This window comes from Paenibacillus xinjiangensis, assembly GCF_059686975.1.
The window spans coordinates 1-57671 of the sequence record NZ_JCAALS010000016.1 but is presented as its reverse complement, the minus strand read 5'-3'; the positions used below and the strand labels follow the sequence as shown (position 1 = coordinate 57671).

Genomic DNA, 57671 nt, shown 5'->3' with positions numbered 1-57671 from the left:
GCACTAGCAGCCCTTGTGTAAAAGAAGAGAATAGCGCCGCCATCGCTGACCCTGCCAATATAACCTTTAATGGCGTCATACCGTCTCTTCCGATGGTTGCTAGAGCATATACGCTTACAGCGCCCGTTGTCGCTCCAAGAAAGGCCATCCACATCAGCATCTGCATGTTAGATACAGAGAATAGAGTTGCTGCTATCACGACGAATAGAGTTGCGCCAGCATTGACCCCAAGCACACTAGGCGAGGCCAATGGATTACGCGTCAGAATCTGCATGATCGCCCCTGCTGCCGCTAGGCTCGCCCCGATCACTGCTGCGATTAGTGCGCGTGGCACACGGGTCGTCCTTATAATCACTTGATCGCTTATCGCAGCATCATAATGTGCGATTGCTTGCCAGGCCGTATGCCAGCCGAAGTTCGTAGCGCCGAGCAGGATGCTTGCAGCCAGACTTCCCAGCAGCAGAAGGACACCAACAACTGTACCAGCTGCTCTAAGGTAGGCTGTATTCAATACGTTCATGTCTGCTATCTCTCCATCATCGGGCCAATTAAAGCCACTAATTTATCCGCTACAAGCCTGTTGCCATCCCGGTTCAAATGCTGATCATCCGGAAGCAAATAACGTTCGGTCTGAGAAGCCATGTCCTCTATCAGATCCATATAGTAGATTTGCTCCCCGCTGGCTCCGCATTGCAGCACATGATTATATTCGCTAATCTGTTCTCGAATACCTGGATATCTCTCCTCCATCTTGTCAGAGGTTGGGGCAATTCCGATGACGATCAGCTTCGCTTCAGGCCGATGCTTCATCCGATTGATAATCGTCAGATAGCTCTTCGTGAAATTCTGAATGTTAACGTAGGAGCGTCCATCCAGCTCCTTGCGATACCAGCAATCTACAACTCCTACATGCATGATGATGACATTCGGTTCAAAATAGTACAAATGATCGTCGAATTGCTGGAGAATATCGACGATTGTATAACCCCGCTGCGAGCGATTTTGCACACTTGCATACCGATCTGGATACAGCTCACGCAGCCCTTGCTCAAGCAAATAACCGTACGTTTCCTCGTAATGTATCGCTAGCTCCCTCTCTATCGCTGGATCATATTCCTTGATCCGATGTGGTCTAGGTAGCGAGAGAGAATTGCCAGATAAGACGATTAACACGTCATCCCCTCCAGTCACAACACAAAAGAATGAGCAGTAGATGCCCATTCTTTCCTGAATTTTAAGCTATCGGCATCTTATAAGCAGCTCTATTGAAGCTCGAAATATTCGTATAGGTCATCGAGCAGCGCATTAGCGGCCATGCTGCCTGCGCCAAGGTTCCAGTCAATGACATTCACCTTATAATAATGCTCGCTCTTCACGCCTTCCAGCGTACTCCAGAGCGGATGGGAGGTCCAGTCGATCTGATTCTCGAGCATGTTCGACTCGTCATCCACTTGTGGCGTAATGTCAAAGATATAATCGCCGTCCAGCTGAGGAATCTGCTCTTTGGAGGCTAGATTAATCGTTGATTTGTCCCCCTGCTGTGCAGCTGGTCTCAGCAGACCAAGATCATTGAAGATCGAACCAGCAAATCCTGTTACATAGATTCGTGCAGTGCCATCCTTCTCGAACCGAATCATAGATACTTCTGTGCTAGCTAGGCGGTCTCCCATCTTCTCTTTGAAGTCTGCAACACGGGCATCCCATGCTTTGATAATCTCGGCGCCTTGATCATCCTTGTACAAGGCTTGTGACGCTATAGTCGTATTCCCCTTCCAATCAAAGGCCTCTTCGACCATGATTGTTGGAGCAATCTCCGAGAGCTGCGGATAAATTTTCTCATGACGGCCTTTCGCTCCAATAATGAGATCAGGCTTCAGTGCGACGATCCCTTCGATATTCGGCTGCGACTCTTCACCAAGGCTGGTCACATCTGTCATGTTATCTCGCAGATAGAGGAACCATGGCTTCTCATCCCATGACTCGACTGCACCAACTGGCTTAACACCAAGAGCTGCCGAAATATCAATCATAGCGTTGAATAGAATAACAACACGCTCAGGAGCTCTCTCTAGAGTTGTTTCTCCCATCGCATGCGTTATCGTTCTAGCACCTTCACTAGCTGCTGGAGCTGGCTCAGTAGTTGCAGTATTAGCTGCATTCATTGCTTCTGGCGTACTCGTTGCATTCGTTGCAGCACCGCTAGAGCCGTTCTCCTTATTTCCTGCCGCACCGCATCCTGCGATGACTAATATTAGAATAATTGCGAACCAAATCTTTACTGCCTTCATTTCTGTAGTTCCCCCTCAATAGTTGGCAATGATAATCATTTTCATTAATAATACTATAATTTGTATGGGCAAAAGTCCATGTAGGAATTTGTCCGGTACCCTGCTTTTTTTTGTCCGGCTAGATCGTTAAACATTCCTTCGATAAAATTAGGTTCTATTCGAGAATACCGCATCATACGCAGTAGCAGCTGGTCGCTTCAGACCATAATGCTCACGCAGAGTGTTCCCCGTATAATCCTCTCGGAATAAGCCTCGATTCTGCAGCTCAGGCACTACCTGATCTACGAATTGGACCAATCCGTCCGGCAGAGATGGCGGCATTAGATTGAAGCCGTCCGCAGCACCCGAATGCAGCCACTTCTCCATCTCATCTGCAATCTGCACGGGTGTGCCCGCCATAGAGAAGTGTCCACGCGAGGCTGCCGTCCGCCTAATCAAATCGCGTATCGTCAAATTCTCTCTGCGTGCCATATCGATATAAAGCTGATGCCTTCCCCGATGTCCGTTGATGCTCTCCTGCTTCGGAAGCAGGTCATATGGCAGCGGACCATCGAGCGGGTAAGGGGTCATATCCAGCTTGAACAAATTCGATAATCGCTGCAGCCCATAATCTGGCTGTATCCGTTCATGAAGCTCATTCTCCCTATCCTTCGCTTCCGCCTCCGTATCCCCGATAATGGGGCAAAAGCCCGGTAGAATCCGCAGTTCATGCGGAAGCCTTCCGTACTTGGCCATTCGCGATTTCAGATCCGTGTAGAATCGTAGTCCGTCCTCTCGCGTGTTCTGCGCAGTGAAGACGATCTCTGCGGCCTTAGCTGCGAATTCCTTCCCGGTATCTGAGGCTCCCGCCTGTACCAATACAGGATGGCCTTGAGGTGAACGAGGAAGATTAAGTGGTCCGCGTACTGCGAAGTATTTTCCTTTATGATTCAGCTCGCTGATTTTGGACGTGTCGGCATATACGCCTGAGAGCTTATTGACGACTAATGCATCATCTCTCCAGCTATCCCATAGTCCCTTGACAACCTCAAGAAATTCATCAGCCCGCTCATAACGCTCTGTATGTTCAGGGAGCTCCTTGTCTGCGAAATTTGCTGCCGTTACATTGTTCGTGGATGTCACGATATTCCATGCTGCTCTTCCTCCGCTAATATGATCCAGCGAAGCGAATTGACGGGCAACATGGAAGGGTTCATTATAGGTCGTCGAGGCCGTTCCGATGAGGCCGATTCGCTCTGTCGACACGGCAAGGGCGGATAGCAGCGTGAAGGGCTCGAGTCCTTGCAGCACTTTATACTGAATCGTCGGCGGCATGTTATAGGTATCTGCCAGAAATAAGGAATCCAGCTTGCCTCTCTCGGCAATTCGGAGCAGATGCATATAATAATGGACATCCGTGACGCTCTCCGGCTTACTCTGTGCAAGACGCCAAGCTGCCTCATGATGTCCTGTTCCCATAACGAATAAATTCAAGTGCAGCTGCTTGCTGCCAGCCTTCATCTTAAGTCGCCTCCCCTAGAATGTGATGTTGTCCTTCCGGCCTCTTCAGCCCATAATGCTCGCGCAGCGTTGAGCCGCTGTAAGCTGTACGGAATAGTCCCCGGTTCTGCAGCTCCGGCACAACCTTATCTACGAACTGCTCCAATCCGCCAGGCAAGGAAGGCGGCATCAAGTTAAAGCCGTCCGCTGCGTGACTGGTCAGCCATTGCTCCATCGTATCGGCAATCTGAATGGGAGTGCCTGCCATGGAGAAGTGACCACGTGAGGCAGCCGTTCGAGCGATAAGTTGCCTCACCGTAAGCGCTTCCCTGCGCGCCATATCAGCGAACACCTGGTGCCTTCCCCGGTGCCCGTTAATCTCCTCTTGCTTCGGCAGTTGTTCGAATGGAATAGGCTCATCTAGAGGATAGAGGGACATGTCGGTCTTGAACACATTGGACAGCCGAATTAAGCCGAACTCCACCTGCGTCAGCTCATGCATGCCCATCTCGATATCCTTCGCCTCAGCCTCCGTATCGCCAATAATGGCGCAGAAGCCCGGCAGTATCTTCATATCAAGCGGCGAGCGTCCGTATTTCCCCATTCGTGATTTCAGATCCGCGTAGAAGCGCTGTCCGTCTTCGATCGTATTCTGTGCGGTGAAGACGACCTCGGCTGCTCTGGAGGCGAACTCCTTCCCTGTATCCGAAGCTCCCGCCTGCACCAAGACGGGATGCCCTTGTGGTGAACGCGGGAGATTAAGCGGGCCTCTAACGGCGAAATGTCTGCCCTTATGGTTGAGCTCACGGATCTTATCCGTATCCGCATATACACCGGTTTGCTTGTCAATAACAAGTGCACCATCCTCCCAGCTGTCCCATAGGCCCGTTACAATATCAAGAAACTCATCCGCTCGCTCATAACGTGCGCTATGTGCCGGCAGCCTTTCATCAGCGAAGTTCGCTGCTGTCACATCGCTGGTAGACGTTACGATGTTCCAGCCCGCACGGCCTCCGCTGATATGATCAAGTGAAGCGAACTTTCGTGCAATATGGAACGGTTCGTTATACGTTGTTGAAGCGGTACCGATTAAGCCGATTCGCTCAGTCGCAACAGACAAGGCAGACAGCAGGGTGAAGGGCTCTAAGCTCATGAGCACCTTGTACTGAATAGCCGGAGGCAGCCCATAAGCATCCGCCAGGAACAGCGAATCAAGCAGGCCCCGTTCTGCTAACTTAGCCAAGTGCACGTAATGCTGGATTTTCGTCACATTGTGGGGCTCGCTGGCGGTTAACCTCCATGCGGCTTCATGATGTCCTGTACCCATGACGAACAAATTCAGATGCAGCTGCCTTCGTATCTCTTCACTCATTGTGATTCACCATCTCCACGAATTGTATTGGCGTCAGCATAGCTTATCGGGTTCCCGTAACGACAGGATGGCTTGCAGGGCCTGCGGGACGCTTCAGGCCATAATGATCGCGCAGCGTAGCTCCCGTATATTCCGTTCGGAACAATCCCCGATTCTGAAGCTCCGGAATAACGTGATCAACGAACTCCTCAAGTCCAACTGGCAAATACGGAGGCATCAGATTAAATCCGTCAGCTGCACCTTCTCTGAACCACTGCTCCATCACATCGGCAATCTGGACAGGTGTGCCCGCGAGGGAGAAATGTCCGCGTGATGAAGCCGTCCGCATCATTAGCTGGCGAATGCTTAGTCCCTCCCTGCGTGCCATCACCACATACATTTGATGCCTGCCCTTCTGGGAATTGATCTCCTCTGTGAGTGGCAGCTCATCATACGGCAATGGCCCATCGATAGGATATGCAGATAGATCGAATTTGAATAGGTTCGATAATCGATACAGCCCATACTCCGTTTGAGTAAGTGCGTGCAGCTCCTCCTCTTTCTCCTTGGCCTCTTTCTCAGTCGCTCCAATAATCGGGCAAAAGCCTGGAAGAATAGCCATCTCATCAACATGACGGCCATACTTGGCCATTCTACCTTTCAGATCAGCATAGAAGGCTTGCCCATCCTGCAGAGTGTTCTGTGCGGTGAATACCGCTTCCGCTACTTTGGCGGCGAACTCCTTGCCAGTATCTGACGCGCCTGCTTGCACCAGCAGGGGATGACCCTGCGGAGGCCGAGGAATATTGAGCGGACCGCGAACGGCGAAATAAGAGCCCTTATGGTTAATCTCGCTAATCTTAGCAGGATCAGCATAAATGCCGGATTCCTTGTCTATCACAAGAGCATCATCTTCCCAGCTGTCCCATAGTCCTTCCACAACATCAAGAAATTCTTCCGCTCTCCGATAGCGCTCGGAATGCTCTGGCAGCCCCTCGTCGCGGAAGTTGAACGCTGTCGTATTGCCCGTCGAAGTTACGATGTTCCAGCCTGCCCGCCCCTCGCTAATATGATCCAAGGAGGCGAACTTACGCGCAATATGGAAGGGCTCATTGTAGGTCGTGGATGCCGTTCCAATTAGGCCGATTCGCTCGGTCGACATCGCAAGTGCGGACAATAGCGTGAATGGCTCCAGTCCCTGCAGCACCTTATAGCGTATAGTCGGCGGCAGCCCGTAAGCATCCGCAAGGAATAGCGAGTCCAGCTTGCCTCTCTCCGCAACTTGCGCCAGCTGTTGATAGTAGCGGACATCTGTAACCAGCTCCGGCTGTGTATCAGGATGGCGCCATGACGCCTCATGATGCCCAGTATTCAGAATGAACAAGTTCATATGCAGCTGCTTTCCATTTGCACTCACTATGATCGCCCCTTTTCGCCAATTGTTATTGCTTTTGGTTTGCGTTATTCCTCATGAATTGTCAGATATTGACTTGCATCGGTTCGAGGCCTAGGAGCTGGTATTTGCTCGGGATACCCAACATGCAGTAGTCCGACGATTTTCTCACCGCCCCGAACTTGAACCGCTTCACGGAACACAGGATGATAGATGAACGGGTTTGTTTTCCATACGACGCCTAATCCTTCTTCCCAAGCAGCAAGCTGGAAGGTTTGAATCCAGCAGCAGACTGCTGCGTAATCCTCATCCCACTGCCTTTGGCGAGGATCTTCTACCTGTACGACGACGATATGATACGGAATATTCATAAAATAATCGACTTTGCTCTGTGTGTATTGACCTCGCTCCTCCGCCGTGCTCGCATCCAGCATCGCATGAGCAAGTCCTCTGCGTGCCTCACCCTTGTACAGAATGAACCGCCATGGCTCTCTTACACCATGTGTAGGTGCCCACACCGCTACATTAAGCAGATGCATCAGCAATTCCTGTGATACCGGATCACTCTTGAACTTGCGGATCGATCGTCTTTCCTTAATCAGATCGGCCATTCTTCCCGATCCATTCCATAACGTCATGACCTTCTACCCCCGATTTCAATGTTCAACATGAAGTCCTTATTCTATTTTTTGTCGGTATAAGCATAGCCGGCGAACCGATTCGCCGGACGCGACAATCCGAGGCTCTCCCTAAGCGTCACGCCTTCATATTCCGTGCGGAACAGCCCCCGATTCTGAAGCTCCGGCACCACGCGGTCGACAAAAGCGTCCAAGCCGCACGGGAACAGCTGCGGCATAATGTTGAATCCGTCAGCAGCACCGCCACGCAGCCACTCCTCCATCAGATCAGCAAGCTTGATCGGTGTTCCGGTGAACGTGATATGCCCATGGCCGCCAATCATTCGGTGGACGAGCTGGCGAATGCTTATGCTCTCCCTGCGGATCATCTTCATCATGAGCTCTTGACGGCTGCGCAGCCCATTAAACTCAGCCGGCGGTATCATCCTATCAAGCGGGACGGGACCATCAATGGGATATTCATTCAGATTAACCGTGAACCTTGAGGAAATTCTCCGCAAGACATCCGTTATATCAATCAGCTGATTCAGCTCCTCCTCAAGCTCCTCCGCTTCGGCATCCGTATCCGCAACGATTGGGCACAGGCCCGGCATAATGAGCAGCTGCTCCTGCAGCCTGCCATACCTTCCCATTCTTCCTTTCACATCTCCATAGAATTGTGCTGCTTCATGGAAGGACTGCTGAGCGGTGAACACCACCTCACCAGCTGCTGCAGCCAGCTCCTTACCGCTGTCGGAAGAGCCAGACTGTACCAATACAGGATAGCCTTGAGGAGGGCGGGCCATATTAAGAGGTCCCTTCACCGTGTAATGACTGCCACTGAAATCAATGTCATGCACCTTCTCATGATCGACCAGCACTCCGCTCTCCTTGTCACAGCGAGGCGCATCATCCTCCCAGCTGTCCCACAGCTGCTTCACGACCTCCGTGAATTCCGCTGCGGTCTCATAACGGGAATCATGCTCGGGATGCTCCTCTCGGCTGAAGTTATGAGCGGCGGATGAGCCGCCCGTCACGATATTCCATCCAGCCCTTCCCCCGCTTATATGATCTAATGAGGCGAGCTTGCGAGCCACATGGAACGGCTCATTGTAGGTCGTCGCCGCTGTAGCAATTAATCCGATTCGTTCCGTAGCAGCTGCAAGCGCTGCAAGCTGGGTGAACGGCTCCAGCTTGTTCACCTTGCCTGCATACGTATCTGCGATGAACAGGGAGTCGAATAAGCCCCGCTCCGCGGTCTGTGCAAGCTTCATGTAATAACGGATATCGAGCATCTTTTCGGGCCGTGCCATCGGATGGCGCCAGGAAGCATCATGATGGCCTGTTGCCTGCATGAATACATTAAGATGTAGCCTTCGATGAGAGCTGTTGAACCCACTCATATTCGTGAACACCTCCACTCCATTGTTCCAAATAATGATGAGATGGATGAGGGTGACTCAGAAAATCATGATGAGAGATTGCCCACCCATACGCACCCGCATATTGGAACACAATGACATCCCCAACGCGAACGCCCGGCACCTCACAATTTCTGGCTAATACATCCTTGGGCGTACAAAGCTCCCCGGCAAGCGTTACAGGTCCTGCTCCAAGCGCTGGTCTTGCGAATGGATAGTTCCAGTCCTCCATCGGAACGATCTGGAATGGATGATTATGCCCCCATGAGGAGGGCAGGCGAAAATGATGGGTTCCTCCGCGTAGAAGGGCGAACCGATTGCCATGATTGCTTTTCACATCGACAATCTCTGCTGCATAATAGCCGCAAGAGGCGGTGATGTAACGGCCGCATTCGAACATAATCGTCAGGTGCTCGGGAAGCTTGCTCCTCACCTCTCCACGGAGTCCATCCACGAAGCTGCTCCAGTCGAATTGCTCTTCAAGGTTCGCATAGTTAACACCGATTCCTCCGCCTGCATTCAGATAGGTCAGATTCAGGCCATAATCTCTTGACCACTTCGCCACCAGATCGCAATAGTGGCTGACCAGCTGAATATGGCGCTCGGAGCTGAGATTATTAGACAAGGAATGGAGGTGAAAGCCCTCCAGCTTCACCGAATCCAGACTTTGTGCAAGCGCAATGACATCTGCAAGCTGATTCTCATCAATGCCGAACTGAGAATGCTCTCCTGCCATGAACAAGGTTGCTTCCGGCAGCGGACTCGCTACATTCACGCGCAGCAGAATCGATACGACTACGCCCAGCTCCTTGGCAATCCTCGCGACACGAAGCAGCTCGTAGCTGCTCTCCACATGGATGCGCTGCACCTGATGAAGGAGCGCTCCCTGTATCGCCTTGTCCGTCTTCACTGGGCCGCCATAAATAATCGGAATGTCCGCTGAGATGGCACGTACTTTGAGCACTTCTCCCAGTGACGCCACCTCAAAGCCACTCACGATAGGAGCCAGCGCGGCGATAATCGGTTCATCGGAATTGGCTTTGAGCGCGTAGAATAGCTTGCAGAAGGAAGGAAGGCTGCTCATCAATCCGTTCGCATGCTCCCTCAAATGCGCAATATCATAAAAATAGCCGCAGAACGGCTCCTGACTGTCTTGTCTAGCCTGTGTGATCTGCTGAATAATCCGGTTCATCGTCTGCCTCCGCTTCATGAGAATGACTTACGATATATAACGGGTTCGGTATAGAGACGTAGATCGGGTTCTCACCACGCTCTTGGAAGCGGCTAATTAGATTCGCCTTCGCAGGGAGATACCTATTATTCAGCAAATCCTCGAAGTACGGCTTGCTATCCGCCTGCTGGAATATGTCTGAGTGAACCAGAGCCTCATAAACCGCCAACCATAGAACTAATTCAGACTTCTTCAATCCATAAGCGAGCGTATGCACGATATGTCCCATGTGGTTAACCAGCACATAATATTTGAAGCGATGCCATGCAGATTCATCGGAATACAAGGCCGGACTATCGTCCGATAGACCGAAGTGCTCCTGTCCACCGCTGTGCTCAATCAGCCGTTCCATTCTCTGGCGGCTAATGCTGACCCCTTCCAGATCTCTCACGTAGAACCGGGCTGGCCAGCCCTTATCCAGCGATAACAAAGAATTCTGCGCATGCGCCTCCATGCTCACGCCATAGCTCACGAATAGCGATAACAGCGGAACAAGTGAAATGTCCACATATCGGCGCAGCCAGCTGGCTGTGAATTCCTCATTAGCTGTAACGCCCTTCCACTTGGCTGATGCCATGACAGCTTCCCATAGAGGTGTCGCCGCAAGCGGAGTGCGAGCTTCTAGAAGGGAGGCGATTACGAGCGGACTAGCAGCTTCCGCCAGACCACTCTCTTCTATGTGAATAACCTGTGCCGGATTGCGGCGGAACATCACGCCGAAGCTGTCATTCAGTGACTTGTCCCCTTGTTCTACCGAAGCTAGCTTTAATGTTCGATAGCCTTCCTCCACAATGATCGTGAATCCATCATAAGGAATCTGTGGAATTAATCCCGCAAGTACACGGCTAGCTGCGACAGCCCGCTTCAGCTGCTCAAGTGGATTCACGCGGATGAAATTCGTTATTCTTACGTCTAGCGGCAGCTTATAAATATAAGGCTGATCGAAATCCCACACGGTACGCACTGAGGAAGTAGGAACAACTTTACCTCCTAGCTCCTTCAAATAGATAAGCTGCTTCATCTCAATATAAGGCTGCACCTGCTCAAGCCCCATCACATATTCAGCTTGCCAGGGATGGCTCGGCAGCAGGATATAATGCGCATATTGAGACGGCAGAAGCTCCTTTGCCGCTGCTCGTATGGCATGTGGAACAGGCTCCACTGTCTCGCCGATCCATTCTTCCTCTACCAGCTCGGGATCAATGGCAAAATAATGCAAGGCGAACGTTCCTCCGAGCTCCGGCGCATATAAGCGCATCGCCTCCTCCGAGAAGCCTTCCGCACTCTTAGGAGTCGGATGGAACGGATGCCCATACAGCAGCATTTGTTCAGCTGCTTGAATGCGACCCACGCCCTGATGCTCCCACAGCGAACGACCAGCTCTTCCAGAGGTTCCCTCCATAAAATATTGCACACGCTCCATGGAAACCATGATTTGCTCGATCAGTGACAATTGTTTTCCCTTGGCTCCCGCTTGATCCCATTCCTTGGCGCCTATTTCTTCAACTAACGCGGTAATGAGCTCCTCCGCAGACCTGAGCCTATAGAAGGTCAGAGGAGCATTAGGGTCGGAATCTGTGTGCTCCTTCATCTTACTTATCCAGAATTCTTCACCATATTTGAAATGCCCAAGCGCTGATATGTAGCGCAGCGCCCCAATAACCACCCCGCCAGTAGCGGGCAGAGGAAGGAGCATAGGCGTTCCTTGCTCCTCCAAGCGATTGAGAATACGGGACGGGACTCTTCCGCTAATTGACTCTTCTTGACTCAGCAGTGGCAGAGGAATCTCATGCTCCCTCAAATACGCATTCAGAAATCGCTCGATATGCTCTTTCTCCGCTAGGTATTGCGCCGTTAGACCAGAAGCTGGGCTAGCTTGTGTGACCATCCTATGCCCTCACCTCGCTGGATACTGCAGCCTGCTTCGCACTGAATAAATCTAATGTTGTGCCGACGCCATTAGACAGCGCTCGCCGGAAGATTTCATATGCGCTTGCGATATCTTCAACGGCCATGCCCATCGGATTAAGCACAATAATCTCATCCTCGTTTTCCCTGCCAGCTTTCGTGCCGCTCACGACCTCGCCTAACTCCGCGTATAGCTGCTCCTCCGAAAATTTGCCTTCCAGGACAAGCTGATTGAGCGTTTTCTTCTCTCGATTCGCCTGCTGCCAATCGTCTACGACTACCTTGTCAGCCTGCAGGAATACATCCTTGTGCAAGTCCATAATCGAAATATTGCTTACGAAGGCTCCTCTGCGAATCCATTCCATTGGGATATACGGCTGATCGACTACGGTACAGGTGATCACAACCTCGCCCTGCCTTACGGCGCCTTCTGCATTAGCTGCTATCGTAATGAGCACATGACTGAATCGGTCACTAAGCTCTTGCGCAAGCCGATGAGCAGACTCCGCAAACACATCGAACAGGTGAATTTCTGCAATTGCAGGGAACTGTTCCAGCATGGACAGCAGCTGCATACGAGCAATCGCGCCGCAGCCGATGCAGCTTACCGCACGGAAGCCGCTTTTGGCAAAATGACGGGCTCCGATGACGGATACTGCAGCCGTTCGCATGCCGCTTAATAAGCTTGCTTCCATAATGGCTACCGGATAATTGCTCTCTGGATCGTTAAGAATAATCACTCCACTTGCACGCTCTACGCCGCGTACGGTCGGATTATCATGCTTGCTGCCAATCCACTTCATACCCGATATAGGGGAATCGCCTCCCAGATAGGCAGGCATTGCGATAATGCGATCCGCAATATGTCCATTCGAGCCTTCAACGCGCAAGTAAGGCTTCAGCGGCTGCACATAATCCCCACTCGCATGCAGCGTCAACGCGTGGCTGACGGCTTCGACATATAGGTCAGAATGTCCGCCACCCAGCTTCTCTATATCTTCTCTGCTTAGATATAGCATAGACGTCCCAGCATTCATGCTTTTACCCCTCCCGTTTGCCATACTCCTCGCTGCTCATTCACCCATTGCTCGTCATATACACTGTCCATATACCGATCCCCGCGATCAGGCAGCACGGTAGCTATTCTCGCTCCGCGCGGGATGTAAGGCAGTATTTTCTTAAGTGCCGCAATAATTGAGCCTGACGATCCTCCCGCAAAAATCCCTTCTCGATCGAGCAGCTCATGGCAGCCCTCTGCTGATTCCAAGTCATTCACATAGACGACTTCATCAATCTCATCTCTGCTGAGCAGCTCTGGAACTCGGCTCGCGCCGATCCCTGGTATTTCCCTTGCGCCAGGCAACCCGCCGAAAATAACCGAGCCTGCTGCATCCACCGCAATGACTTTGACATGGGGGGAATCTTCCCGCAGTCGTCTGGAGAAACCAAGAATACTTCCCGTTGTGCTCACTGCACAGATCAGATAATCGATTGTACCAGGTAGCTGCTTCACCATCTCATCAGCAGCTGTCGTATAATAAGCCTTCCAATTAAGCTCATTGGCATATTGATTAATCCAATACGATTGTGGAATTTGCTCCAGCAGCTCGTTGACCCGCTTAATGCGGGTTTTCAAATAACCGCCAAGCTCATCCTTTTCCGTTACCATATCTATATTGGCGCCCAGACTCCGCATAATCTGAAGATTCGTCTTCGTGATTTTGGGATCGACAACGCAAGTTAATTTCAAGCCATTGATTTTGGCAACCATAGCCAGGCCAATACCCAGATTGCCCGAGGTGCTCTCGATAAGATGAGTATTCTCGTTAATAAGTCCACTATTTAACCCATGCTCAATAATGAAGCGCGCAGTGCGGTCCTTCATGCTTCCGCCTGGGTTCATCATCTCCATTTTGGCGAACAGCTCGATACCGGATTGAGCAAAAATACGAGTTAAATGCACAAGCGGCGTTCCTCCCACACATTCTACAACCGACTCCACCATATCACGCGTTTTTAAGACGGACTGTATCACCTTCATTAGCCTCCTCTAATTGCTTCAGCAAATATAATGGATTGCGTACGGCATGATTGCGCATGACATGCTCACCGAATAGCCGGCGCCTTGTCAATTGCCCGACATCAATGGTAGGGACGAATAGATCATATTTCTTGAAGCTCTCCTCATAAGCAGGGAACTGCTGCTGATAAGCATGAATTTGTTCAGAAGCAAGGGTCCAGAAGGCTAACTCCGCTAATCCGTAGTACCGCTCCAGAACCCAGCCAATTTCGGCTAGATTAATCTGGAAGAAGGAATCCAGTAGGAAATTTCTGATCTTGGAGACAACCTCCGTCTCCATAGGTGAGGTGCTGTAGCTGTTGGGATGCTCAGGATCAGAATCCCGCAATCGTTCTGTACGCAGCGGATCATTCTCTTCACGCTTGTAGAAGCGTACGCCTCCAGGCAGATCCTTAAGAGCAACGCGTAATGGAATGCCGTCACGATGAATCAGCACCATGTTCTGACCATGCGATTCCATTGCTACTCCATGGGCGAACAGCAAGTGGATAAGCGGTAGAATACTGCTATGAAACAGCTTGTTGACCCACTCTACAACCCCGTATCTCGTTACCCACTCCTGGATAAAAGGCACTCCGTCTGCGTCGATATGACATAAGGCTGTGAAGGGAACCGCTTCTTCTCTTGGCTTCAAATAATGATGGATATTTTCCCGCCAAATAGCGCCGAGCGTACCATAGGCATCCAGTCTAATCGGCTCTGGCAGCAGACCATAACGGAAGGAAACACCCACCGCTTCCTTCAGAATGACAAGACCCAGCTCCTCACCCAAATAAGCATCCTGCTCGACAATAGAGGCCAGCCAATCCGATAAAATCGGAGCATTGGTCACATGATGTGAACCTAATATGCGTACGGCAGACGTATTCGTAATGCTGATCGGCGCTTTCACATTCCATTTCGACTCATGTGATCGGTTCGATAACGTCCTGATCGACTGCTGAGGCGAATAATGATCATCCCCCTCTCCCAGCGGAACGATCTGACCACTCTCGATATAGCGAAAAAAAGCTTCTTGCACTTTCTCACGCCACTGCCAAGGATGCACAGGGATGAATACATAATCCGCCTCCACACAGCCGCTGCGGGATAAGATATCCGTGAACCGGCCATACGTCTGCGCCCCAAGCTCATTACGGATAAATGCCGTGAAGGACATCATGCTTGATGTCGCGACAATGACGAGCTCTCGGCGAACGGCAAGCCATACCAGCTTGAACTGAGGATTGAAATCAGGACCGTATGCTTCATTATCCTCTAGATCGAAGCCGATTCTGGATTTGAAGCAGGGATGATACGGATGGGCTTCCAGCACATCGCCTTCTAAGTCATCATATCCTCTTGGTCCACTCTTCCGATTAAGGTGAACATGGTAACGCGCTGCTGCTTCCTTCAAGAGCGTCTGTTCGAGCTCTTGCATAAATCGCTGTAGATGACGCGGCTCCTCCACGAGCGAAGCTGTTATTTCTTCCATAAATACAGCAAGATCATCTGCCTCTCGATGCTCATCACCCTGCACTCTGCTGATCGGCTTCTCCGTGGACAAGCGAATTCTGCCGAAGCCCAGCATCCGTCTGCCTTCACAGAGGTACTCCACTTGGCTTCCATCGGCGGCTTGGCCTGCAATGGTGTACGTTGCCCATCCCTCATTCTGCTGTTGTACTGCGACCGGCACCATATTCTCGTATATAAGCGCTTCTACGAATTGCCGGAGGACACGACGCCTTGCCGCCACATATTGCGCTGAACGGATAAACTCCGTTACATCTTTGCCGTTAATTATCGCCATACTCGATCCCCCTACTTTTTGGAAAAAGCATATAGTACATTAGGAATGCGATGATCTCTCTCACATCCCGGGCCCATCAGCCTCCGCCTAGCGAGCTGTCCGACTTCTACGAATTCCTCGAACAAATCATAGAAGTGGAAGGATTCTGTAAGCTCGGGCCAGCGCTGCTGATAATCGTGAATCGTATTCGCAGCCGCATCCCAGAATGCATATTCACTATGACCGTAATATTTCTCTAGAAACATTGCAGCCTCCGCCAAATTAACGAAAAACAATGAATTATGGACGACGTCACGAACCTCAATGGGCTTATCTGTCTCAGGCAGTGTGGAAGGGTCCGCGTTCACCCTATTGAACAGCAGCACCCCGCCGGAGAAATCCCGAACCGCCAATCGTTTGGGAATGCCCTGCTCATGGATTAGCACCAGGTTCTGGCCATGCGATTCCACTGCTACTCCATGGGCGTACATCAGATGGATGAGAGGAAGAACCGTTACCTCCAGCAGCTTACTTATCCAATTCTCCATGCCATAACGTGCTATCCAAGCGGCGATATAAGGCATTCCTTCTGGAGTCAGATGGCAAATGGCTGTATAGGGCACCGCTTCTTCATTCGGCTTCAAATAGGTGGAGATGCTCTCCCGCCATAAAGCGCCTAACATACCCAATCCGCTTGGCCGAATGGGCCCGGGCAGCCGTTCATAATTGAACGAGATGCCGTGAACTTCCCCCAGCATGATAAGTCCAAGCTCATTTCGCAAATATCGGTCTCCTGCAAGCAGCGTTGCCAGCTTCGCAGATACGATAGGGCCATTGCGTGTATGTCGGGGCAAAATAGTCCTTATAGACGACGTATTCAGAATCCCGAGCGATAGCTTCACGTTGGACTTCTGTTCGTATGTCCGGTTGGACAACGTACGGATAGACTGCTGCGGCGAGTATTCATCTTCTCCCTCACCTAGATAGACCATCCGCCCATCTGCCAAATACCGCTGAAACAGCGTAATGATCTTCTCCCTCCATTGCCAAGGGTGGACGGGAATAAGCACGAAATCGACCAACACATGTCCTCTGCGCTTCATCGTTTTTTTGAACCGGCTGTACGTTTCTTCTCCGAGCTCCTGCTGAATGAAATCATGATGGTCCATTGCCGATGACGATGATAGAGAAGCCAGTTCTTGGCTTACAGCAATCCAGATGAGCTTCAGCCCGGGATGAAATTCAGGTCCATAGGCTGCATTGTCCACCAGATCGAAGCCTATTCTAGATTTATAGCAAGGATGATAAGGGTGACCCTCGCCTACATCACCTTCAAGCTCTGCATACGTCCTGTTGTTTAATTCCTTGTGCTCGTGTTGATGATAACGAGACCATGCATCCTTAACTAACGTGTGCTCAACCTCATGAATGAATGAGCTGAGATTAGCTGGAGGCTCATCATAGATAGCCATGGTCTCGCTCAGGAATACAGCTAGGTCCCGAGCTTCATATTCGTCATTTCCCTCTCTTCTATGAATAGGATCTTCTGTCAATCGGAATCTTCCGAAGCTCAGCTTACGCTCGCCTTGGCAAACGTACCTCACTGCCTTGCCTTGATCATTCCATCCTCTTATCGTGAATTCGGTGCGCTGCCCGGTTATTGGACGTTCACTATGCTGGACTATACCTTCGTACATAAGTGCTTCCGCTAACTGGCGAAATACGCGCCGCTTAACTTCTTCATATTGCGAAGACGCAATTACTTGGGCTTCATGCGCCTCTGCGTGATGCTCCTTCGCCATTTACGGCATCTCCTCTATTTTCTTATTTTGATATTGATATTCATTATCAATGATATCCAGCATTTAGGAAATCGTCCATGTACATTTTTATCTTCTTTCATGGAATATTTAACCTTCGAGATGATTCAATGACCCCCTATTCACATAAAAGGCCAATCCAGTAGATTAAAAGTCTCGGTGACAAATATCCAGTCATAGAATAGCAGCTGTGCATAATATACCAAGAATAATATGAAGAAAAGGAAAGTGGTCGAGAAGTGAAACGAACATACAAAGCACGTACTAAAGCGATTCTTCCTACTGAAAGTGAAGCCACGAATGATTCCAGCCTACCGGAATATTCTCAAGCCACACCCGTCAATGAGAATCCTATGCCTATGCCCAATAGATTGAACGGGCTGGACGGCATTATGTCCATGATGGGCAGTGCCCAGAAGTTCTTAAGCTTCTTCCAACAGATGCAGCCTATGATCAAGATGGCAGGTTCGTTACTTGGCCCAAAAGCATTCCTATCGAGCCTACCTAGTGAGAAAACAAATAGTAAAAACAAAAAATCCTCAAAAGGATCTCGAGCAGCATCACCTTCTTACAATAGAACAAAGCGGAAATGAGCAGAACAATCCCTTATGCAGCAGCAATAAGACCTTGAGGATGTCAGGCCTCAAGGTCTTATTAACCTGCTTAGCAATGTGCTTGCAGGATACGTCGGCTCTTTTACATACCAGCTGTCTCTGGCTTGACCGGCTCGCCTTCCTTCAGCACTTTGGCAATCAGACAGCCAACCAGCAGTGACCAGACGGGAGAAGAAATACCGAGGAACGATACATTGGCAATGGCAATAATAAAGGTGAATAAAGAGCAATAGCGGTAAGAGGATTGTGAGAACACCGCTTGCAAATTACTAATCAGCACACCGGCTAGCGAGAAGCCCGTTAGCATGACAATAAACGCAGAAGGCAGCCTATTAATCAGCACCAGCATGCCGCCAGCGAATAGTCCGAATATAATAACGAGCACGCTGCACACGACTCCTGCCCAGATTCGATTCTTCTTCTCTCCAGCCTCATCGCTGCTGCATAAGGCTGTCATCATGCCCCCAACATTGACAGCATGTCCCCCGAAGAAACCAACAACCAGCGTACCCAAGCCCGAGATCATCACCGTTTTATTTACTGGCGGCTCATACCCGTTCTTTTTTAGAGCAGCTAGTGAGACTGCAATATCATTGCTGAGGATCAGTATCGCAATGGGAATTGAAATTGAAATCAAGCCGCCTGCCGTGAACACCGGGCTAATCACCTGCGGCATGCTGAATTCAGCTGCTTGAGCAGCGGGGAAGTCATACCACAGCAGCAGACCTATAATTCCAAAAACCAGCATTCCGAGCAATGGCGGAATCGCTTTGAACCATTTAGGTACGATAATGAAGCCAATCAAAGAGATTAGGCCAATTAGGGGCATCTCTTGGATCGAAGGAATGATAGCCACTACATAATGCAGCACGATTCCTGCCAGCATAGCGTCCAGTATGGGCCTCGGGATCAGCCCCATAAGCTTGCCGAATAGTCCAGTAGCTCCAAGCACAATAATAATGGCGCCAGCCATAACGAAGCTGCCTGCAAGCTCCTTCAGCGGATAATGCACCGCTGAAGCACTTAGAAAAGCAGCAGCTGTTATGGAATGACAGCCTGCGAACGGTATTCTGTACCGGAGGATGAGCAGTAAATTCAATGCGCCTCCAATGATGTATACCGCAAGCAGCCAAGACAACGCCTCAGATCTGCTAAGCCCTAACGCATCGGCGCATTGAACGATCAGCACAGCGCCACCGGTGCAGGCCATAATCGCCGATGTCAGACCGCTTGAAACATTTTTTATATTCAACATAGCTGTTCCTTTCCATCTCCGTTCCGTCAAAGCTGCGCTATCGCAGGGTGAAAATAACAGTACAAAGCTGGCTGTGACGCAGCCAGCTTTATGCACATTTATTTATTCTAATGTTTGCTGTACGATTTGTACAACCTCTTGACCTGTCGCGCACATCAATGCCTTAGCCACACTTCTTAAAGTACCGCCATTGAGCAATAATGAATCTCTTCTTTCCTAAAAAAAAGTCCAACCAGATTATTCTGTCATGGTTCAAGATATGGATTACGGAGTCTCAATCCATTGCTCGTCACCGCTTTCCAGCGTCTTAAGGGGCTCATTGCATAATCCTCCTGCGGCTCATGATGCTCCAGCACGTCGATATTGTCGAAGCGGATATGCTCGATTGATCTCCGTCCGTCTGGTGATAGGGAATGTAGGCAGCTAAAGGCAGAATAACCGCTTGCTCAATCTGATGTTTATGGCTTATAACGCGAACCTCCACCTTTACAGCCAACATCGTATATGAAAAGATTAGATGGGTAAATAATGTACCCTTGTTTCGTGGTATGCCAAATCTAATCATAAGCCCGCCCCTTTCTGGCTTAACAATAACCCTCTAAGTGAAAGCAATTATAACTAAAGATACTAAATCGCACCACTCTTCGCTATTATAAAATCTTTTGCTTGAAGAAATCACAACGTGAACATAACAAAACAGACTGCATCTCTGCAGTCTGCTCTTCATTCCGCTATTCCTTCCACTATTCCTTATTTCAATCCCGTATTCGCAATGCCTTCGATAAACTTGTTCTGCGCGAGGAAGAACACGACCAATATGGGGACTGTAGATATCGTCGAAGCAGCCAGCAGCAGCGGCCAATCCACCCCAATATCCGTAGTTAGCAGCGATAGCCCAATCGGAAGCGTGAACAGCTCCTTCGTGTTCAAATAAATAAGCGGTTCAAAAAATTCATTCCAGCTGTTCATGAATGTAAAGATGCTTACCGTTGCCAAAGCCGGTGTAGCAATTGGAAGCATGATAGAGCGGAAGGTCCGCCACGGTGTACTGCCATCCACTTTGGCAGCCTCGTCCAATTCAATTGGAACCGTAATGAGGAACTGGCGAACTAAGAAGACGCCAAACATCCCTCCCGCACCAAGCATCGGCGGAACAATCAACGGGAAATGCGTATCGATGAACCCAAGCTTGGACAGCCATGTAAATAAGGGGATAGTCGTGACCTCAGTTGGAATCATCATTCCGCTAAGCAGAAACAGAAAAATTGCATTTTTGAAAGGAAAGTTCAGTCTAGAAAAAGCATAGCCTGCCAGTGCAGAGATGAAGCAGGTGCCTGCCGTAACAAGCACTGCAATATATACGCTATTGAAGAAATAGCGGAAAAACGGCATTTCCGTGAATACTCGGATATAATTGTTCCACTCCGGCCTACTTGGAATCCACTGAGGCGGGAATAGGAAAACCTCGGAGTCTGCCTTCAAGGATGTGCTAACCATCCAGAAGAAAGGAAACAGCACGATAAAGGAAATAAGCGTAAGCACCAGATAGGCAGGTATATTGGACGTCTTATTGTTCATAGTGAACCCACCGCTTTCTCAGCTTCCACTGAACCAATGTCAGAAGCAGAATAATGGTGAACAGAATAAAGGCCAGCGCAGATGCATACCCGAATTCATACGAGCGGAATGCTTGTTTGAAAATATAGAAGACCATGACGTAGGTGCTCGTTCCCGGGCCGCCATTCGTCATGACATATATTTGTCCGAACACTTTCAGTGAACCAATGACCGTAATAATCGTTGTCATGAACACGGCTGGTGTAATCAGCGGCAGCGTGATCGATTTGAACGTCGCCCAGCGCGAGGCGCCGTCTATTCTGGAAGCCTCATAATAATCCTTAGGCACATCGTGCAAAGCAGCTAGAAAGATAACCATGTTCATACCTACACCTTTTAGAGTACTAACGATTATTACCGTTGGCATCGTCCAAACTTCCGAGAAGAGCCAAGCAATCTCCGTCCCGCCGAACATTCGGATGAGCAGATTGATTAATCCCCCGTCGGTAGAGAATATAAACTTCCAGACGATGCCCCATACGACAAGAGATACGACTACCGGCGTGAATATCGCAGTCCGGAACAATCCTATGCCCCATATTTTCCTTTTTAACAGCATGGCGAGAAGAAGAGATATTACGATATTCAGCGGAACAAGACCAGCCGAGAAATATAAAGTGTTTACAATCGTGTCCCAGAAGACAGGGTCATGATTCAAGGCTTTCACATAATTGTCAGCACCGATATAGGTGGTATCCCCGAATAACGACCAATTCGTAAAGCTCATAACGAACGCATACACGATAGGGCCAAACAAAAAAAGCAAGTAGCCTACTAAAATCGGGAGGATAAATAAATAGCCCATCCACATCTCTTTTGATTTTAAGCTTGTTAAACCCGCAGGCTTCCCTCCGGCCATCCGCGCTCACCTCCTATTGTGTTCAGATTGCCATTGTTCCATATCCTATGAGAGATTGCCTATTGAACGGGCAATCTCTCACATAGGCTCTATTATTATGGAGGTTATCTTCCCTTATTTGAGTAATGGATTGATGTTGTCTTCCATCACTTGCAGCGCTTCTTCGGTTGTCTTCGTACCGAGCAGAATCTCATCCATGTTGAACGTTACCTGCTCATCGATTTTGACCCAATTCGTATGGGAAGGCCGGATCGAGCTGTCAGCCATCAGATCGTATGCAGATACCTTCATCGTTTCTACCGTCGGGAATGCGAATTTATTCAAATACTCATCGGAGTACAGCACAGACTGTCTTTGCGGTACGAAAAACTCAGCGACCTTAGCTGCATTCTCCTTATTGCTAATAAATTTCAAGTATTGCAGCGCTTCCTCCGGATTGTCCGCATCTTTGAAGATCGAGTAGCCTGCGAAGCCAAGCGGTACTCTAAGGCCATGGTCCCCTGCCGGCAACGGAGCAATATCCCATTCAAAATCCACTTTATCGCGGTAAGCCGTTGTACGGGTTACGTTCTCGACGGCCATGCCAAGCTTGCCCGTGTCGAACGTCAGCTGCTCTCCAATGCTTGGATGTGCTTTCTTATCCAACAGCCCTTTAAATAGATTGATCGCTTTAGCCGTCTCTGGCGTGTTCATAGCGAATTGCGACTTATCCTCGTTAAAAATTTCGCCGCCCATCGCCCATATTAGCGGAGTCAAATTATCAGACCAGTTGGACGAGTTTTGGATAAACTTCACACCGTATACACCTTCCTGCGGCTTGGAGATCGCCTCAGCTGCTTTGACCAGCTCATCGTACGTCCAATTGCCCTCTTCATACAGCTGCATCGGTGTCTTTAACCCATTTGTCTCAAATAACGTTTTGTTGTAGAAAATAACCTGCGGCGGCGTAGAGAAGGGAATGCCGTACAGCTTATCGTCCTTCTCGAACGCAGTAAGGGTAGACGGCAATAGATCCTCGAATTCGTATTCTGCATCCGCTTTCAAGGATGAAACGTCGAGCAGCTGGCCAGCATTCATGAATTGCGGAATCATGCGCTCAGATATCCATACAATGTCAGGCGAGGTTTTGGTCGCTGCCATAATCGCCAGCTTCTGCTGGTAGTCGGCCCACGGGATGACCGTCGTTTTGATGATTACATTCGGATGAAGCTTGTTATATTCCGAAGCGAGCTCATCATACAGCGCAACCTGAGCATCACTGCCCCAAACCGACATATGCAGCTCAACAGGCTCATCTGTTTTGGCAACCGTATCCACGCTTGATGAATCGTTCGTATTCCCCTTATTTGCATTGCTGCTATTCGCATTTCCCCCGCATGCGCTCAGCAAGCCAAGCACCAAGACTAAAGTAAGCAAGACTAACCCATACTTTTTCATCTGTATACCCCTCTCCATGTTTGTAATCGCTTTCTATACTTAGTATAGAATTGCTAAGTATAAGAAAAAACAACTTGAAATCGAGAAAAACTATTGTATTTCGAGTTCCTATTCAGAAAAAGAACCTGCCCGAACAATATTTGTCCAGCGGCAGGTTCTGCTTCATTGCTTAAGAAACCTCATTGCTGGCTGAGCCAACGAATACCTCAATAATTCTAGCCGTTCCATCGTTGGCATTGCCATTGCCCCATGACGGACGGATAAAATAAAAGCGCAGGGTAGAGGTCGTTACCGGGGTGTCTAGATTTACCGTCGTATACTCCCCTAGAAAGGCGTCTTGTTCGTTATCTCTAACCTCGGCTATTGTCAGCCATTCCCCATTCTCATAAATCTGCAGATCAAAATCTCTCACATGCCAATTAGCTGACCCGATAACCGGTGCATGCCCGCTCCACAGCTTCACCTGGCTGATCGTTTGAGCACTCTCCCAATCCAGCCTCAGATAAGGGGTCTGAGTACCGCTCGATATCCACCGGGTATCCAAGCTTCCGTCAACAGCTCGCTCCTTCACATTCGTGCTGAGTGTAGAGTCAACTGACAGCTGTGCTGTTAGCGCAACATTATTAGTGATGTTAACCACAATCGTGCCTTGGCGTTCAACGCCATCCAGCTCTACCACAGTTTGCAACATAGCTTCTCCAGGCTGCAGCGCGGTAACAAGACCACTTGCATTCACGGACGCAAGTTCCGGTGTCAGACTCGAGAATGAAATTTCCGCATCATCCAGCTTCGCGTTCGCTCCCGTATTGTACATACCCACAACGGACAATTGGGCCGTCATGCCCGGCACCAGCTGCAGACGATTTGCCGTTACTTGGACAGTCGCAAGCTCCACAGGAGGGTAAGCCTCTATGCGCAGATAAGGATGATAGCTGCTGTCTGCTCCATTGTACAGCTCTGCCAAATAACCGCTGTCATCAGCATCCTGGGCAAAAGCCAGCGACATCATGCTGCCTCCATCCAGCTGATCTTGAACAAACATCGTCGCATCGAATACATACCAAGCATCCTGACCATTGTGGTGCAGCTGCGCAGTATCAAGCTTTTGACCAAGCTCTGGCGGGGACTCGCATTCATTCCACATGATGGTACTGCTATCCCAGTCATTATCGTCCACCGCATAGAGTGCAATGTCTGCACCCGACCCACCTACGGGACTCTCCAACGCTTGACCGTATACATACACCCAAGCGGTAGCAAGCTCACCTTCAATCCCATCAAGGTCAAATTGCAGGTAGCTTCTGGCCGATTCGTTATCATCCCCTCCCTTGACACGCAAGCGGTCAGCAGCAGGGGCTTGCACAGCGTTGTACTGTACACTAACTGCCTGAATAGCCGGAAGCTGCTCATCGACAACAACCTGATTCTCATAATTCGTACCGGCATTGCCGCTAATGTCATTGCCTGACAGCCATATATTAGTGCCATGAGTAATCAATACGCCATTCGCATTTCCCGTAATGATGTTGTCTTGAATGACTATATTTTCGGGTACACCTGCTCCATTTCCTCCGTCACTAGGATTTCCATCGTCTTTCAAGGCGATAATGCCCCAGAAGCCAGAGGCCGTATTATTTATAATCTGATTGCCCTTCACGATCGTCCCCGGCGCATTTTTCAAGCGTATGCCCTGACTGTTCGCTTTCGTAAATCCAGTAATCGTATTGTTCTCAATGATTGTATCTGGAGTACCCAAATACACCTGTATCCCATAGCGGCTCACATTCTCGATGAGATTGCTATGAATATAATTGCCTGGACCTGCAGCATCATGGGTAGCGCCCGGATTGCCGACACCGATGCCCGCTTCACCTCCACCGACAATATGGTTGTCCCGGACCTCATTCCTATATTCATCCTCGCCGTGAAAATCGATTGCGTCTAATGCAATGCTCGTGTATTCGTTGCCCGCAATGAGATTATTATGCGTGTAGGAATGGGCCATCGTGCCATGACGAAGATAAGGCCCGACAAAGGTATTGTTGCGGACGACATTAAATAAGGAATCATCCTCTCTGCCGAGCCTGCTCTCCTTCGATTTGCCCTCAATGGAAACGCCGTAACCATTCCCTCCCTCGGACAAGTCCGTCGCATTACGGAACAGTGAATTTTCCACAACGATATCATGACTGCTCGTAATGACGACACCAATCCGTTGATACTTCTCGATCGTCAGCCCATCCAGTGTAACGTTATAAGACGGCGAGCCGGAAGCAGCGGTAACCATAATGACCTGCTTAGGACCTCCACGATTCGGATTAGCGACTGTCGTACTCGAGGAGTAGCCTAAGCTCCAGCTTGACGTTATAGTCATCTGGCTGATCTTAATATTGTGTTGTCCCGCAATTCGGAATACGATTCCTTCATTCGTTGCATATTCGCCTTGACCATTAGCATGATCTGACATTAACACAACGCCTTCCTGGCTTTCACCACGCACCTGTACCCCGGATTTCAATATGAAATGGGTCACTCCATCCATATCTGCGCTTGTTAGCTGGTAATGTCCGTTGGGAAGATACACCTCGTCTCCCGGCTCTGCCGCTGCCAGTGCTGCCCGAATCGCTACCGCATCATCCGTTCCGCTATTCGCAGGATCAGCGCCGTAATTCACGACATTCAGCGTAGCTCCGCTCACCTCCATGGGCTCATGCGGCTCAAGCGGCGTGCCGTCCGGGTTATATAAGCCTGCCTTCGTTGGTACCGGGGCATTCGGATCTGGCCCCGTTGGTGGGATTACCAGCTCGAGCAACACAAATCCATCCGGATGCGGAGGGTAAACCTGAATTTCCGTAATGCTGGTCCATTCACTTGCTCCGCGCCCAACAACCCTTACATAACGGGCAGATACTGTCTCAAAGCCAAAGGCTTCTGCTTGAATTGTCGTGCCGCTGCTCTCGCCGCTATATACAAGGGTCCAATCGGTCTGATTCGATGACACTTCAATGTCAATCGTTTTGCTCCGATTGTCTCCCCGATAGAACGCGATTCCCAAATACGAGACCAATTGTTCCGATCCCAAATCCAGCTCGATCCACTGCCCGTCGTCATACGCCGACCATCTTGTCTGAATATCGCTGTCAATAGCATAGGCCGGGATATTCGAGTCACTGCCGCTGGCGCGATAGCCCTCAATCGTTAGTGGGGCTGCCGGAATTCCGCTTGCTGTGGCACCAGCCTGATTGACGCTTACCTCTATCAAACTTGTGACCAGTATTATCGAGATTAATAATGCTATAAGCTTATTCACTCTGCATAGCATATTCCTCATCAATCCCTTCCTCGATATCGTTGGAAAATCTGCTCAACCTAATTGTAAGCGCTACCATAAATTGGATTTACACGCCCACCTCCTAAGCTTGGAAATGGATTATTGTTGCCGCAACATTCATACTCCACATTAATCGGAAGCGCTTCACAATAAGTATACAAGGTCATCCTAGCAGCAAAATACAACGTGTTTTCGAGAAAAGCTACGGAATTCATAGGATATGCTGCGATTCCTTACGATCCTTACAACGTTAACTAATCGGTCTTTTTCTATATTCGGTAGGCTTCACTCCGCAATGCTGCCGGAACATCGCCATAAAATGATTGCTGCTTGCATAACCGCATAAATTGGCGATTTCGTATACTTTCAAATGCGTGCTTGAGAGCAGCTCCCGGGCTTTGTTCATCCGGCAAGCCGTCACATATTCCGAATAATTTATTCCGGTCTTCACTTTGAAGAGCGTGGATAAATATTGATGGTTAAGATGCACTTGTTCAGCGATAAACAGAAGGGAGACATCCTGATCTAGGCGAGAGACGACCAGCTCTTTGACTCTTCGGATCGTTTGATCCTCGTGAGCTGTTTCTTCCCCCGTCGTTACAGCTGAATTTTCACTATCCAGCCTCGCTTTTAAATTTAATAGAAACTGGGACAGCTCAATTCGATCTATGGGCTTCAGAATATAATCCGCCGCGTTGTAACGCATGGCCGCCTTAGCATAGGTGAAATCTTCATGTCCGCTAATAATCAACACGGGGAGGCTGGGGTACAGCTCACGAACATGCTGCAATAGCTCAATTCCATTCATCTGCGGCATGCGAATATCGGTAATAAGCAGGTCTACCGATTTCACTCGGAGAAGCTCCAGCGCTGCATAGCCGTGCTCCGCCTCTGCACATACTTTGTAGCCGCCAATTACCTCCTCGATCATTATTTTTAGCCCCTCTTGGATTTTCTTCTCATCTTCTACCAACATTACGTTGTACATTCCGATTCCCCCCATCGTATTGGCAGCCGAATAATCCATGTCGATCCCGAGCCCTCTTCGCTCTCTACGCTCAAACCGTATTCCGTACCGTACAGCAGCTGGATGCGATGATGAACATTTTTAATGGCATAGCCCTTCAGCGTATCTCCAAATTTGGGACGGGTACCGTCTCGATCCGGCTTGCTGAGCATCTGCTGCTCCACCTCCAGCAATCGCTGCCTAGTCATGCCTATACCATTATCTTGTACAGTAAGAAGCAAATTCTGGTCCAGAGCAGCTGCTCTGATCGTGACCGTTAATCCGCTGCTGCCCATCCCGTGTTCCAGTGCATTCTCAACGAGCGGCTGCAGCAGCAGCTTGGGCACAAGACAGGCTTCAAAGGACGGATCTATGTAGATCTCCGAGCTCAGCCTATCGGCATGCCTTGCTAGCTGAATTTGCAAATAGGCATTAACGAAGCGAATCTCCTCCTGCAATTGAACCGGCCTCTCCTGCTTGTCGACCGTATACCTGAGCATTTTCCCCAAACTTGTCATGATGTCGCTGATCTCAAGATTATTCAGCTTCAATGCCTGCATGCTGACTAGCTCCAACGTATTGTATAGAAAGTGCGGATTAATCTGACTTTGCAAGGCCGACAGCTCAGCTTCCCGTTCGCGGAGCTTCGTCTCATAGACCTCTTTGACCAGCCTCTCCACTTCCGTTACCATGACATTAAAGCCCCCAGCCAATTCCCCAATCTCATCGCGGCTCATCAATCTTAGATCGGCACGTTCTGCAAAAGCACCCCCTTGTACCTGTCGCATTCGCGATTGCAGATACCGGATCGGCCTCACTAGCTTCTCTGATGCGAAGATAGCCAGCAAGTATGCAAATACTAGGGATAAGAGCGATACTAGAAGCGTGAAGCCAACGATTTCCTTCCCGCCCTGCTGCAGATCAGCCATTGGGATAAGCCCATGAATATTCACTTTCGTTGATTTGGAATGCAGCGTTGTGTACAGATAAGTTTGATCGTTCCAGACCACTGTTCCGTTCCCAGGGTCTGTATCTGGAAAAGCAATCGGCTCATCAGGAAAGAGAACATCTCCATTCTCCTTCGTCAAATAAAATTGGCTATTGTTGCTCAACCATACGTCTGATAATAGCGCTTCAAGCTCCTTCATATTGAAATCAAGTTTGACGATTCCGATGCTATCGCCCGTTGCGGGGTGATTCAACACTCTGGCAGCTGAAATGACCCGATCCGTCCGTTTGTAATAGGTCGTCTCATGAGGAGCTATAATAACAAGCCTTCCTTCCGCATCCTCCACCTCTTGCATCCAACTGTTATCCTGCTTAATCCAGTAGCGCTGTGTCACGTTCTCCTCAACACTGAACATAATGCCGTCTCGTGTAAAAAATATCATTCTCTTAATTCCAGGCTGATTTAACGTCAGTGAGGATACGACTCGCGCCATCGCCGTAATTTCTGAGGACGGAATAAGCCTCTCCCCACCCGGTTCATCATAGCTATGCTTCTCTAGAATTTGTACAACATCATCGTTATACAACGGGGCGACCGTTATTCGGTTCGCGTCTTGTATCGTATTCTCCAAATTCATTTTTACTTGATTCATAATTTGCATGGAATAGGTCTTGGAGTTTTTTTCATTCTGCTCGGTAAATTTATAGTAGGCGCTTATTCCGCTTATTAGGAAGGGAATGGTAATGAGCAGGATGAACAGAATGATAAATTTCACCCTTATTGGAATGTACCACTTCATAACCCCACCCCCTTTTTTATGCAAGCGCCATCATTTTGTTGCCACAATCCTATACTCTTATAACAAGAGAAAAGGCCCCTCACTCGGTAGAAAGCTTGCATCCAATCCGAACGAGTAACCTCTTGTAAAAGTCTAGCATGTTCAACTTTATTCTTCAATCTATTCGAATGGCATTTGCTAGACGGTTTGACCACTCCGCAACAGCGCCCCGTTACGCATTAACCTCTCCTGCAGCTGTCCGATGTCCACTTGCTTAGGAGAGATATCCTGCTCCCAAGCTATCGCTGCTGCTGTGCCTGCAGCCTGACCCGTTGCCATGCAGCTTGGTGTCAGACGGGTTGTTGCCAGCGTCTCATGAGTCGTTGAAATACAGCGCCCTGCTACAAGCAGGTTATCCATCTGCTTCGGCAGCAAGCAGCGGTAAGGGATATCATAAGCCCCGTCGCCTTGTACCCATGCGGCATGTACGCCTTTGCCTGACGGATCATGAATATCAATAGGGTAGCCGCTTCGTGCAATGCAATCATCGAACGCACGTCCACTCACAACATCTTCAACCTGCAAGGAATAGAGCCCGTCTATTCTGCGACTCTCGCGGATGCCAATTTGCGCGCCAACGGAAGAGATCGAGGCCTTCTCGAAGCCTGGCAAGCTGCGGATCATGAAATCCGCTACCATGCGTACCTGTTTTCTTCCCTGCACTTCTCCTTCCGTCAAATCCTCTAGTTCTGTTCCATTCAGCCCTTGAACACGAGTGGTGTTGACGAGCACCTCGTCTGCTCCCGGTCCAGTGAAGAATAACACCTGATCTCTATTAATTGGCAATGCCGCTTCCTTCCAATGCTTGAAGTAACCTAATACCCCGGTTAGCGGCAGTTCCTCCAGCTCATTGAAAGGTGTGCTTTTATAAAACTCGTCTGGATGCTCAATCATATACCGTTTGACCTTCTCCAGATCAACGCCTCTCATCCGAAATTTCATCGTCATTGGCTGCGTCAGATTGTCGCTCTCACGCCCTTGCAAGCAAGGAGCGCCGGATAGATAGGCAAGATCGGCGTCTCCTGTCGCATCGATGAACTGCTTCGCCATAATCTCGTATTTACCAGATTTGGTAGCTAGCCTTACGGTTTCTATTCGACTATCTATGACCTGTACCTCGTCCATGAAGCTATGCAGCAGTACCTTAACGCCCGCCTCGCGCAGCATATCGACAATTAAAATTTTGTATGCCTCCGGGTCAAATGGCGTAATCATCCTTACAAAGCCTATCGTATCGCGGACGTGACCAGGGGAAGCACCTTCCGCCATCAAGCGGTCTACAATTTCCTGTGCAGTTCCTGCTATAACCTGTTTGCCATCCATCGTGTGGAAGGTCATCCATGGATAGACCAGAGCTGCGGTCGACATGCCGCCAAGAAATCCATAGCGCTCAATTAGAAGAGTCCTCGCTCCGCTTCTCCCGGCCGCCAGTGCCGCATTGATTCCCGCAGGCCCTCCGCCGCATACTACAATATCCGTCTCTAATGTCCTCATGCTTAACCCCTCCTCTGAAAGTACTATCAGTATAGAAGGAAGGGGGCTTCTAAAATAGTTTAACTTTAGTTTAAAATAGAGCTGTCTCTGTATGCGCGTACGAGGTGAACAGAAGCTGACGCCTGCTCAGACATTAGACTGGAAGAGGAAGGGGATTATACCACTTGGGAACACGAAAAACCGTTACGCTGCACGATCTATCCAAAGAGCTTGGCCTTTCGGTTCAGACCATATCCAAGGCGTTCCGAGGGCGAGCAGGCATGTCCGAGGAAACGCGGAGCCGTATCATGCGGACGGCCTTCGCTTGCGGCTATTTGACTGTCGCTCAAGCACGAGAGATGGTTAGCCGCGGCATCGCGCCTTATCCCACCTTCCAATATCGCTTTGTGCTTATTCAATCGCGCCAGTCGATGAATTACAATCTATTGCTGACAGAGGGATTACGAGAGAGGCTGGACCAATTGGAGCATCGGCTCGAAAGCTATGTCCTTGATGAGGATGTGCCCGACCACGCATTCTCAGAATGGTTAGAACAGCGCAATTTGCTGACAGCTGATGGTCTGTTCATTGCTCCAAGGCTGCTCTCAGACACCACAGAGCGTAAGCTATTCGAGCTGCCATTGCCGAAGGTGTTGATCAACTATCCGAGACCGCTGTCTCAGATTGACAGCGTCATTTGGGATGTCTTCGAGGCCGTCTGTATAGCTGTGGACAGGCTCGCACAGCTTGGCCATACCCATATCATGTATGTAGGCGATATTCACAGCCAGCGGGGATATACAAGAAGATGGCAAGCTTTTCAGGAAATGATGGAGGAGCTTGAGCTGAATTATGACGTGCATCGGCAGCTGACGGAGGAATGGGACAAGGCTATGCTGCATGCCAAGCTGCTTAGCCATCAACCAACCGCAATCATTGCCGGAATCGATGAAGATATCGAGAAGCTGTACGACAGCCTTACTTCCCTCGGGTACCGCATCCCAGAAGATGTCTCACTTATCGGACTTGCCAATGGACCGGTGGCAGCACTGCCGAATTTAAGCCGTCCCCAGCTGCTGATCAGAGAGACGGGATATAAAGCCGCTGATAAAATGCTGTGGCGCGTTGCCAATCTGAGCGAGCCCAATGAGCACATCCGGATTGCAGGTCCTTTCTACGAAGGACAGACCATTCGGCGCTTACCATGAGAAGCGCCGAATGGCTTGAGATACCTATCATTCACACTTCGTGTGCTTAGCCTGCCCCTGCCTACCCATTCATTGTCAGAGCGGACATCAGCTTATCCAGATTATTATAGCTGGTCCGCACGCAGCCTAACGGCTCAGCCGGGCATACATCCTGCTCAACGACGTACCATTCTACGCCACTTGCCTCTCCCCAGCGGATAATAGGCTCGAAGTTAATGACCCCCGTTCCGATTGCTGCAAAGGCCTGCTCCTCATCGGCAGTCATATCCTTTAGATGGATAATAGGCATTCTGTCTTTGTAAGGGTTCAGGAACTGGGCGGGCTCATAACCACTCTTCTGCAGCCAGTATACATCCAGCTCTGCGAGAATTTCATTCCCTCCAGCAGGGTCAAGCAGATAGGAGAGCGCGTTCTGATCCTCTATAACTGAATCAAATTCAAACGCATGATTGTGATAGCTGATTCGAATGCCTTCCTCCTTCAGTTGCTTAGCCGCTTGGTTCAACTCCGTCTTCACCTGCTTGTATCCGCTTGCATTTCTAAGCTCTAACGGAATACTGGGACAAATAATATCCTTGGTAGCAAACAATCTAGCATGGGAGACTACAGCATCGGTATTCGCAAGAATGTCATTGTAGCCCACATGCATACCTGCCGTCTTCAACTTAACCTCATCCATAACTGCCTTTAGCTCCACTGGGTCGTAGCCTTGGAAGCCTGCGAACTGTACACCTCTATAGCCCATTTGACTTATTTCGCGAAGTGTCCCTGGGAAATCAACCTCACATTCCTTACGAAGCGTATACAATTGCACCGCAATCTTATCCTTCAATAGGTAGCATCTCCTTTCGGTTCTATCCTCCTCAGTATAGATACAACCGGATAAGGTTTGAATGTCCGATTATCTTTTTGTTGACTTATTTTGCAAAAATTATGATAGTTAATATAGAGTGAAGTGATCTGGAGGTGGAATTAGTTGACAGATACATCATGGATGAATTGCCTGTTTGTCGGTTATTCGCATCATACTGCTCCTTTTAACAACTCGTTGCAGCAAGGAAAGTCTGATGATCGTATTCTTCTGCGCTTGCAGACAAAAGGAATAGGTCGCATTGAGCTTGGCGGAGAGACCTATATTGTACAGCCTGGCGACCTCATCATCCGCAAGCCAGGTGAACACTATCGGTTATTAATAGATATGGATATGGATGCAGATCCGCTTATTGGAAGTGGAGACTACTATTTATGCTGCACAGGTACTTGGGCTCGGGAGTGGTGCAATCGAATGCCGAACAGAGCTCGTACCCAGTCAGCGGAAGACTTGCTGCCACTCTGGAGGAAGCTTATTCATGAGAAACGGAATATTCATGAGGAGCATGGGGAAATGGTAGACACTATCATTAAAGTGCTGCTATTAACGATTGAGAGATCCGTGCAGAGAGAGACAGTCGCAGCGTCCCGTCCGGAGCTATATATTCCATACAAAATGAAACAATTCATGGAGATGAACGCAACAAAGCCGCTGACACTGCCACTTATAGCTAAGCATTATGGCGTCAGCGTCTCCACTGCCTCCCATTTGTTCAAGAAAGCATTCGGCAAATCTCCTATGCGTTACGTTCTTGACATTAGGCTGTTTATGGCAATGGAGAGAATTGTGTATAGCGACATGCTGCTGGAGGATATTGCAGAAGCCTGCGGATTCCGCAGTTATTCTTATTTTAGCCGAGCCTTCCGGGCACATTATCAAGAAAGTCCCAGCGAGAGCCGCAGCCAGAATCGACGCCAACAATTGGAAAACATGTAACGATCGCATATAGCTGCAGCAGATTCCTAACCAGCTTCTCCCCCCTACACTTATTGGCTGCTACAGATTAAGGCGGTACTGATGCGGAGAAACTCCCATAATACGCTTGAACAGACTAATAAAATAAGAGGTATTCGTAAGGCCTACCTGCTGTCCGATTACTTCTACGGATCTGCTCGTCGTTTGCAGCAGGCTGCATGCTTGCTGCATTCGGCGTGCAGTCAAATAACCTGTGATGCTGCTGCCCGTCTCTTGCCGGAACAGCCGGGACAGGTAAGACTTCGACATATGCAGCTCGCTTGCAAGCAGCTCCAGCTGAAAGGGCTCCGCGTAATGCTTCTCAATCCATTCCATCACAAGCTCTGACTGCCTCAGAGGCTTAAGCCTCTCCATCTGCCCGTCTCCCGGAATAAGGCTTCGTTCAATGACCGACAATATGTTCAACAAAAACAGCGCACTATGCTCAGACTTGCTGCCTGCGGAGACAGCGAGCAGGTTCTGCTGAAAGGCGGAGCAAGCAACCTCCAGCTCCTCTTGGCAATCGATCACTTCGATGCCCTGCTTGGCGATTATCCCCGTCTGCATTCTCCGATAGACACCGTACATAACCGGAAATACACTCAAATAATCCTTCATACGGTCAGGGTCAAAATGAAATACGCTGCGTTCATACGGCTTGCTTTCATCTACCTCTACATACACTTGATGCAGCTGGAACGGCTGAAAATAAAACAGCATGCCAGGCTTTATCTCATACGTCTTCTGATTCACGACCACAGAGCCGTGTCCCTGGTGCACGATCAATACTTCGGAGCCTCTATGCCAATGATAGTAGCCCTCGAATTCATGCTCCGTCCAATTGCGGTACGCCCATAGAAAAGGCAGTCCCCCGTAATCCATTTCCTGAAACAGCATCTCGTTCACGGATTCTCCTATCAAATAATTTTGTGCTTGTACCACTTGTCTCCAAGAAAACGCCAGCCAAAAATAACGCCTCTGATTCCCCATTCAGCTACCATTGCAATCCATACCCCCATAATGCCGTAGCCCAGCGTAATCCCTAGAATATAGCCAAAAATAATACGGAACAGCCACATCGATATTAGTGAGGTAACCGATGTGAATCGAGAATCCCCTGCTGCCCGAAGCGCAGATGGCAGAACAAAGCTGAGCGACCACAAGAACGGCTGTGCAATAACAATTAATAGCGTCAATGCAAATATAGATGACACAATCTCTTCAGGCGGTGAGAACAGTCCAACAATGAACGGAAAGAATGGCATAAGAGCAAAGCCTATCAGAACAAAAATAACGTTCGATAGTCCAAGCAGCGACTTGATGAATTTCCGCGCGTCCTGAATATTGTTACTGCCGATGCATTGCCCAACGATTGTCACTATGGCAATACTAAGCGCACTCCCTACGATTTGAAACACCATGGAGATCGAACCGCTAATGGCATTAATCGTCATAGCTGCGGTCCCTAATTTCACAATAAACGTCTGGGTGAGAAGCTTCCCACCATTAAAGAACATTTGCTCTAATGCAAAAGGGAATCCGATGAACATGATTTTTTTGAAAATGGAATGGTCGAAATGCAGCAATTGCTTTAGCTTAAAATGCAAGGAATGATTGATTTTCGTCAAGTATAGAAGAGCCGTTACCATCCCAATTGCCCGCGAAATTAACATGGAAACAATAAGGCCCATTACGCCCATATCCATCCACGAAATCAGCACAATATTTAATACTAAAAAAGTAATATTCATAATAAGAGATAATACTAGACAGATTTTCGTCTCGGCCATCCCTCGAAGCACACCATTAATCGCTTGAAACATCGCAATTAGCGGATATGACAAACAGCTGCCAATGAGATAAAGCCTTGCATTATGAAAAACAGCCTCTTCTGCCTGTCCGAATAATGCCTGTAAGATTGGCGTATGGAACGCAAGTAAGCATGCCGTAACAATGAATGAAAGAACCGTTACGGCCGAAATAGCCTGCGAAGCAGAACGAGCAACCATCTCCTGATTCCCGCTCCCTTTGTACTGGGCAACAATTACCGTACCGCCAGTCGCAACAGCAACAAACACATTGATCAAAAATATATTAAGCGAATCTACCATACTTACCGCACTGACCGCTGCTATACCTGATGAGCTTATCATCGCGGTATTTAATAAACTCATGATGACCAAGAAGCCTTGATCCACTACGATTGGAATGATGATTGCAATCATTTGCTTGTAACTCATCTTTTCGCCGCTAAACCATTGATGCAGCTTCTTGTCTACCTTCTGCTTCCCTTTCGTTAATCCTAATGATTCCATCTTCCGTATCACTTCTTTTAATGAATTTGGTAAAGCACGCTTCCAGATTCAACCATAAATTTGAATAAGACACTTTGTTTATCATACACCTAAATGCCATGTAAAACTCAAATGATCAACAATTCTCATCTAAAAAAGCCACAAGCATGGATATAGGCTTGTAACTTCTTTCTAATAGGTCAACAGAACAACATTTTTAAATATAGTAACACAACTTTGGCTATTGGTCAGAGACTATAATAGGAGCTGGCGGCTTAACCGCAATCCTTACTACTAGAGGAGGCTTCTATATTAATGGATCAAGCCTATAAAGAAAAAATATGGCTGCAATTAACGGATAAGGCAGAACATATGCTCCAACAAATCGGACATAAAACCCCACATGCTGCCAAAGCAGACGGCATCTATGATAGCACCGACAATAGCTGGTGGACATCCGGCTTCTGGCCCGGCCTGCTTTGGATTATGTATGACACAACGGGTAACGAGTCATTCAAGGCGGCTGCATGGGAATGGGATGCTAGGCTGGAACGCGGCTTTGGCGAGCATCCTGTTCAATTGCATCATGATGTCGGCTTTCAGTTTCTGCCGACAGCTGTCATCAAATACGAATTAACTGGCGACCAAGAAGGCCTCCGGATTGGCTTGGAGGCAGCTAACTTCTTATCAGGCCGCTATAACGTGAATGGCTCGTTCATTCGTGCGTGGAACGACCAAGCAGCACTAGGCTGGGCCATTGTCGATTGCATGATGAATATTCCGCTATTGTTCTGGGCTAGCCGCACAACAGGTGATCCCCGCTACAAGCATATTGCGATTCGCCATGCAGACACCTTTCTTCGCCACGCTATTCGTGAGGATGGCTCGGTATGCCATATCTTATCCTTTGATCCGGAGACAGGCGTTTTTCTAGAATCTCTGGGCGGCCAAGGCTATTCCGGTTCCTCTGCATGGAGCCGAGGCAATGCTTGGGCGCTGTATGGCCTTGCAATTGCTTACCGGTGTACCGGTCATGATCGATATCTACAGGCTGCCAAGCGTGTGGCGCATTACTTTGTTGCCGCACTGCCGGAGGATCATGTACCTTATTGGGATTTCCGTGTTGAAAGTCTGGAGGGGGAGCCACGTGATACCTCCGCTGCCGCTATCGCAGCATCCGGTTTACTGGAGCTTGCCAAGCTAGTTCCAGCTGCCGAACAGCGTATCTATACCGCGGCTGGTGAGAGAATGCTATATTCACTAAGCGAGAATTATGCGACCTGGCATAATCCTTCCCATGAAGCCATCCTTCTTCAAGCTACTGGACATAAGCCTCAGAATGCTAACGTCAATGTATCCCTGATATACGGAGACTATTACTTCGTGGAGGCATTCGCGAAGCTGCAGGGCTGGCAGCGACATATCTTTTAATAGCTTTACGATAGAGACAGGTACAGGTATTGCGAGAATAGCTTATGCGAGGAGTGCCTTTTTCTAATTTGTGCTTTTTATTTGGATATTTCATTTTTTATAAAAAGACTGCTCCAACAAGGGCAGTCTTTAACTTTTATACCTATCGCTTATCCTTATAAAACAAATAATACAGCTTGTCTAGCGACACCTTACATACAAGCATACACGATATTTCTCAAACGTGGATGTACGTAAGGCTCCTGATTATTCAGCAAATGCTGCGCATACATAACAGTCAACTGTGAAGCCGGATCAATGATAGCCATACATCCGGCTGCTCCGCTCCAGCCGAATTCTCCGATCGGACTCAATGACCCACTGTACGCTTTGGAGATATGTGTCCGTACGCCTAGCCCATAGCCATACCCTTTGAGTTGCTCCCATGAGTAGTCGTCACGCATATGCTCGGTCAAGTGATCGGTCCGCATCAGCTCCACCATTGCCGGCGATAGGATGCGTACGCCGTCTGGACTCGTTCCCTGATTGGTCAACGCATTCAAGAACAATGCATAATCACTTACAGTGGACAACAGTCCCGCCCCGCCGCTCTCGAATTCCGTACCGATTCGGAAACCGTTCCCGTCCTTGCGCTTAGGCTTGCCCAGCACATCATTATATTCGTACTGCGGAGCTAGACGGCTTCGTTGCTCATCCGATAGATCGAAGCTCGTGTCACGCATGCCGAGCGGCCCTGTAATCTCATCCTGTATGTAGGTGCCGAAGCGTCTACCGTCCACGACCTCTATAAGTGCCGCGAGGACATCATGACACAGGCTGTAATTCCACTGGGTACCCGGCTCGAAGAGCAGCGGCTCCTTGGCGAGCGCCTCCACGAAGGAGCGCGTTGGCACTTTACCTCCTGTTCTTTCCACAGCTTCCCTTATGGAAGGCGCTCCGAGATCATAAGAGAAGCCCGCCGTCATAGTGAACAGATCCCGCACTCGGATCGGTCTCTCCGCTTTCTCTAGCACAGCCTCGCCGTTCGGAAGCTCCTTCCTCACGTTCATATCGGCGAATTCAGGCAGATAAGCCGACAGCGGATCGTTCAGCAGCATGGCTCCCTTCTCGACGAGTTGAAGCGCCGCCGCGCAGGTCATGATCTTCGTCATGGAGTAGATGTTGAAGATCCGTCCTTCGTCGATCGGCGTTTTCTCTTCCAGGTTGATGTAGCCGCTGCGATATCGGAATACCGTTTCGTTGCGATGAATGACCTGCACCTCCGCCCAAGGGATACGCCAGGAGGTGATTCGGTCGATAAATGAGGCAAGAGGTTTGAAATCCATAATCGTTCATCCTTTTATATAGAGTAGTCGTTTGGAAGCATTCGATCGCGTTAATAAACTAATACTTCCCGTTTTTTATTCTATCGTACTCTTCCATCGTAATCGATAGTACGGTGCCATGCTTAAAGCCATACGGAAAGCTGAAGCTTGTATCCGAGCGTATGAATCGCCCGCTGTCGATATCATCAGCAATAAAAGGAACGTAGCCCTGCCCTTCTCCTTCAACACCGAAGAAGTCCAGCATCAGACACCATTTGCCGTTAGGCAGCTTGAATGCTGTAGGCGCTTCATAGGCACTGTGGCCGAGCTTGGCCATTTCCTCATCAAAGGCTTCGATTCTCGTATACTCACCGGTAAGCGTTGTTCCCTTTTGCATAATAATGCCTGCCGGGTCAACCTCGCTCTTCAAGAAACGATAGAATATGCCGTTCTCCTCATAGATAGCAGAATCAATGATTCCGCTGCCGTCTTTCCTGCACAGCATTTGAGGCTTAGTGAAGCTACCAAAGTCCTTGGTTCGCGAATAATAGATAGCCTTATGGCCATAATTATTAGAGGCATGGGCCGATGTCCAGTGGAGGACGTAATCTTCATTCTGGTTATCGTATATGACATCCGGTGCCCACAGGCATCCATAATCTTCATCGCCGAGCTCTATCATTGTCTGGTCCGACCAGTTCACAAGATCATCCGATTCCCACATGGACAGACATTTGCTGCCGTCTCTTGAAATATTGTCCCAACTACTCTTGTACTTGGTGTCAAAGCCATTCGCAAGCCCAAGATCAGTGGCAATGATATAGAACTTGCCTTGCTTCGTTCTAATGATCGTATGATCACGTACACCTTGATCACCTTGTTTACTCCAAAGAATAGGCTGGCCGCCATTGACCTGTTCCCAATTAAACCCGTCCGTACTCAGTCCAAAATAGACCTGTTCACCATCAGATGTTTTCTTTTCTTTAAAGTGTACGAATAAATAAGCTTCCATGAAATATCCTCCTTAATGGTTGTATGTTGTAGTCAGAATGAGTACCTCGATTAATTAGAATTAATATATTTATTAATTAGAATATAATTACACTAATTCAATACCATCATATAAGATTATCCCATTCATTACAATTCAAATAAGCAAGGAGTACGCGCTTATCGCACTTCTCCTTGCCTTAGATTTGTAATTAAGTAATCCGGTAGTAGCATGAGCTAGGGAGCGAGAACAACCGAGCTTAGATTGACCTCTGTTTCTCCCGTCTCCCCGATCTGGAGATGAATTTCGGCAAAGCCGCTTCCGGACCTTACGGCAAATGAGCTTACCGCCGCATCTGCATCATTATTGCTCAGCAGCACATTTCCAAGGCTCGTAATCCCCTGTACGAAGATCGTGTAAGACCCGGGAGACAAGAACTCGGCACGTAGCTGAATGGATGCTGACGAGCTGCTTAAGACCTCGATATCGGATGCTGCGCTTATCCGAATCTGCTTGGTTCCAATTGGAACGGTTAGCGTAATTGGATTCGTCTGCGAACCAAGCAGTAGGCCCAGCAGCTCAGCTCCTTGATAATTGGGATATAGGTAATCCGATGTTTCCCACTTCAGCAGGCTTGCCGCATCATACAAATGAGTAGGATACAAGCTGTCGGCAGCAGTTGTCTGTCTGGAGCCGCTGACCGACAAACCCAAGCTGATCGTCGGATAATCCATCCCGCCTCCCAGCAAATAGGCGTCCCACAGCCCGTCACGCTCCATCACTTCATACAGCTCCATCAGAGCGATGCCGAAATCATGTCCGGACCATTGAACGGGGCGGCCGAACCAGGTTCCGGGCAGCGGCTTCCCATCGCTGCGGTACGTCGATTGGCCAAATGCAGCAATCGCACCGTAGCGCATAAACGTATGACTGCCGAACGAGCCGCCCAGCCCACTCGCCTTATCGATCCCGTAGCTACCATCATCCCATAGATAGATAAATGGCATGCCTCTCCCAGCCCAAAGCTGGGCTTGCTCGATATAATCCGGATTCTCTGTAATGGCATAAGCTTCTACATTAGCCCGAACGGCCAAGGCTGCTGTTTCCAGCTCAGGGATCATATTTCTCAGCTCCCAGGACTGAGAGCCACGCGGCAGAGTGAAGTGTTCATTCATGTAATCCAATCCCGCAAGACCGTAGGTCAAGGCCGATTCATTTCCCGTAATTCGCACGTGCCGAAGCATTTTGAATAGAATTTCCACATTGGAGCCCGCCGTCACATCGGTTAGTTCGCCCATATGAACGCTTGTCGGAAAGCCTTTGCGTGTGATATACGTTTGATAATCCCAGTACACGCCCTCTGACACATTCGAGGGGTTCACTATCTGTGCCGAGCTAATGGCAGAATCCACATTGATTGATTTCAAAGCTTCCATTGTAGGACCCGCAATCCCTTCCAGATAGAACGGCAGGATATATCCATAAGTGGAGTAATTCCCTCCCACCGAAGCCATTGCAGAATCCACGCGCGTCTCGGCAAGATCACGGAAGGCTTCACCACCATAACGTCCTAGAACGGCATAAGGCATAACAAAGGCAGAAGTGATGGTTGGCGTAGCAAGTGGACCTATCCTGTTCATCCATTTATTCTCAGACGGATTCCATAAATTCTCGAAGCTGGTCAAGATCGCTTCACTTTCCTGCTCCATCGTCCCATGCGCATAATCAAGCGGCTCAGGAAGGCCATATTCCTTCATCCAATCCTGAACAACAGAAGAAATCTCTGTGCTTTCCTTCACAAAAATGCGAGACTGCAGTGTGATTTCTTCATTCGCTCCAAGCGCATAGGGCTGCCGGACAGGATTTTCATTGTTCGAATTGGCAGTGATCCGATTATAGAAATCAGGAATACCCGTCGCGAAGGTAGCGTTCTCATTGATTCCATTAAGCATCGACGGTATAAACAAACTCAGCTTCGTAGACACGGTATCCTCCCCCCGCTCCAGACGGTTGGGAAGGCCAAAAAACGCTGAAGGCTGATCATGCACGCCATCCCACTTCTGGTGGGTATCCCACATCAAGCCGAATAGCAGATTATCCTTTCGCACCGCCATCAAGGGAACCGTAATTTTGCGCGGATTAGGTACATATCGATAAGCGTCTACGGAATCAATAACCGCATCCGTATCGGACGAGCGATTGTTCAGTTCCATCGCATCCAGCCATTCCAGCCCTGGAAATAATGCCTCATGGATATAATCTCCTGCAGCTTCTTCGTCTACAGACCTGATTACCTTGTACTGCTCGTCAAGCGATGGAATTCCTGCCTCGCCCAACAGCAAGGTAGGGCCGACAATAGCAGCGATATCACGTGATGCATCAACCTGCAGCGAGTGCTCAAGCGCGAATTGGCCATCGCCGTCCATATCGATGCTCAGCTGTCCCGTCCAATCGGCTCTCTGTGGATCTGTGAATTCTATCGGGAAAACAGAGGGACTAGCAGCCGCTGGTAACGCTGCATACAGCTCCTGAACGTGGATTTGACCATTGCTTGCCAGTTGCTGCACACTTCCCAGTGACGGTATAACAGCCATCCGGCTCCAGACGCCATTGCGTTGCGCCTCCAACCAGGCAAAGCCGTAGCCGCTAAGTCCCGTGTTCTGTGGCGACGGAAATACCAGACGTCGGCTGGCATTGCCGATAATGACATCATCGATCTGACCACCGGCTGGCAGCGAAGCCTTCACGCTGAAGATACGCGATAATGCTCTTGTAGTCGGGATACCCGCTCCCGATATAGTCAGCGATATTCCACCCGCTCCCGTGCCCGTTACCTCAGCCTCATAGGTCAGAGTTGCCGTTTGACCGGATAACAAGCCTGACTGACTCCAATCGTCCACTGGCGTAACCTCAATAAAATCAGGAACAGACAAATCCACAGACATCGAATCGATGTCTTCCCCTATATTCTCCAATACCGCTTTAATTTCGAAGGTATCGCCCGGCGATAAGATCTCCTTAGACGATGTTTCGAACTTAGTCAGCCTGACCTCGGCCGGCAAATCCTGTTTGCGCAGCATCTGGATATCCTTCACTATGATTTCGATGCCATCCTTCATGCTCGGATACGTGGCCATCGGATCAATCCTCAGCTTTGTAATGCTGCCCGTCCAGCCCGGATTTTGTCCCATATCGATAATATAGCGCTGGAAGGATGGGATTTCTGTGGCTGTATTGCGGAAGGTCACCTTCCTGGATTCACTGAGCTTGTTCGTATCCGTACTTACATCCGTACCGAAATAGACTGCAGCATTCGCCGTATGGTTCACCTTCATCCAGACGCTTAAATACCGATATTCGGCAGGAACCTTAAGCAGTCCCGCATCATGGAAATCCAGATAAAAAGTAGGATTGGAGGTCGTTGCCTCAATTTCGTCAGGCGTTGTAAACAGATGTACGCCCTCCGAATCTCGGAATACGTTATCTGTCACAATATGATTAGCCCAAACTCCCTTATCCGCATTCACATCCCAACCGAGCAAATTCGTCCATGGGGCCGAAGCTTTTCCATATGCCTCATCCTGCTCTTGAGCGTAAATAACCGAGTTGCTGGCAAAATCCCACGAGGTGATTAGTCCGCTATTCAGCGCCACTTTCGTGTAGCGTGCCGAGGTGACTGCTCCAGCAAGCCCATCCCTTACTGCAATCGCCTGTACTTGAGATGTTTCCGTTATCGTTAGCGAAGCCAACGAAGCGGGTACCATCGTACCATTGGCTGCTGTATCGGTAACCGCGTCATAGAGCGGACTCGAGCCGTCTGCTGTGTAAATAATCGCATCAGCATGCTCCGAGCTTATGTTCACCTGCTGCGTATTGTGGAACACGGCTGAGCCGGTCATCAGCACCGGATTTACACCGGCTATATACGTTTCCTCAGCGCTGCTCTTTATTTCTCCATCCAGAATCGACACCGCTTTGAATGTGAGTGTATGATCGATGACAACCGAATCACTGAAAATGTAGTCACCGCTGATCTCCGTTCCATGCGTGAGCGTTGGCTCGGAGCCGTCCAGCGTGTAACGGATACTGTCGGCGCCGATGACAGATACATCGATTTGTTTCGTAGCCCCGAGGAAGGTTTCCCCTGCAGATACGGTCAATTGCGTTTGCAGAGGCTGGCCGATTTGAACCGTTTTGCTCTTATATATAGATATTTCCGTATCCACATTCGTCCGCTCACTGGTATAGACCGGGATCAACTCCACCTTATATTCTTTGTTGGCCGTCAAATCGCCTACATACAGATACTGATCCCTCTCGCCGGTATAGGAGAGTTGTTGAACGGGCGACGCATCCGTCAGATTCTGATAGCGAACTATAAATTTGGTAACGCTTTCATTTAGTGGTGGAATATAGACATACATGCCTGCCGTATCCCCTGACAAGGCAAAATCATCCCGCTCCTCCTCAGACTTCAGCTTATTAAACAAATAGTTGTCCAGCTTAAAGCCCGTATTGGCATTGCCGAATATTCCTACAAAGCCCTGACCTACCGGAGAAGCACGCAGCACATCGACTACAGGTGCCGAATGGTTGTTCATAAACACCTGTACCCGGTCACCGTCAGCTACCAGCTTGACGCGATACGTTTCCCATGGCATAACTTCTCGATTCAGTCCCGGAACACCGTAATCCTTGAGGCTGCGATATTTGCCCGTATCGGTATTGGCGATAGAGGTGCTGCCTTCGAAGAAGTTCATTTTGCCGTCATATGTGAAATGTGTTTTCAATTGTGCATCCCAACCATCGTTCCAAGCATTCTTCTGAAACTGGATGCCGACCTGCTTACCCATCTCCCGGTTTGTCATAGTCATATCGAAGGAAACCTCGAAGTTATCGTATTTGTCTACCGGCACACTGGTGAAGCCGTAATCGAACACCCCCACAGTGGAGCTCGTTAACGACCCCATCACGAGCTGTCCATCATTTAACGAAATATGACTCGTATCACCGGAGAATATGAATGCGTTGCTAGTTCCATCATGATAAGTTCCGCTTACTAACGATCCCGCTTCAAAATCAAGCAAATACGTGGATCCTTCGCGGATAACGGCCGGGTTAGCAGCGGGATCGGCATCCGCCTTCTGAGGGCCGGGAATAAGAACCATTGGGACCAGCAGCATAACAGCTAACAGGGATAAGCCTAATTTTTTCAATAACAATGTCTTCACTCCCTTAAGAGATGTTGTTCACGATATTGTCCTGGAGTCATGCCCTCCTGCTTACGGAAGTAGCGGATAAAATTCTGGGAGTTATTGTAGCGCAGCCGCTCCGCTATCTCTGCAATTTTCAATTCGGTATTAACTAGCAGATCCTTCGCCTTCTGCAAGCGAAAGCTTGATAAATAATCACTGAAATTGATGCCGGTCTCTTTGCGAAATACGCCTCTGATGTAATCCGGATGGTAGCCCAAACGGGCAGCGCATACATCCAGCGATAGATCCGTCTCCACCTCATGGTGAATCATCGCAAGCATCTGATCCGAGATCCGCATATATTGCGTTTTTCTTTTCTGCTCGAACAGCTCCATCATCGGATACATTAGCGCCTCACGGAACCATTGACTAATTTCCTGCACCGTTCTCAGCCTGTACAGTTGATCGATTAACGATTTCTCCCCATCATATAGAGAGGCCAGCGGTTCACCAAGGTTCTGCGCCATACGGACCAATTCGAGCAGGAGGGCAGTTAATGGCACAAAATACTCACGGTGATTCACCTTCTCTTGGAATACTTCCTGCAAATGCTGCTCAAGCAGTTGCTCGGCCCGAGCAATATCGGCCAGCTTCACCGCATCCAGCAGTTCCTGCTCAACTCGCCCCTGAAAAAGGGAGAGAATCGTACCTTCCGGTTCGACATCTTCGATATAAATAACAGAGCCTGCCCCCGTCCTGATCGTATACTTCAAAGACTCTGTCGCATCCTGATACGCCATTCTTGCATCCTCCAGCGCCGGATAGAACCGACTGATGCCTATGCTGACCTCAAGCTCGAGAAACTGACTTACCTTCTGCCGAATCTCAGCAGCTAATTCATTCACTCTCCTCTTCCAGCCCTCCTCCTGCTCCCCCCGGCATTCAAGCAATGTGACTTGTGTGCGGTGCATAACCGTCGGCTTCAGTCGCTCCGAGGCCGGTACGATTTCATCCACGATATTATTTATGGCGAACAGAAGCAGATCCTCATCCACTTCCTTATAGCGAGTGCCTTTTAACGTATCGATCTGAACGGCCATTACGCAGATCGGCCCCCAATCCCGCTTGTAAGCAAATCCGGATACCTTCTCCCGAATTTCCTGTACCCGCACTTCGCCTTGAAACAGCTTGATCATGAAAAGCTCCTCGACCTGCCGTCGCTGCCCTTCGATAATGCCTGTTAACCGATACTTCGTATCAAGCATTTCATTCACCTGACGGCCAATGAAGCGCAGCTCATCCGCATCTGCGGACTTCCCGTGCTCCGGTTCGGCCTGCAGGGATCGGTAAATCATTTGAATCGGACTGTACATCCGTCTGGCACCCAGCCAGGACGGCAGCAGCGTAACGGCGAGAATAAGCAGGCAAGCCGTAATCGTATACCATTCAATAGCTTTCGAATCCTTCGTAATCACCTCTACAGAGGAAACGGATATATACTCCCAGCCATTATAAGGCGATTTGCGGAACGTGACACCTTTATCTCCATTGGCAGAAGTGGTGTAGGCCCCCACCGTAGCCGCATCGCTATGAATTGGAAGCAATTCCGCTCTGCTGCTGAAATCCTTGCCAATTTGCGAATGATCACTATGCGCCAGCACCAGGCCGTTCTCATCCAGAATCATAACGTCACCAAGCTCTTGGTTATTAGCCAGCAGCTTATTAATCTCCTTACTCTTGAACTTCACGATGATTAAGCCCGATGGCGAAGCGGAATGAAGCGGAAGCTTCTTGACCAGATGCACCTCCTCACCCATAGTACCAGCTTGCGTCCAGAAGCTGGTTTTGGCCGACGCTGAATAATTACTTACCATGTCCGCTTGATTAAAGCTTTCTAGGCGAAACACCTCGGATGAATTATCAATCGCCCAGCCGCGCTTCAGACTGACCAGCAGAATATCCGAAATACCCAAATCAAAGCCTTGAAGCTGATGAAGCCCCTGCAGCAGGCTGTTCACCGTTTCAAATTGATTGGGAGTTAGAGGCATGTTTAAAGCTGAATTCACTAGAGAAGAGCTGATGAATTGTATCGCTGATTTATCCGCTGTCTTCAGAATCTGCTCCACCCTCTGTTCGGTTTGCTCCAAATTCAGCATATTGCCCTTAGCCACCTTATCCTGAATGATCTCAGAGGATTTCTGGTAGGATAGAAACCCCAAGACGAGGACGGGGAGCGTTCCGAGAAGCACGCTGAACAGAAACAACCGTATTAAAAACTTAGGTGGACGAATTCTCATGATCGGACTAACCTCCAAAGGATGCGAAATGAGCGAGGAATTCATTTCTCCAAGGGAGAACGAATTCCTCTACTCTATTGTATCCGAGCATACGTTGTACGAATAGCGCTTGCCTATTATTTCAGTTGCAAGTATTGAGCAGTGTATTCCTCGATAACCTTATCGCCACCGCTCTTCTTCCATTGCTCCACAGCGGTATTCCAGCCCGCCTCATCTATATCGCCCATAATAAACTTCACTCTTGCATCCTGAATAATTTTCGTAATCTCGGAGCCTTTCTCGGCAAGTGTAGGCGATTGGAACGATTCTGCCGGATTCGCTACAGCAATATCGGCATTGTCTTTGAACATTTGCTTATATTTGTGCACGATTGGAGCAAACTCACCAGCATCAGCCAGGCTACCATCATCAAAGCGGATTTGATAGATCGAATTGATGTCGGTCTCATAGGCTTTTCCGTCTGTACGTACCGGTTTATCGTTCTCCTTCTTGTAATGCTTGCCTTCAATTCCCCACTCGAATAAATTTTGCATATTCTTATCAGCCAGCTTATCCATAAAGCCCAGTATTTGTTTCAGCTCATCTTCAGTCTTCACACTGGTCTTCGGGAACATATAGGTACCCACATAACCGCCATTAAACAGCATCAGCCGCTCGCCCTCTGGTCCATTAATCCGGCTGACTACGTCAAGTACAGCATTAGGATTAGCCTTGGCCAAGTCGTTAAAGCCCGCATTCACATCATCCAAGGTACTGATAATTAAGCCTGCTTTTCCTTGATTAATAGCCTCCTGACGTTTTGTGCCCGGCACGACAGCGAAATCCTGGTTAATAAGCTTTTCATCATACAATCTTTTATACAGCTTAAGCGCTTCCATATATTCCTTAGTTAAAAAATCGGGAATGACCTTATCGTTTTCGATTCCATACAGATTGGGTCCACCGTACCAGCCTAGAATCGTCTGAAACCCGTTTAGTCCTCTTCCCTCATACATGCCGAACGTATCCGCCTTGCCGTTCTTGTCGGGATCCATTGTGCTGAATGCCTTGATCACATTGTAGAAATCATCAATCGTCTTCGGCTCCGCGAGCCCAACTGCGTCAAGCCAATCCTTTCGCAAAATAATCCCTTCACGGGCCAGAGGGCGGCTGCGGAAAATACCGTATATCTTGCCTTCAATCGATATGTTGCTTAGCACCATCGAATTCAGCTTGCTCAGATTCGGATAATCCTTCAGATACGGGCCAACTTCCCAGAATAAGCCGGACTGTACCGCATTAATAATGCCTTGTCCTTTATTGGCTGCAATCATCATAATCTGAGGAAGCTCACCAGCGGCCAGCGTCGCATTAACCTTATCGTTGTAGGCGGAGTTAGGCACCCATGTAATGTCCAGTTCAGTTCCTGTGTACTGCTCGATCATTTTCACCGCTTCATTGTCTGCTTTCGGCGGTTCAGCAGAATAGTACATATTCATCATCGTAAGCTTTAGCGGCTCGCTTGGTTTGGCCGTTTCTTGATTGACAGTAGGTGAGCTGTTCACACCATTCTCTGCCCCTTGACCACAGCCTGCCAGCAGACCTACCACAATCAGCAATGCTCCTGTGATTTTCAATCCTTTGCGTCGTTGTCCGTTAGATCCCCTCATTGTGATCCTCCCTTTTCTTCCTTGTATTTTATATTAAAAGATTATGCGCCTAGCGTCACTCTGAAAGAATGAAAGCAGAGTGAACATTCAGCGCTATCCTTTAACCGAACCCAAGAGTACGCCCTTTGCAAAATGCTTCTGCAAAAATGGATACACGATTAAGATTGGCAGCGTTGATACCGTAATAACGGCCATCTTGATCGACTGCGGCGGAATGGTGAAGGAATCGCTCACCTGACTGGAATCACCGATCCCACCCTCAGACATAATGACGACCTGCCTGAGAATAACCTGAATCGGCCATTTGGCTGTATCGTTGATATACAGAATTGCAGAAAAAAACGAGTTCCAATGGCCCACTGCGTAAAACAAGGAAAAGGTCGCAATCGCAGGAAGCGATAGGGGCAGTACAATCTTGATCAGAATGATCAGATCATTGCAGCCGTCGATTTTCGCCGATTCCTCAATGCCTTCCGGCATTTGCTGAAAGAAATTTTTTAATATAATCAGATTGAAGGCGCTAATCGCACCCGGCAGTAATAAAGACCAGAGCGAGTCTATCAATCCCAGTGACTTGACGACTAGAAAGGTAGGAATCATGCCTCCGCTAAATAGCATCGAGAAGATAACCATCAGCATGACCGACCTACGCCCCAGCAATTCTCTGCGAGAGAGAGGATAAGCCATTAAAGCGGTAAATATAATATTGATGAAGGTGCCTGCCAGCGTAATGTAAATGGTGTTCAGCAAGCTTCGGACAATCGTGTCGGTCGAGAAAATGTAGGTGTAAGCCTCCACAGAAAACTTAGTTGGGATTAATACCATGCCCTGCTTGGCAAATTGCTCCGGCGATGCGAACGAGCCAAGTACCATGTACAGAAACGGCAGCACGGTTACGGCTGCGAATAGTAGCAGCAGAGTCAGATTAACACCGTCAAATAACCGTCCACCCCATGATCGGTCTCTCATTTCAATTCCTCCTTTCCCCTTAATAAATGCCTTCTTCCCCAGCTTTTTTGGCTAACGCATTGGTAGCCAGCACCAGCACCAGCCCGATCAGGGATTTGAACAATCCTACAGCCGTGCTGTAGCTGAATTGAGACTGGTTAATCCCTACCGAATACACATAGGTGTCGAAGACCTCCCCCACCTCGCGGTTCATTGCATTCAGCATCAAGATAATCTGTTCAAAGCCTGTATCCATAAAGTGGCCAAGCCGCAGGATGAACAAAATAATAATCGTACTGCGTATCGCAGGAAGCGTTATATGCCACAACTGGCGCCAGCGCCCTGCACCATCGATTTTGGACGCCTCATACAGACCTGGATCTACGCCTGCGAGTGCAGCAAGGAAAATAATCGTCCCCCAGCCCGTTTCTTTCCAGATTACTTCGCTCATAATCATGGTTCGAAACCAATCGGCGCTAATGAGAAAGTTAACCCGTTCCCCGCCCACATTCACGATCAACTCATTCACGATACCTCCCTCAACCGTAAAGAGCATGTAGAAGATCCCCACCACTACAACCCACGAGAAGAAATGGGGGATATAGACCATCGTTTGGATAAATCGTTTCAAGGACTCCTTGCGTACCTCATTGAGCATCAGCGCGACGATGATCGGCAGAGGAAAAAATAAAACCAGATTGTAAATCGCGAGTATAACCGTATTTTTAAACAGCATCCAGAAGGTTGGCTCGCTAAAAAAACGAGTGAAATGCTTGAGCCCTACCCAATCACTTTGCCAGAAGCCCAGAAAAGGCTGGTAATTCTTAAAAGCAATCAATACGCCCCACATCGGGAAATACTTGAATAGAATAAAATAAATAATGCCTGGCAGCAGCATAAAATACAGCCACCTGTCACGAGCGATAATTTTGCCGATCCGCTTCTTCTTGTTAGGCTGTGACGGGGAACCTATGCTGGCGCCGACCGTCTTGAAGGATCTTTCCTCCATCTCCATATAAGTGCCTCCTGTTCGTTAACATTCATGGACAAATGGCTTTCCTTCCAGCCATGCAATCATGTTCAATACGAGATAGTTCCAATTCTGAAAGCCCTTGTTCAGAATTGGCTCACCATTGTCCGGTTGGTAATATTCATGCATCCCGCCAGAACGCTCGATGTCTCTGCCGAATAAGGTGATGGTCTTCTCGGCCAATTCCCTGGCATCCTGTTCGAAGCCGTATTGCACCAGCCCGCGGAAGGTCAAGTAGTTGGCGATTCCCCAGATCGGCCCCAGCCAGTTGGACGGGTTGCGTGTAGCGCGGGCATTGTACATTTTCTCCAGCTTCGACAGCGTCCTGACGCCATAAGCGGCATGGAAGGTGCGCTCATCGCGATAGTTTTCGGCAACGACTCGCTCCGCCTGTTCGGGCGTGGCTACCCCTGCCCATAAGGCCATGAAGCCCGACCATACACCGATCCGTTGAATCAGGCAGTCCCAATCTCGCGGCTGGCCACTGTGCAGGCCGCTAGTATAACCCTTGGGCAACAGAAGCACATCGACACTATAGAAGAAACCATCCTTCTCATCCCAGCAATGCTCCGCAATCGCCGCCTTAAGCTCCCTCGCATCCTTGTCGTAATCAGCCGCTGCTTCATTAAGAGAGAGAGCTGCACATAAATAACTCAGCGCTTCAAGCTCCTTGACCATTAAGCAGTTTAAGTAAATGGAAGCCGAGCTGCGTGCCGGACGGAAATACGTACATGGATCATTGTCCACTCCTATGGCATGATCATTCTGCCAAAGGTACAGACCTGTGCTGTGTCTGTGATGATTGCGGTAATTATTCACGAATCGCTGCAGAGGATACAAGCCCTCCCTTAGCCATTCCGCATCCCCGCCCGCTTGCTTGACAAGCAGCGCTGCATGCTGGGCCAGCACTGGCTTATGCATATTGGAGGAATAAATATCAGCCGGCTTGAGATCTCCGACATGATCTATCCGCTGGACAACAATCGGAATCCAGCCATCCTTGCCGCACCAGGACAAATAATTCAGAATGCAGCCCTTCTCATACTCCGCAGCCTCCTCCGTCAGCGCGGAGTCAGCCAATTCCAGCAGAGTTTGCTTCAAGGCAACATTGCTGAGCCAGCTGTCCCAATCCCACAAAATATCGGGGTACTGCTTGCTTCCCGGAGTCAGGAACGGATACGCGAAAGCGCCTCCTGATTCACGGTACATTCCCTTATAGTCCTTCGTAATATGTGAACGGATTATTGTGGAATAATGCTTGATTGACATGCTGCGCTCCTCCATTTGTCTAACGATTTCTGTTGTATCGAACAATCGTATAACCTTCGACTTGTTCTCCCGTCACTTGGAATTCATTTTGCTGCAAATCATAGGTCACCATGGCCACCTTATCGATGGAATTCAGAATGATTGAAAACTCCTTCGTGATCAGATAACCAGCGACCGTAAAAACGCCGGAGGCCGGTATTTCGATAGGCACGTTGTACTTCCGGCGATTCTGCTCGCTCAGCTCTCTCATCTGACATAGCTGTTCCTCCGTGGCATTCCCCCAATGCTCCCTCGTCCCGACCCCCTCCAGCTCCAAATAGCTAACACGCTCCTGCAGCCCAAGCTCCTGCACACGTTTCATATACATCCAAGCATGCTGGACAGGGACACGGATATCCGTTTCTCCGTGAGCGATGAACAAGGGAGTCAGCACATTGCCCAACAACGCTAAGCCGCTTCGCGAGTAATAAGCCTCAGCGTTTGTCTGTGGAGGAAAGCCGATCCACACATCCAATTCATCGCGAAACTCGCCAAGCTCGTCCTGCTCATACCACAGCGTGTAATCGGTAATGCCGCACATCGCTGTCGCAGCGGCAAAAAAGTCAGGAAACTTCCCGATGATCGCGTACGCATTTCCTCCGCCGCCGCTTCCCCCTTCGAAGTAAACAACCTCAGGATCAATGATGCAATCGGCGTAATGCTTGCGTACATAATTTACGGCATCAATCACGTCAAGCAGTTCCCAGCCGTTACAGTCTGGCTCGCCATCAGAGAATGCCCGTCCCCTCATATCCACCTCAATAATTAAATAATCGCCTTCCTGATGAGGCGTATCCATATAAGTAAAGGAAGGGATGCTCATATGCCAGCCATGGGTCGTTACACATATTCGGGAGGGCTTACGCGGCTTCAGTATTCTCATCGCGAGGCTCAGCTCCGGGTGAACCGAAGAAGGATAATAGATGAGATCGCAATAAGGAGAGTATTGATTGACACGTTGCTCTCTACTTCTCTTCTGCTCTCTGATCCGATCCTCATACTTCACAAAAGTCATGCAGCATAGCCTCCTGTGTGATGGTTTGATTTCCCCCAGCTTACCGGGCATCGCACAGTGCCGTCTACAATCATTACCGAGCAACAATGCCTCCTATAAGCCAAATAATCTTTTGCGAGTGGTGATAATCATTAGCGTGTTAATGATCGGAGAGCATGCAAAAAGCCCTCCTGCAGGTACAGGAGGGTACCACGTTGATAAAAGCTCGGATTGTGAATTTTGTTGCGTATTTATGCGGCACTATAGATTCGTCTGAAAGAATAATGGGAACAACTTCCACATAAAAAGAACGGAATATCTATTTTGGGGCAACGAAGAAAGTGAGCAGCTTTAAGATACTCTCTTGCAATGACTCAAATGGGTAAATGACTCTTGTAAACCAATGCAAAAAACACCTCCAAAATGATCTCCATATCTTACGACATGGTTGCATTCACGTGGAGGTGTTTTATATTGACCTGAGGACTATCTCTATATTTCACACTGCAACATAAAGACTCAACAACGCTACGTCAATCCGGTATAGGAGGAGAAGGATAGCGATCTAGAAACAACGTCGAATTGATAACCAAGTTATTATCAGGACAAGTTCGTCCCCGAATCCGCCACCCCTGGTTATTTAATTGTGATTCATTAATCGCTTCGTACATGATTTGCTTCATCCCCTCAGCTGTGCGAACAGCTACAAGAGGAGCTGGGGAAGTACGACTAATCTGTTCAAGCACTGCCCGCTTATTTCTCACGAGACTAGCTACAAAGATTCGGTTATAAGAGCTATAATCGAACGCTGCTCCATTCTCCATAATGACAGCCACTTTCGTTCGCAAGCCCATTTTCTCAAGGAAAGATCGGGATGCCTCACAGGCCACAGGGTCGATATCCAGACAGATGACCTCCTCATTAGAGAATAAATGAAGAATAATCGGACTTAGCGGCATCGGTCCGCTGCCAACGAACACAATTGGTGACCTCTCCATCTGACCGTCATGACGAGACAACTGACGAAGCATGGACAGCTCCTCGCTAACCAAGGCCATATATATAGTCCAGTAGGGCAACTGTGTAATCATATCCAGCACGGAATCCTCTGCTCTGCAAATCGCTTGAGAATCAGCCAGCTCCACTTGAAATTCGGCTTTTGACAACTTTTCCTGCAGCATACGCTGGTTCATTACCATATATTCATTGCTTAGAACATTCAATATTTCCTCGGGCGAGTAGTAGGCGCGCAATTGCTGTGTCAGGCGTCCAATCATCTTCGTCACCCGTTGATTGGCTGGATAAAGATCTTCTTCTTGTTGAAGAAGCTCATTGACTTCACGGATAAGCTCGATAAAGTCATTAATCTTTTGCATATTTGGCATGCTGCCGATATGTATATTAGTAGCAGTAGACAAACTCTCCATTTGCTCCATTCCTCCTTCATTCATCCGCCTTCTCTACAAATATATTCATATGGTCAATAATGTAGACGAGTGATCGGACAACGAATATCGAGTAAAGATGGGAGATTCGAGCAGCGGCATATAAGCGAAGCCTGTACCTGTCACCTTATATAATGATACACTGGTAAAAATACAAATTATTGGGGGCAGTATGATTTTATTCAGTGTACTTCTTATATTCGGGTCTCATAAAAGTAGGAGGCGAAATAGGTTTATATTGGATCAACCCGTTTTGGCGGTGTCATGTGTACGCTTGCAGGACTATGTGGAATGATTGCTTTATTCCTATAAAAAAACACCTATTCATGGAGAATTCGAATTTACATTCGTCATTCAACGTGAATAGGTGTTTTCGATTAAAGTTCGTTACCTATATCTTACTGACAACTTCCTTATTCTGAAGCATGGCCACCAGATAAGCCAATGTTAATCCTTGGCCCCAGCCTTGTGCTCTCTTCTTGGAGATGACCTTGTAATCATCTACGCTATGCATGACTGCCGTACCTGCAGATACATTCCGGACCGTACCATCTTCATCAATGTTAGCCAGAATGCCTTCATAGGCTTTGGCCATATAGTTCTGATGCAGCGGATGCCCATTAACGACAAGTGCTGCGGCAATACCTGCGGAGGCTGAAGTTTCCTCATAGGAGGTCTCATCATTCAATACCGTGCGCCACAGGCCATTCGGTGATTGAAGCCTGACCAAAGCGCTTAATTGATCGCCGAGAGCCCCACCGATCTGCATCCACATCGGCATAAAGGGATTCAGCATTTTGTAAGCCTGTGCCATCGTATAAGCGGCCCATGCATTCGCTCTCCCCCAGTAAATACCGGACAGATGATCTTCTCTTACATTATCCCATGCATGATAGAACAAATTCGTCTTCGTGTCCTGAAGGTATTCTTCATGCCAGTAAAATTGATTAAGCGCATCGTCAATGTATTCCTTATTGTCCAGTTTATATCCAAGACGCAGAAGGAAATAAGCGGCCATGAACAACGTATCCGCCCACGCCTGCTCCGGGAAGTCATTCGAAGAGGATACCGTATGCTGGAAGACGCCTTCCCCGAATCGGATAGCATCTTTTCGCAAATATTCGGCTTTCATCAGCGCCAGGTCAAGATACTTCGAGTCACCTGTAGCTTCATGCAGGGTCAACATTGTATGCCCCATCGCACAAGCATTGACCATCATAGGCGGCAGCCCAAGCTCCAAATATTCATCAACCCATTTGACCAGAAAATCGATATATTCTTGATTGCCTGTTACTTCCCAAGCTTTGCTAATTCCGTAAAAAGCTACACCGCAAGACCAGTTCCAAGTGAAATCCATATTCATCGTTTTGCGTACGACCCGGTCTATGAGTTCCTTTACTTCGTCTTCGTTACATTCAAATTTGCGCATAGGATCGATTCCTCCGTATATTATGCATGATCTTTCTATTGGTAAGGCCTCTTTGATTAAAATTGATTTCCTTGCTCCAAGATTAGCATAAATATAGGAGTTATTTCTCCGCATTAATAAACAAATATTCCACAAACCCCGCATATATTGATATAATATGTATAGTCTTTTGTCAGTGAAAGGAGCTCTCCATGACTATTCAATCGCTTCCCGACACACTGCTCCATGGATCAATAAGCGAACCCTTGTGGATCGAATTCGACCGGAGATTCGGCCATCATTCCATGACGAATACCCACTACCATAAATCGCACGAAATTTTTTATCTATATAGTGGTGAACGAAACTTCTTTATCGGAGATTCCGTTCACCACATCCAGCAAGGCGATATGGTGCTTATCGATTCCAACGTCGTACACAAAACATCAGGGCTTAGCATGCCCAATCACGAACGAGTCGTCCTCCATTTTGGTCAAGCCTTCTTTAACGGCATTTCACCGGAGGATATAGATCTGCTCCTGGCCCCCTTCGCCGATGGCCATCCGCTCATCAGACTGAATCTGCAGGAACGGATGCAGGTGGAGGAGCTGCTTCTCTCTCTCTTGACCGAACTTAGCGAGTGTCCCCCAGGCTATCAGCTGCATATCCGGAACATGGCGATTGAATTACTGCTGTTCACATCTCGTCACGTTCTGAAGCGTAAGAATCTGCCTGATATCGAGCTTACCCCGGTTCAGCAGAGGGTAACGGATATTGTCCGCCACATTAATCAACACTATAGGGAGCCGCTGCATCTGGACGACATTGCCAAGCAATTTTTTGTCAGCAAGGGCCACTTATGCCGTGTCTTCAAGGAAGTCACCGGCTTCGGCTTCACCCAGTACATCAACACAACCCGGATCAAAGAAGCCGAACATCTGCTTCGCGAAACGAACTGGAGTGTGACTCAAGTATCGGAGCACTGCGGATTCGAGAACTTCTCCCACTTCGGCAGAGTGTTCAAGCAGCTGTCCGGCTTGTCCCCCCGTGCCTATCGGAAGCTGGAGCACTCTGGGAAGTGAGAGCTGGTAGCCCCACCTAAAAAAGAAACCTTGAAAGGCATGAAGCCAATCAAGGTTTAAATCACTCAACTTAGATTAATCTAATTCAATGAATATAGGTGGCACATAATCCGCCAACCATACTGCGTTATTGCCTTGGTAGAATTTCACCCCCCTTACTAAAAGCCTTTTCAGCTAGTATCTTTAGCAGCACAGGGTTGGAATCTTTACGTTTTCCTACTAAATTCGCAGTATTAATATCAACTGACATATGAACATACTGCCTCGCCATTGGCTGCAGCCCCTCAGATAAAATCTGCTCAACCAGATGCCTCGCAGTTCCATGATACAGGATTGCTGGGGGAATACTCTCCCCCTTCATTATCTTTTGAGGAACAGAATGACCGTATAATGCTCTTATCCTGCCAGCCCCAATCTCGAGAGCCCTGCAAAAGCCTTGATTTTGAGGAAATGGGCACTCCGAGATGGTAAAAGTGATTGAAAAACTAAAAAAGCAGCTCATTCCTCATCAGAGGATGGGCTGCTTT

At 48.8% G+C, this 57671-nt stretch carries 43 protein-coding genes (1 of these 43 running past the window's edge); 5 read left to right on the top strand and 38 right to left on the bottom strand.

The genetic code is table 11. From position 1 onward, the window contains the following. The 14 genes from AC6ESP_RS16860 to AC6ESP_RS16795 form a co-directional block, all read right to left on the bottom strand. Positions 1–520, bottom strand: partial view of a FecCD family ABC transporter permease gene (locus tag AC6ESP_RS16860; protein ID WP_497097891.1) — the 5' portion only. It extends 488 nt beyond the left edge of the window; 520 of the gene's 1008 nt are visible here — the first part of the coding sequence; its start codon is at positions 518–520; its stop codon lies beyond the left edge, outside the window. 5 nt (positions 521–525) lie between these two features. Then, on the bottom strand, positions 526–1173 hold the full coding sequence (locus AC6ESP_RS16855; protein ID WP_497097890.1) for an SGNH/GDSL hydrolase family protein: 648 nt from the start codon (positions 1171–1173) through the stop codon (positions 526–528). An 89-nt stretch (positions 1174–1262) separates the two neighbouring features. Then, the gene (locus AC6ESP_RS16850; RefSeq protein ID WP_497097889.1) at positions 1263–2288 is read right to left on the bottom strand and encodes an ABC transporter substrate-binding protein; all 1026 of its coding nucleotides are present in this window, start codon (positions 2286–2288) and stop codon (positions 1263–1265) included. A gap of 147 nt (positions 2289–2435) precedes the next feature. Continuing rightward, the gene (locus tag AC6ESP_RS16845; protein ID WP_497097888.1) at positions 2436–3788 is read right to left on the bottom strand and encodes an LLM class flavin-dependent oxidoreductase; all 1353 of its coding nucleotides are present in this window, start codon (positions 3786–3788) and stop codon (positions 2436–2438) included. Position 3789: 1 nt separating this feature from the next. Then, positions 3790–5139, bottom strand: coding sequence for an LLM class flavin-dependent oxidoreductase (locus AC6ESP_RS16840; RefSeq protein ID WP_497097887.1), 1350 nt, complete (start codon positions 5137–5139; stop codon positions 3790–3792). Between the two features lie 43 nt (positions 5140–5182). Then, positions 5183–6535, bottom strand: coding sequence for an LLM class flavin-dependent oxidoreductase (locus tag AC6ESP_RS16835; RefSeq protein WP_497097886.1), 1353 nt, complete (start codon positions 6533–6535; stop codon positions 5183–5185). Positions 6536–6579: 44 nt separating this feature from the next. After that, the gene (locus tag AC6ESP_RS16830; RefSeq protein ID WP_497097885.1) at positions 6580–7149 is read right to left on the bottom strand and encodes a nitroreductase family protein; all 570 of its coding nucleotides are present in this window, start codon (positions 7147–7149) and stop codon (positions 6580–6582) included. A 44-nt stretch (positions 7150–7193) separates the two neighbouring features. After that, positions 7194–8531 carry an LLM class flavin-dependent oxidoreductase gene (locus tag AC6ESP_RS16825; RefSeq protein ID WP_497097884.1) on the bottom strand — a complete coding sequence of 446 codons (1338 nt, stop codon included), beginning with the start codon at positions 8529–8531 and terminating at the stop codon, positions 7194–7196. Next, positions 8491–9741 carry a type III PLP-dependent enzyme gene (locus AC6ESP_RS16820; protein WP_497097883.1) on the bottom strand — a complete coding sequence of 417 codons (1251 nt, stop codon included), beginning with the start codon at positions 9739–9741 and terminating at the stop codon, positions 8491–8493. Before AC6ESP_RS16820 ends, AC6ESP_RS16825 begins: the two co-directional genes overlap by 41 nt. Beyond that, complete coding sequence (locus AC6ESP_RS16815) at positions 9707–11668, bottom strand: IucA/IucC family protein (protein ID WP_497097882.1); 1962 nt, start codon at positions 11666–11668, stop codon at positions 9707–9709. Before AC6ESP_RS16815 ends, AC6ESP_RS16820 begins: the two co-directional genes overlap by 35 nt. A 1-nt stretch (position 11669) precedes the next feature. After that, positions 11670–12725: a 2,3-diaminopropionate biosynthesis protein SbnB gene (sbnB, locus tag AC6ESP_RS16810; protein ID WP_497097881.1), complete on the bottom strand. Its 1056-nt coding sequence runs from the start codon at positions 12723–12725 to the stop codon at positions 11670–11672. After that, positions 12722–13693 carry a 2,3-diaminopropionate biosynthesis protein SbnA gene (gene sbnA, locus AC6ESP_RS16805; protein ID WP_497097970.1) on the bottom strand — a complete coding sequence of 324 codons (972 nt, stop codon included), beginning with the start codon at positions 13691–13693 and terminating at the stop codon, positions 12722–12724. The genes sbnB and sbnA overlap by 4 nt, the downstream gene beginning before the upstream one ends. Before the next feature lies 1 nt (position 13694). Continuing rightward, the gene (locus AC6ESP_RS16800; RefSeq protein ID WP_497097880.1) at positions 13695–15557 is read right to left on the bottom strand and encodes an IucA/IucC family protein; all 1863 of its coding nucleotides are present in this window, start codon (positions 15555–15557) and stop codon (positions 13695–13697) included. A gap of 11 nt (positions 15558–15568) precedes the next feature. Further along, positions 15569–17338, bottom strand: coding sequence for an IucA/IucC family protein (locus AC6ESP_RS16795; RefSeq protein ID WP_497097879.1), 1770 nt, complete (start codon positions 17336–17338; stop codon positions 15569–15571). 257 nt (positions 17339–17595) lie between these two features. Between AC6ESP_RS16795 and AC6ESP_RS16790 the strand changes: the two genes are divergently transcribed. Further along, positions 17596–17949 carry a hypothetical protein gene (locus tag AC6ESP_RS16790; RefSeq protein ID WP_497097878.1) on the top strand — a complete coding sequence of 118 codons (354 nt, stop codon included), beginning with the start codon at positions 17596–17598 and terminating at the stop codon, positions 17947–17949. 103 nt (positions 17950–18052) lie between these two features. On the opposite strand, the gene AC6ESP_RS16785 is transcribed toward AC6ESP_RS16790, so the two are convergent. From AC6ESP_RS16785 to AC6ESP_RS16745, 9 genes are all read right to left on the bottom strand, one after another. Beyond that, positions 18053–19225, bottom strand: a complete 1173-nt coding sequence (locus tag AC6ESP_RS16785) for a benzoate/H(+) symporter BenE family transporter (protein ID WP_497097877.1) — start codon at positions 19223–19225, stop codon at positions 18053–18055. Positions 19226–19541: 316 nt separating this feature from the next. Next, complete coding sequence (locus AC6ESP_RS16780; RefSeq protein WP_497097876.1) at positions 19542–19724, bottom strand: hypothetical protein; 183 nt, start codon at positions 19722–19724, stop codon at positions 19542–19544. A 251-nt stretch (positions 19725–19975) separates the two neighbouring features. Then, positions 19976–20803 carry a carbohydrate ABC transporter permease gene (locus tag AC6ESP_RS16775; RefSeq protein WP_497097875.1) on the bottom strand — a complete coding sequence of 276 codons (828 nt, stop codon included), beginning with the start codon at positions 20801–20803 and terminating at the stop codon, positions 19976–19978. Then, the gene (locus AC6ESP_RS16770; protein ID WP_497097874.1) at positions 20793–21701 is read right to left on the bottom strand and encodes a carbohydrate ABC transporter permease; all 909 of its coding nucleotides are present in this window, start codon (positions 21699–21701) and stop codon (positions 20793–20795) included. The genes AC6ESP_RS16775 and AC6ESP_RS16770 overlap by 11 nt, the downstream gene beginning before the upstream one ends. A 114-nt stretch (positions 21702–21815) precedes the next feature. Further along, positions 21816–23138 (bottom strand): ABC transporter substrate-binding protein, encoded by a 1323-nt coding sequence (locus tag AC6ESP_RS16765; protein ID WP_497097873.1) that lies wholly within the window; start codon positions 23136–23138, stop codon positions 21816–21818. Between the two features lie 169 nt (positions 23139–23307). Next, positions 23308–26448 carry a galactose-binding domain-containing protein gene (locus tag AC6ESP_RS16760; protein ID WP_497097872.1) on the bottom strand — a complete coding sequence of 1047 codons (3141 nt, stop codon included), beginning with the start codon at positions 26446–26448 and terminating at the stop codon, positions 23308–23310. Between the two features lie 271 nt (positions 26449–26719). Further along, complete coding sequence (locus AC6ESP_RS16755; protein WP_497097871.1) at positions 26720–27457, bottom strand: response regulator transcription factor; 738 nt, start codon at positions 27455–27457, stop codon at positions 26720–26722. Then, entirely contained in the window at positions 27445–29223 is a 1779-nt protein-coding gene (locus AC6ESP_RS16750) for a cache domain-containing sensor histidine kinase (protein WP_497097870.1), read from the bottom strand. Before AC6ESP_RS16750 ends, AC6ESP_RS16755 begins: the two co-directional genes overlap by 13 nt. Before the next feature lie 177 nt (positions 29224–29400). Continuing rightward, positions 29401–30756 (bottom strand): FAD-dependent oxidoreductase, encoded by a 1356-nt coding sequence (locus tag AC6ESP_RS16745; RefSeq protein ID WP_497097869.1) that lies wholly within the window; start codon positions 30754–30756, stop codon positions 29401–29403. Positions 30757–30920: 164 nt separating this feature from the next. Here AC6ESP_RS16745 and AC6ESP_RS16740 point away from each other — a divergent pair, with 164 nt between their 5' ends. Beyond that, a complete protein-coding gene (locus AC6ESP_RS16740) occupies positions 30921–31943 on the top strand; it encodes a LacI family DNA-binding transcriptional regulator (RefSeq protein ID WP_497097868.1) in 1023 nt (340 codons plus the stop codon). 61 nt (positions 31944–32004) lie between these two features. Here the strand turns inward: AC6ESP_RS16740 and AC6ESP_RS16735 are convergent, their stop codons facing one another. Then, positions 32005–32775: a sugar phosphate isomerase/epimerase family protein gene (locus tag AC6ESP_RS16735; RefSeq protein WP_497097867.1), complete on the bottom strand. Its 771-nt coding sequence runs from the start codon at positions 32773–32775 to the stop codon at positions 32005–32007. Positions 32776–32919: 144 nt separating this feature from the next. Between AC6ESP_RS16735 and AC6ESP_RS16730 the strand changes: the two genes are divergently transcribed. Then, positions 32920–33750 (top strand): AraC family transcriptional regulator, encoded by an 831-nt coding sequence (locus tag AC6ESP_RS16730; RefSeq protein ID WP_497097866.1) that lies wholly within the window; start codon positions 32920–32922, stop codon positions 33748–33750. A 60-nt stretch (positions 33751–33810) separates the two neighbouring features. On the opposite strand, the gene AC6ESP_RS16725 is transcribed toward AC6ESP_RS16730, so the two are convergent. Further along, positions 33811–34665, bottom strand: coding sequence for a helix-turn-helix domain-containing protein (locus AC6ESP_RS16725; RefSeq protein ID WP_497097865.1), 855 nt, complete (start codon positions 34663–34665; stop codon positions 33811–33813). Positions 34666–34685: 20 nt separating this feature from the next. Continuing rightward, positions 34686–36083 (bottom strand): MATE family efflux transporter, encoded by a 1398-nt coding sequence (locus AC6ESP_RS16720; RefSeq protein WP_497097969.1) that lies wholly within the window; start codon positions 36081–36083, stop codon positions 34686–34688. A 294-nt stretch (positions 36084–36377) separates the two neighbouring features. On the opposite strand from AC6ESP_RS16720, the gene AC6ESP_RS16715 reads away from it, so the two are divergent. Further along, the gene (locus AC6ESP_RS16715) at positions 36378–37493 is read left to right on the top strand and encodes a glycoside hydrolase family 88 protein (RefSeq protein ID WP_497097864.1); all 1116 of its coding nucleotides are present in this window, start codon (positions 36378–36380) and stop codon (positions 37491–37493) included. A 191-nt stretch (positions 37494–37684) separates the two neighbouring features. On the opposite strand, the gene AC6ESP_RS16710 is transcribed toward AC6ESP_RS16715, so the two are convergent. The 11 genes from AC6ESP_RS16710 to AC6ESP_RS16660 all read right to left on the bottom strand — a co-directional run bounded on the left by AC6ESP_RS16710 (position 37685) and on the right by AC6ESP_RS16660 (position 56083). Beyond that, the gene (locus AC6ESP_RS16710; protein WP_497097863.1) at positions 37685–38818 is read right to left on the bottom strand and encodes a serine hydrolase domain-containing protein; all 1134 of its coding nucleotides are present in this window, start codon (positions 38816–38818) and stop codon (positions 37685–37687) included. A gap of 58 nt (positions 38819–38876) precedes the next feature. Further along, on the bottom strand, positions 38877–39809 hold the full coding sequence (locus AC6ESP_RS16705; RefSeq protein WP_497097862.1) for a glycoside hydrolase family 43 protein: 933 nt from the start codon (positions 39807–39809) through the stop codon (positions 38877–38879). Positions 39810–40024: 215 nt separating this feature from the next. Then, positions 40025–45010 carry an FN3 associated domain-containing protein gene (locus AC6ESP_RS16700; protein WP_497097861.1) on the bottom strand — a complete coding sequence of 1662 codons (4986 nt, stop codon included), beginning with the start codon at positions 45008–45010 and terminating at the stop codon, positions 40025–40027. Positions 45011–45015: 5 nt separating this feature from the next. Beyond that, the gene (locus AC6ESP_RS16695) at positions 45016–47280 is read right to left on the bottom strand and encodes a helix-turn-helix domain-containing protein (protein WP_497097860.1); all 2265 of its coding nucleotides are present in this window, start codon (positions 47278–47280) and stop codon (positions 45016–45018) included. Positions 47281–47396: 116 nt separating this feature from the next. Continuing rightward, positions 47397–48929, bottom strand: a complete 1533-nt coding sequence (locus AC6ESP_RS16690) for an extracellular solute-binding protein (RefSeq protein ID WP_497097859.1) — start codon at positions 48927–48929, stop codon at positions 47397–47399. 93 nt (positions 48930–49022) lie between these two features. Then, entirely contained in the window at positions 49023–49898 is an 876-nt protein-coding gene (locus AC6ESP_RS16685) for a carbohydrate ABC transporter permease (RefSeq protein WP_497097858.1), read from the bottom strand. Between the two features lie 19 nt (positions 49899–49917). After that, positions 49918–50886: an ABC transporter permease gene (locus AC6ESP_RS16680; protein ID WP_497097968.1), complete on the bottom strand. Its 969-nt coding sequence runs from the start codon at positions 50884–50886 to the stop codon at positions 49918–49920. A gap of 24 nt (positions 50887–50910) precedes the next feature. Then, positions 50911–52176, bottom strand: a complete 1266-nt coding sequence (locus AC6ESP_RS16675; protein ID WP_497097857.1) for an MGH1-like glycoside hydrolase domain-containing protein — start codon at positions 52174–52176, stop codon at positions 50911–50913. A gap of 19 nt (positions 52177–52195) precedes the next feature. Beyond that, entirely contained in the window at positions 52196–53230 is a 1035-nt protein-coding gene (locus AC6ESP_RS16670; protein WP_497097856.1) for an alpha/beta hydrolase family protein, read from the bottom strand. 512 nt (positions 53231–53742) lie between these two features. Further along, positions 53743–54636, bottom strand: a complete 894-nt coding sequence (locus AC6ESP_RS16665; protein WP_497097855.1) for a nicotianamine synthase family protein — start codon at positions 54634–54636, stop codon at positions 53743–53745. Between the two features lie 409 nt (positions 54637–55045). Then, on the bottom strand, positions 55046–56083 hold the full coding sequence (locus AC6ESP_RS16660) for a glycoside hydrolase family 88/105 protein (protein WP_497097854.1): 1038 nt from the start codon (positions 56081–56083) through the stop codon (positions 55046–55048). Positions 56084–56274: 191 nt separating this feature from the next. Between AC6ESP_RS16660 and AC6ESP_RS16655 the strand changes: the two genes are divergently transcribed. Next, on the top strand, positions 56275–57144 hold the full coding sequence (locus AC6ESP_RS16655) for a helix-turn-helix transcriptional regulator (protein WP_497097853.1): 870 nt from the start codon (positions 56275–56277) through the stop codon (positions 57142–57144). Between the two features lie 127 nt (positions 57145–57271). On the opposite strand, the gene AC6ESP_RS16650 is transcribed toward AC6ESP_RS16655, so the two are convergent. Continuing rightward, positions 57272–57505 carry an RNA 2'-phosphotransferase gene (locus tag AC6ESP_RS16650; RefSeq protein ID WP_497097852.1) on the bottom strand — a complete coding sequence of 78 codons (234 nt, stop codon included), beginning with the start codon at positions 57503–57505 and terminating at the stop codon, positions 57272–57274. Positions 57506–57671: the final 166 nt, after the last annotated feature.

Excerpts from the sequence above, each read along its gene's own strand:
- AC6ESP_RS16850 (WP_497097889.1), bottom strand. The coding sequence starts at position 2,288 with ATGAAGGCAGTAAAGATTTGGTTCGCAATTATTCTAATATTAGTCATC.
- AC6ESP_RS16845 (WP_497097888.1), bottom strand. The coding sequence starts at position 3,788 with ATGAAGGCTGGCAGCAAGCAGCTGCACTTGAATTTATTCGTTATGGGA.
- AC6ESP_RS16840 (WP_497097887.1), bottom strand. The coding sequence starts at position 5,139 with ATGAGTGAAGAGATACGAAGGCAGCTGCATCTGAATTTGTTCGTCATG.
- AC6ESP_RS16830 (WP_497097885.1), bottom strand. The coding sequence starts at position 7,149 with ATGACGTTATGGAATGGATCGGGAAGAATGGCCGATCTGATTAAGGAA.
- AC6ESP_RS16825 (WP_497097884.1), bottom strand. The coding sequence starts at position 8,531 with ATGAGTGGGTTCAACAGCTCTCATCGAAGGCTACATCTTAATGTATTC.
- AC6ESP_RS16820 (WP_497097883.1), bottom strand. The coding sequence starts at position 9,741 with ATGAACCGGATTATTCAGCAGATCACACAGGCTAGACAAGACAGTCAG.
- AC6ESP_RS16815 (WP_497097882.1), bottom strand. The coding sequence starts at position 11,668 with ATGGTCACACAAGCTAGCCCAGCTTCTGGTCTAACGGCGCAATACCTA.
- sbnB (WP_497097881.1), bottom strand. The coding sequence starts at position 12,725 with ATGAATGCTGGGACGTCTATGCTATATCTAAGCAGAGAAGATATAGAG.
- sbnA (WP_497097970.1), bottom strand. The coding sequence starts at position 13,693 with ATGGTGGAGTCGGTTGTAGAATGTGTGGGAGGAACGCCGCTTGTGCAT.
- AC6ESP_RS16800 (WP_497097880.1), bottom strand. The coding sequence starts at position 15,557 with ATGGCGATAATTAACGGCAAAGATGTAACGGAGTTTATCCGTTCAGCG.
- AC6ESP_RS16795 (WP_497097879.1), bottom strand. The coding sequence starts at position 17,338 with ATGGCGAAGGAGCATCACGCAGAGGCGCATGAAGCCCAAGTAATTGCG.
- AC6ESP_RS16785 (WP_497097877.1), bottom strand. The coding sequence starts at position 19,225 with ATGTTGAATATAAAAAATGTTTCAAGCGGTCTGACATCGGCGATTATG.
- AC6ESP_RS16780 (WP_497097876.1), bottom strand. The coding sequence starts at position 19,724 with ATGTTGGCTGTAAAGGTGGAGGTTCGCGTTATAAGCCATAAACATCAG.
- AC6ESP_RS16775 (WP_497097875.1), bottom strand. The coding sequence starts at position 20,803 with ATGAACAATAAGACGTCCAATATACCTGCCTATCTGGTGCTTACGCTT.
- AC6ESP_RS16770 (WP_497097874.1), bottom strand. The coding sequence starts at position 21,701 with ATGGCCGGAGGGAAGCCTGCGGGTTTAACAAGCTTAAAATCAAAAGAG.
- AC6ESP_RS16765 (WP_497097873.1), bottom strand. The coding sequence starts at position 23,138 with ATGAAAAAGTATGGGTTAGTCTTGCTTACTTTAGTCTTGGTGCTTGGC.
- AC6ESP_RS16755 (WP_497097871.1), bottom strand. The coding sequence starts at position 27,457 with ATGTACAACGTAATGTTGGTAGAAGATGAGAAGAAAATCCAAGAGGGG.
- AC6ESP_RS16750 (WP_497097870.1), bottom strand. The coding sequence starts at position 29,223 with ATGAAGTGGTACATTCCAATAAGGGTGAAATTTATCATTCTGTTCATC.
- AC6ESP_RS16745 (WP_497097869.1), bottom strand. The coding sequence starts at position 30,756 with ATGAGGACATTAGAGACGGATATTGTAGTATGCGGCGGAGGGCCTGCG.
- AC6ESP_RS16725 (WP_497097865.1), bottom strand. The coding sequence starts at position 34,665 with ATGCTGTTTCAGGAAATGGATTACGGGGGACTGCCTTTTCTATGGGCG.
- AC6ESP_RS16720 (WP_497097969.1), bottom strand. The coding sequence starts at position 36,083 with ATGGAATCATTAGGATTAACGAAAGGGAAGCAGAAGGTAGACAAGAAG.
- AC6ESP_RS16715 (WP_497097864.1), top strand. The coding sequence starts at position 36,378 with ATGGATCAAGCCTATAAAGAAAAAATATGGCTGCAATTAACGGATAAG.
- AC6ESP_RS16710 (WP_497097863.1), bottom strand. The coding sequence starts at position 38,818 with ATGGATTTCAAACCTCTTGCCTCATTTATCGACCGAATCACCTCCTGG.
- AC6ESP_RS16705 (WP_497097862.1), bottom strand. The coding sequence starts at position 39,809 with ATGGAAGCTTATTTATTCGTACACTTTAAAGAAAAGAAAACATCTGAT.
- AC6ESP_RS16695 (WP_497097860.1), bottom strand. The coding sequence starts at position 47,280 with ATGAGAATTCGTCCACCTAAGTTTTTAATACGGTTGTTTCTGTTCAGC.
- AC6ESP_RS16690 (WP_497097859.1), bottom strand. The coding sequence starts at position 48,929 with ATGAGGGGATCTAACGGACAACGACGCAAAGGATTGAAAATCACAGGA.
- AC6ESP_RS16685 (WP_497097858.1), bottom strand. The coding sequence starts at position 49,898 with ATGAGAGACCGATCATGGGGTGGACGGTTATTTGACGGTGTTAATCTG.
- AC6ESP_RS16680 (WP_497097968.1), bottom strand. The coding sequence starts at position 50,886 with ATGGAGGAAAGATCCTTCAAGACGGTCGGCGCCAGCATAGGTTCCCCG.
- AC6ESP_RS16675 (WP_497097857.1), bottom strand. The coding sequence starts at position 52,176 with ATGTCAATCAAGCATTATTCCACAATAATCCGTTCACATATTACGAAG.
- AC6ESP_RS16670 (WP_497097856.1), bottom strand. The coding sequence starts at position 53,230 with ATGACTTTTGTGAAGTATGAGGATCGGATCAGAGAGCAGAAGAGAAGT.
- AC6ESP_RS16665 (WP_497097855.1), bottom strand. The coding sequence starts at position 54,636 with ATGGAGAGTTTGTCTACTGCTACTAATATACATATCGGCAGCATGCCA.
- AC6ESP_RS16660 (WP_497097854.1), bottom strand. The coding sequence starts at position 56,083 with ATGCGCAAATTTGAATGTAACGAAGACGAAGTAAAGGAACTCATAGAC.
- AC6ESP_RS16655 (WP_497097853.1), top strand. The coding sequence starts at position 56,275 with ATGACTATTCAATCGCTTCCCGACACACTGCTCCATGGATCAATAAGC.
- AC6ESP_RS16650 (WP_497097852.1), bottom strand. The coding sequence starts at position 57,505 with ATGAAGGGGGAGAGTATTCCCCCAGCAATCCTGTATCATGGAACTGCG.